General features: G+C 71.0%; 45 protein-coding genes and 1 pseudogene (1 of these 46 running past the window's edge). 23 read left to right on the top strand and 23 right to left on the bottom strand.

Going from position 1 to position 57,671, the window contains the following annotated elements; genetic code table 11:
* From MZC64_RS44890 to MZC64_RS44870, 5 genes are all read right to left on the bottom strand, one after another.
* Positions 1-182, bottom strand: partial view of a GH1 family beta-glucosidase gene (locus MZC64_RS44890; RefSeq protein WP_247765836.1) — the 5' portion only. 1,219 nt of this gene lie to the left of the window's left edge; 182 of the gene's 1,401 nt are visible here — the first part of the coding sequence; it begins with the start codon at positions 180-182; its stop codon lies beyond the left edge, outside the window.
* Positions 183-185: 3 nt separating this feature from the next.
* A complete protein-coding gene (locus tag MZC64_RS44885) occupies positions 186-1,007 on the bottom strand; it encodes a carbohydrate ABC transporter permease (RefSeq protein WP_247765834.1) in 822 nt (273 codons plus the stop codon).
* On the bottom strand, positions 1,004-1,939 hold the full coding sequence (locus MZC64_RS44880) for a carbohydrate ABC transporter permease (RefSeq protein ID WP_247765831.1): 936 nt from the start codon (positions 1,937-1,939) through the stop codon (positions 1,004-1,006). The genes MZC64_RS44885 and MZC64_RS44880 overlap by 4 nt, the downstream gene beginning before the upstream one ends.
* The gene (locus tag MZC64_RS44875; protein WP_374205890.1) at positions 1,936-3,213 is read right to left on the bottom strand and encodes an extracellular solute-binding protein; all 1,278 of its coding nucleotides are present in this window, start codon (positions 3,211-3,213) and stop codon (positions 1,936-1,938) included. The genes MZC64_RS44880 and MZC64_RS44875 overlap by 4 nt, the downstream gene beginning before the upstream one ends.
* A gap of 165 nt (positions 3,214-3,378) precedes the next feature.
* Complete coding sequence (locus MZC64_RS44870) at positions 3,379-6,312, bottom strand: glycoside hydrolase family 48 protein (protein WP_247765829.1); 2,934 nt, start codon at positions 6,310-6,312, stop codon at positions 3,379-3,381.
* 194 nt (positions 6,313-6,506) lie between these two features.
* Here MZC64_RS44870 and MZC64_RS44865 point away from each other — a divergent pair, with 194 nt between their 5' ends.
* Positions 6,507-7,532, top strand: coding sequence for a LacI family DNA-binding transcriptional regulator (locus tag MZC64_RS44865; protein WP_247765828.1), 1,026 nt, complete (start codon positions 6,507-6,509; stop codon positions 7,530-7,532).
* Between the two features lie 205 nt (positions 7,533-7,737).
* Here MZC64_RS44865 and MZC64_RS44860 read toward each other — a convergent pair whose 3' ends face one another.
* On the bottom strand, positions 7,738-8,289 hold the full coding sequence (locus MZC64_RS44860; RefSeq protein WP_247765827.1) for a hypothetical protein: 552 nt from the start codon (positions 8,287-8,289) through the stop codon (positions 7,738-7,740).
* A gap of 119 nt (positions 8,290-8,408) precedes the next feature.
* Between MZC64_RS44860 and MZC64_RS44855 the strand changes: the two genes are divergently transcribed.
* Positions 8,409-9,476, top strand: coding sequence for a lytic polysaccharide monooxygenase (locus MZC64_RS44855; RefSeq protein WP_247765825.1), 1,068 nt, complete (start codon positions 8,409-8,411; stop codon positions 9,474-9,476).
* Positions 9,477-9,531: 55 nt separating this feature from the next.
* Here the strand turns inward: MZC64_RS44855 and MZC64_RS44850 are convergent, their stop codons facing one another.
* Positions 9,532-10,542 (bottom strand): LacI family DNA-binding transcriptional regulator, encoded by a 1,011-nt coding sequence (locus tag MZC64_RS44850; RefSeq protein WP_247765824.1) that lies wholly within the window; start codon positions 10,540-10,542, stop codon positions 9,532-9,534.
* A gap of 120 nt (positions 10,543-10,662) precedes the next feature.
* Between MZC64_RS44850 and MZC64_RS44845 the strand changes: the two genes are divergently transcribed.
* Positions 10,663-11,667: an endo-1,4-beta-xylanase gene (locus tag MZC64_RS44845; protein WP_247765823.1), complete on the top strand. Its 1,005-nt coding sequence runs from the start codon at positions 10,663-10,665 to the stop codon at positions 11,665-11,667.
* A 15-nt stretch (positions 11,668-11,682) separates the two neighbouring features.
* On the opposite strand, the gene MZC64_RS44840 is transcribed toward MZC64_RS44845, so the two are convergent.
* From MZC64_RS44840 to MZC64_RS44830, 3 genes are read right to left on the bottom strand one after another with little or no spacing between them, the layout of a single operon-like run.
* Positions 11,683-12,501 carry a carbohydrate ABC transporter permease gene (locus MZC64_RS44840; protein ID WP_247765822.1) on the bottom strand — a complete coding sequence of 273 codons (819 nt, stop codon included), beginning with the start codon at positions 12,499-12,501 and terminating at the stop codon, positions 11,683-11,685.
* On the bottom strand, positions 12,498-13,349 hold the full coding sequence (locus MZC64_RS44835; protein WP_247765821.1) for a carbohydrate ABC transporter permease: 852 nt from the start codon (positions 13,347-13,349) through the stop codon (positions 12,498-12,500). Before MZC64_RS44835 ends, MZC64_RS44840 begins: the two co-directional genes overlap by 4 nt.
* Positions 13,346-14,635, bottom strand: a complete 1,290-nt coding sequence (locus tag MZC64_RS44830; RefSeq protein WP_247765820.1) for an extracellular solute-binding protein — start codon at positions 14,633-14,635, stop codon at positions 13,346-13,348. Before MZC64_RS44830 ends, MZC64_RS44835 begins: the two co-directional genes overlap by 4 nt.
* Positions 14,636-14,798: 163 nt before the next feature.
* Between MZC64_RS44830 and MZC64_RS44825 the strand changes: the two genes are divergently transcribed.
* Positions 14,799-17,150 carry a glycoside hydrolase family 3 N-terminal domain-containing protein gene (locus MZC64_RS44825; RefSeq protein WP_247765819.1) on the top strand — a complete coding sequence of 784 codons (2,352 nt, stop codon included), beginning with the start codon at positions 14,799-14,801 and terminating at the stop codon, positions 17,148-17,150.
* 210 nt (positions 17,151-17,360) lie between these two features.
* On the opposite strand, the gene MZC64_RS44820 is transcribed toward MZC64_RS44825, so the two are convergent.
* The 4 genes from MZC64_RS44820 to MZC64_RS44805 all read right to left on the bottom strand — a co-directional run bounded on the left by MZC64_RS44820 (position 17,361) and on the right by MZC64_RS44805 (position 21,849).
* Entirely contained in the window at positions 17,361-17,870 is a 510-nt protein-coding gene (locus MZC64_RS44820; RefSeq protein ID WP_247765818.1) for a sigma-70 family RNA polymerase sigma factor, read from the bottom strand.
* A 1-nt stretch (position 17,871) separates the two neighbouring features.
* Positions 17,872-19,140: a hypothetical protein gene (locus MZC64_RS44815; protein ID WP_247765817.1), complete on the bottom strand. Its 1,269-nt coding sequence runs from the start codon at positions 19,138-19,140 to the stop codon at positions 17,872-17,874.
* Positions 19,137-20,666, bottom strand: a complete 1,530-nt coding sequence (locus MZC64_RS44810; protein ID WP_247765816.1) for an amino acid adenylation domain-containing protein — start codon at positions 20,664-20,666, stop codon at positions 19,137-19,139. The genes MZC64_RS44815 and MZC64_RS44810 overlap by 4 nt, the downstream gene beginning before the upstream one ends.
* Before the next feature lie 172 nt (positions 20,667-20,838).
* Positions 20,839-21,849, bottom strand: coding sequence for a LacI family DNA-binding transcriptional regulator (locus tag MZC64_RS44805; protein ID WP_247765815.1), 1,011 nt, complete (start codon positions 21,847-21,849; stop codon positions 20,839-20,841).
* A 332-nt stretch (positions 21,850-22,181) separates the two neighbouring features.
* Here MZC64_RS44805 and MZC64_RS44800 point away from each other — a divergent pair, with 332 nt between their 5' ends.
* Both MZC64_RS44800 and MZC64_RS44795 read left to right on the top strand, forming a co-directional pair.
* Positions 22,182-23,141 carry a polysaccharide lyase family 1 protein gene (locus MZC64_RS44800; protein WP_247765814.1) on the top strand — a complete coding sequence of 320 codons (960 nt, stop codon included), beginning with the start codon at positions 22,182-22,184 and terminating at the stop codon, positions 23,139-23,141.
* Positions 23,142-23,234: 93 nt separating this feature from the next.
* Positions 23,235-24,989: a pectate lyase gene (locus tag MZC64_RS44795; protein ID WP_247765813.1), complete on the top strand. Its 1,755-nt coding sequence runs from the start codon at positions 23,235-23,237 to the stop codon at positions 24,987-24,989.
* A gap of 57 nt (positions 24,990-25,046) precedes the next feature.
* Here the strand turns inward: MZC64_RS44795 and MZC64_RS44790 are convergent, their stop codons facing one another.
* A complete protein-coding gene (locus tag MZC64_RS44790; protein ID WP_247765812.1) occupies positions 25,047-27,404 on the bottom strand; it encodes a beta-N-acetylglucosaminidase domain-containing protein in 2,358 nt (785 codons plus the stop codon).
* A gap of 189 nt (positions 27,405-27,593) precedes the next feature.
* On the opposite strand from MZC64_RS44790, the gene MZC64_RS44785 reads away from it, so the two are divergent.
* The 3 genes and pseudogenes from MZC64_RS44785 to MZC64_RS49245 all read left to right on the top strand — a co-directional run bounded on the left by MZC64_RS44785 (position 27,594) and on the right by MZC64_RS49245 (position 29,044).
* Positions 27,594-28,262 (top strand): lytic polysaccharide monooxygenase, encoded by a 669-nt coding sequence (locus MZC64_RS44785; RefSeq protein ID WP_247765811.1) that lies wholly within the window; start codon positions 27,594-27,596, stop codon positions 28,260-28,262.
* A 19-nt stretch (positions 28,263-28,281) separates the two neighbouring features.
* Positions 28,282-28,626, top strand: a pseudogene (locus tag MZC64_RS49250) (DUF6807 family protein); the annotation flags it as partial.
* Between the two features lie 76 nt (positions 28,627-28,702).
* Complete coding sequence (locus MZC64_RS49245) at positions 28,703-29,044, top strand: DUF6807 family protein (protein WP_374205895.1); 342 nt, start codon at positions 28,703-28,705, stop codon at positions 29,042-29,044.
* Here the strand turns inward: MZC64_RS49245 and MZC64_RS44775 are convergent.
* Both MZC64_RS44775 and MZC64_RS44770 read right to left on the bottom strand, forming a co-directional pair.
* The gene (locus MZC64_RS44775; RefSeq protein ID WP_247765809.1) at positions 29,041-30,102 is read right to left on the bottom strand and encodes a glycosyl hydrolase; all 1,062 of its coding nucleotides are present in this window, start codon (positions 30,100-30,102) and stop codon (positions 29,041-29,043) included. The two genes, MZC64_RS49245 and MZC64_RS44775, sit on opposite strands and share 4 nt — an antisense overlap.
* Positions 30,103-30,430: 328 nt before the next feature.
* Positions 30,431-30,625 (bottom strand): hypothetical protein, encoded by a 195-nt coding sequence (locus MZC64_RS44770; RefSeq protein WP_247765808.1) that lies wholly within the window; start codon positions 30,623-30,625, stop codon positions 30,431-30,433.
* Between the two features lie 458 nt (positions 30,626-31,083).
* Between MZC64_RS44770 and MZC64_RS44765 the strand changes: the two genes are divergently transcribed.
* The 7 genes from MZC64_RS44765 to MZC64_RS44735 are packed head-to-tail and all read left to right on the top strand — an operon-like array spanning position 31,084 to position 41,775.
* On the top strand, positions 31,084-32,367 hold the full coding sequence (locus MZC64_RS44765; RefSeq protein ID WP_247765807.1) for an ABC transporter substrate-binding protein: 1,284 nt from the start codon (positions 31,084-31,086) through the stop codon (positions 32,365-32,367).
* The gene (locus MZC64_RS44760; RefSeq protein WP_247765806.1) at positions 32,364-33,257 is read left to right on the top strand and encodes a carbohydrate ABC transporter permease; all 894 of its coding nucleotides are present in this window, start codon (positions 32,364-32,366) and stop codon (positions 33,255-33,257) included. The genes MZC64_RS44765 and MZC64_RS44760 overlap by 4 nt, the downstream gene beginning before the upstream one ends.
* On the top strand, positions 33,254-34,099 hold the full coding sequence (locus MZC64_RS44755) for a carbohydrate ABC transporter permease (protein ID WP_247765805.1): 846 nt from the start codon (positions 33,254-33,256) through the stop codon (positions 34,097-34,099). Before MZC64_RS44760 ends, MZC64_RS44755 begins: the two co-directional genes overlap by 4 nt.
* Positions 34,096-36,450: an alpha-xylosidase gene (gene yicI, locus MZC64_RS44750; RefSeq protein WP_247765804.1), complete on the top strand. Its 2,355-nt coding sequence runs from the start codon at positions 34,096-34,098 to the stop codon at positions 36,448-36,450. Before MZC64_RS44755 ends, yicI begins: the two co-directional genes overlap by 4 nt.
* A complete protein-coding gene (locus MZC64_RS44745; protein ID WP_247765803.1) occupies positions 36,434-37,441 on the top strand; it encodes a LacI family DNA-binding transcriptional regulator in 1,008 nt (335 codons plus the stop codon). Before yicI ends, MZC64_RS44745 begins: the two co-directional genes overlap by 17 nt.
* A gap of 27 nt (positions 37,442-37,468) precedes the next feature.
* Positions 37,469-40,447 (top strand): glycoside hydrolase family 3 C-terminal domain-containing protein, encoded by a 2,979-nt coding sequence (locus MZC64_RS44740; protein ID WP_247765802.1) that lies wholly within the window; start codon positions 37,469-37,471, stop codon positions 40,445-40,447.
* Positions 40,448-40,461: 14 nt separating this feature from the next.
* Positions 40,462-41,775: a jacalin-like lectin gene (locus MZC64_RS44735; RefSeq protein ID WP_247765801.1), complete on the top strand. Its 1,314-nt coding sequence runs from the start codon at positions 40,462-40,464 to the stop codon at positions 41,773-41,775.
* Between the two features lie 50 nt (positions 41,776-41,825).
* Here the strand turns inward: MZC64_RS44735 and MZC64_RS44730 are convergent, their stop codons facing one another.
* The 3 genes from MZC64_RS44730 to MZC64_RS44720 are packed head-to-tail and all read right to left on the bottom strand — an operon-like array spanning position 41,826 to position 44,354.
* Positions 41,826-43,319 (bottom strand): SulP family inorganic anion transporter, encoded by a 1,494-nt coding sequence (locus tag MZC64_RS44730; protein WP_247765800.1) that lies wholly within the window; start codon positions 43,317-43,319, stop codon positions 41,826-41,828.
* A gap of 8 nt (positions 43,320-43,327) precedes the next feature.
* Entirely contained in the window at positions 43,328-43,915 is a 588-nt protein-coding gene (locus MZC64_RS44725) for a carbonic anhydrase (RefSeq protein WP_247765799.1), read from the bottom strand.
* A 55-nt stretch (positions 43,916-43,970) separates the two neighbouring features.
* The gene (locus MZC64_RS44720; protein WP_247765798.1) at positions 43,971-44,354 is read right to left on the bottom strand and encodes a hypothetical protein; all 384 of its coding nucleotides are present in this window, start codon (positions 44,352-44,354) and stop codon (positions 43,971-43,973) included.
* Positions 44,355-44,587: 233 nt separating this feature from the next.
* On the opposite strand from MZC64_RS44720, the gene MZC64_RS44715 reads away from it, so the two are divergent.
* From MZC64_RS44715 to MZC64_RS44690, 6 genes are all read left to right on the top strand, one after another.
* On the top strand, positions 44,588-46,573 hold the full coding sequence (locus MZC64_RS44715; RefSeq protein WP_247765797.1) for an RICIN domain-containing protein: 1,986 nt from the start codon (positions 44,588-44,590) through the stop codon (positions 46,571-46,573).
* Between the two features lie 161 nt (positions 46,574-46,734).
* Complete coding sequence (locus MZC64_RS44710) at positions 46,735-49,815, top strand: glycoside hydrolase family 2 TIM barrel-domain containing protein (RefSeq protein WP_247765796.1); 3,081 nt, start codon at positions 46,735-46,737, stop codon at positions 49,813-49,815.
* Between the two features lie 143 nt (positions 49,816-49,958).
* Positions 49,959-50,210 carry a hypothetical protein gene (locus MZC64_RS44705; RefSeq protein WP_247765795.1) on the top strand — a complete coding sequence of 84 codons (252 nt, stop codon included), beginning with the start codon at positions 49,959-49,961 and terminating at the stop codon, positions 50,208-50,210.
* Positions 50,211-50,254: 44 nt separating this feature from the next.
* Positions 50,255-52,141, top strand: coding sequence for a rhamnogalacturonan lyase (locus tag MZC64_RS44700; protein WP_247765794.1), 1,887 nt, complete (start codon positions 50,255-50,257; stop codon positions 52,139-52,141).
* 74 nt (positions 52,142-52,215) lie between these two features.
* On the top strand, positions 52,216-52,584 hold the full coding sequence (locus tag MZC64_RS44695) for a helix-turn-helix domain-containing protein (protein ID WP_247765793.1): 369 nt from the start codon (positions 52,216-52,218) through the stop codon (positions 52,582-52,584).
* Between the two features lie 115 nt (positions 52,585-52,699).
* Entirely contained in the window at positions 52,700-53,104 is a 405-nt protein-coding gene (locus tag MZC64_RS44690) for a nuclear transport factor 2 family protein (RefSeq protein ID WP_247765792.1), read from the top strand.
* Between the two features lie 81 nt (positions 53,105-53,185).
* Here MZC64_RS44690 and MZC64_RS44685 read toward each other — a convergent pair whose 3' ends face one another.
* From MZC64_RS44685 to MZC64_RS44675, 3 genes are all read right to left on the bottom strand, one after another.
* A complete protein-coding gene (locus MZC64_RS44685) occupies positions 53,186-54,226 on the bottom strand; it encodes a non-reducing end alpha-L-arabinofuranosidase family hydrolase (protein ID WP_247765791.1) in 1,041 nt (346 codons plus the stop codon).
* 13 nt (positions 54,227-54,239) lie between these two features.
* Complete coding sequence (locus MZC64_RS44680; protein WP_247765790.1) at positions 54,240-55,193, bottom strand: hypothetical protein; 954 nt, start codon at positions 55,191-55,193, stop codon at positions 54,240-54,242.
* Between the two features lie 329 nt (positions 55,194-55,522).
* On the bottom strand, positions 55,523-56,527 hold the full coding sequence (locus tag MZC64_RS44675) for a LacI family DNA-binding transcriptional regulator (protein ID WP_247765789.1): 1,005 nt from the start codon (positions 56,525-56,527) through the stop codon (positions 55,523-55,525).
* A 276-nt stretch (positions 56,528-56,803) separates the two neighbouring features.
* Between MZC64_RS44675 and MZC64_RS44670 the strand changes: the two genes are divergently transcribed.
* The gene (locus tag MZC64_RS44670; protein WP_247765788.1) at positions 56,804-57,496 is read left to right on the top strand and encodes a hypothetical protein; all 693 of its coding nucleotides are present in this window, start codon (positions 56,804-56,806) and stop codon (positions 57,494-57,496) included.
* Positions 57,497-57,671 lie beyond the last annotated feature (175 nt).

Here is a 57,671-nt window from a genome sequence, read left to right as displayed (position 1 = left end):
GTGGCCGGTTCGCCGGTGTCGCCGTTGTGCACCTTGCCGGGGGTCCGGCAGAAGGCGTCCCAGATCGAGTCGGTTCGACCGTCCACAGTGGTCGATCCCTCGATCTGGAAGGCCGCGGTGGCCGCGCCCCACAGGAATCCCGGTGGGAAAGCCAGCTCGACGGCGTGGTCAGATACGTGCACTCGTCATCCCTTCACAGCGCCCTGCATGATGCCGGCGACGATGTGCCTGCCGAGCAGGACGAAGATCAGCAGAACCGGGACCGTCGCCATGGTTGTGCCGGCCAGCACGAGCGAGTAGTCGATGTAGAAGCCGCTCTGGAGCTTCTCCAGGGCCACCTGGATGGTGGGGTTGCCCGCGTCGAGGGCGACCAACGGCCACAGGAAGTCGTTCCAGGAGGTCATGAAGGTGAACATGCCGAGGAAGGCAGCGGCCGGGCGGACCGCGGGCAGGCACACGTGCCAGAAGGTGCGGATCAGGCTGCACCCGTCCATCCGGGCGGCCTCGATCAGTTCGTAGGGCACCGCCTCCAGGATGTACTGGCGCATCCAGAACACCCCGAGCGCGGTGACCAGGTTCGGCACGATCACCGCCGCCAGGCTGTTGGCCCAGCCGAACTCGGCCATCAGCATGTACAGCGGCACGATGCCCAGCTGGGTGGGCACCGCCAGGGTGGCCACCACCGCCACGAACAGCACTCCCCGGCCGCGGAAACGCAGCTTGGCGAAGGCGAAACCGGCCAGTGTGGACAGCAGCACGGTGGACACGGTCACCGTGCCCGCCACGATCATGCTGTTGCCCAATGCCTTCCAGAACGGCACCGAGTCGAACACCTTGGCCGCGTTGGCGAAGAAGTTCCCGCCGGGCAGCAGCGGCGGCACCCGCTCGGTGACGGTGGCGCTGTCCCGGCTGGCCACCACGAAGGACCAGTAGAACGGGAAGGCCGAGCCGAGCACGAAGGCCAGCAACAGCCCGTACACCGTGGAGTTGGGTCTGCCCACGCTCATCGCCCCACCCCCGCCAGCCGCCGGGTCAGCAGGAAGTTGATCCCGGCGAAGACGATGATCACCAGGAACAGCACCCAGGCGATCGCCGAGGCGTAGCCGAAGTTCTGGTTCTCGAAGGCGGATTGGTACAGGTAGAGGGTGATGGTCTGGAACTGGTTGGACGAGCCGCCGTTGTTGGAGCCTGGCCTGGTGTCGAACAGCTTGGGCTCGGTGAAGATCTGTAGCCCGCCGATGGTGGAGGTGATCACCACGAAGATCAGCGTCGGGCGCAGCAGCGGCAGGGTGATGCTGAAGAACCGGCGCACCGCACCGGCCCCGTCGACCACCGCGGCCTCGTAGACGTCCTTGGGGATGGCCTGCATCGCGGCGAGCACGATCAGCGCGTTGTAGCCGGTCCAGCGCCAGTTCACCATGAAGGCGATGGCCAGGTGGCTGGCGAAGCGGTTGGCCTGCCAGTCGATCCGGTCCAGGCCGAACCATTCCAGCAGGGTGTTGACCAGGCCGAAGTCGCGGCCGAACAGGTTGGCGAAGATGATGCCGATGGCGACCAGGCTGGCCGCGTAGGGCAGCAGCACGCCGACCCGCCAGCCGGTGGCCGGGCGGACCCTGGTGTTGAGCAGCGCGGCCAGCAGCACCGCGATCACCAGCTGTGGACCGCTGGAGAGCAGGAAGATGCTGATCGTGTTGGTCAGCGTGGTCCAGAACTGCTCGTCGGTGAGCAGGGTGGTGAAGTTGTCCAGCCCGACGAAGGTCGGCTCCGCACCGCCCAGCTCCCAGTCGAAGAGGGCTACGTAGGCGGTGTAGAGCAACGGAAACAGGCCGGTAAGGCCGAAGATCAGGAAGAACGGCGCGATGTAGAGGTAGGGCGAGAACCGGAGGTCCCACTCGCCGAGCCGGTCACGGCGGGTCTGCGGGTGTAGGTCCAGACTCACTTGGCCAGCTTCTTCGCGCCGTCGACGAGTTGCCGCCAGCCCTCCGCAGGGGAGGCGCCCTGCTCGACCTTCTGCAGCGCGGCGACCGAGACGACGTCCTGGAGTTCCCCGTCAGAGGGGCCCTTGTACTGTGCCTTGGCCACCTTGCGGGCCTGCTCGGCGAACAAGGCGCCGGCCTTGACGTCGAAGTACTTGTTGTGGCTGTTCAGCAGCTGCTCGCTGCTGAGCGCCTCGACCTGGCTGGGGAAGGTCCCCTTGGCGGCGAAGGCTTTCAGCTGCTGCGCGGGCGCGGTCAGCCAGGCGGCCAGTTCGGCGGCTTCCTTGGGGTGCTTGCTCTGCTTGGGCACGGTCAGGTACGAGCCGCCCCAGTTGCCGCCGCCCTCGGGGAAGGCGTCGGTGACCGCCCACTTGCCCTGGTTCTCCGGGCCGGCGTGCTGTTCGACCACGCCGAGCATCCAGGACGGGCAGGTCTTGGTGGCGAAGGCGCCGGTGCGGAAGGCGCTGTTCCACTCCGGGCCGAAGGCGGTCAGCTTGGCGGACTGACCCTTGGCCACCGCGGCGGTGAGCTTGTCCCAGTTGGCCTTGATGGCCTGGTTGCTCTCGATGATCAGCTTGTCCTCGGTGTTGAAGTAACCCTGGGGCAGCTGGTTCTGCATGGCGTTGAAGATCTGCGCGGCCGAGTCGAACCAGGCCTTGCCGCTGATCTTGCCGGTGAACTTCTCGCCCGCGGCGAAGAAGCTGTCCCAGGTGGCGAACAGCGCCTTGACCCCCTGCGGGTCGCTGGGCAGGCCGGCTTCGGCGAAGAAGTCCTTGCGGTAGCACATGGCCAGCGGGCCGATGTCGGTGCCGTAGCCGATCAGGCGGCCGTCCTTGGTGGTGACCGCCTCGGACTTCCAGCCCAGCCAACGATCCGGGGTGACCTCGGCCGGTCCGATCTCGCGCAGGTTGGCGAACTTGTCCGCGCGTTCCATCACCTTGGCGCGGTGGCCCTCCTCCACCGCCTCCACGTCGGCCAGGCCGGAACCGGCGCCCAGCTTGGTGTAGAGGTTCTGGTGGTGCGGCGCGGCCTGCCCGGTCTTGCGGTGGGTGACGCGGATGTTCGGGTGCACCGCCTCGTACTCCTTGAGCAGGTCCTCGTACCCGAACTCGGTGAAGGTGGCGATGGTCAGCTCCAGCTTGCCGTCCGAGCCGGCGCCGGCACCGCAGGCGGTCAGCGCGGCCACCGCCGAGACCGCGAGCCCGAGTGCGAGTGATCGAGGTAAGAGATGGCGCACGTCAACCCTTTCGCCGTTCTGGACCATACTGGGAGCGCTCCCAGAAATCGAGTTGAGTGTTGCCCCGAGATGTCCGGAGTGTCAAGGGGATCAAGGAAAAAGACTGTCGAAGGGTTGCCGGTTCGGGCGCGAACTGGAATCGCTCCCAGTTCGCGCCCGTCCGGCTCAGCCGCCGAAGAGTTCGCTGTGCGCGGCGAAGGCGGTGGCGATCTCCGCCTGCGACCAGAACCGGTGCACGGTCAGGGTCGGCGCCGGCCCGCCGTCCAGGTATGCCTGCACCTTGGGCCAGTCGGGGTCGTTCCGGTAGAAGGACCGGATGGACAGGAAGGTGGAGTTGGCGTCGATGCGGTCGCCGTTGGCCATCGTGCCGGTCCAGCCCGGCGGGATGTAGAGCCCGTCACCGTTGGCGGTGCTGAGCTTGTCGTCGAAGCGGGTGTAGTCGGCGCGGGTCTCCGGGATCGCGATGCCCTTGCCGTCCTGGTGCGCCAGCAGCGCGTCGAGCAGGCGCTCACCGGTGGTGCGCGCCGCGGTGTTGCCCGAGGCTGCCGCGTAGTAGAGCAGCGTCTTGGACAGGGCGGCCGCCACCCCGACGTCCTGGCTGTGGTTGAGCACCTTGACCGTCAGGCCGGCGTTGCCGGTGGGGGTGCCGGTCCAGTCGTCGGGCTTGCCGGTCCACTCCAGGTCCGAGGGCACCCGGAAGGAGCCGTTGCCCGCGGTGGTGTTGGCGATGGCCCAGGGCACCCACTTGTCCAGGATCGCCTTGGCCCGGGCGTCCTTGGTCACGTGGTAGAGCTGGGCGATGCGTTCCACGCCCCACACCTGGAAGCCGAACCACCGGTTGCTCGGCGGGTCGTGCCACACCGGCTGGAAGTCATACGCCATACCATGGAACTTCGCCGACCCGGCGGGCGGCGGCTGGTAGGAGCCGCCCCAGCTGTTGCTGGCGCCACCGGCGATGCCGCCGTTGGACGCTTGCAGCCACTGCAAGAACTCCAGCTGCCGGTCGTAGCTGGTGTCCCAGTCCTGCTGACCGGTGGCCGACTTCGGCTTGAGTGACGGGTCGTTGGCCAGCGCCCAGGCCGCGAGGGGGTTCTGGTAGCCCTGGTGCGGTGCGCTGGAGCCGATCCGCCAGGCCCAGCCTGCCGAGGTGTCGGTCGCGCCGCCCCAGGCGTAGTACCAGCCCATCAGGTAGTGCGCGCTGTTCTTGCCGGTGCCGCCGGGGCAGCTCCCCGGACCGTGGCAGTCGCCGATCTTCTTGAAGTACTTGTCGAACATGGCGTAGCGCAGGTAGTCGCCCATCTTGGCCGCCTTGGCCAGGATCGGCGCCACCTCCGCGCCCTTGCCCTGAGCTTCGGCCCAGGTCTTGGCCCAGTAGGCCACCTGCACCGCACGCGCGTCGGCATCCGGCGCGTTGGTGTAGCGCCACTGCTTGGAGTAGTTGGCGTCCTTGGTGAACAGGTCCAGGAACCCGTTGCGGCCGCCGTGTTTGAACGTGTCGCACGAGGGGTGGGTCACGGTCTCCCAGACCGACTCCTGCTCACCGCGCTGGAAGGTGTTGATGTAGGCCGGTGCGGCGTTGGTGCCGTCGCCGCAGAAGCCGTATTTGTAGGTGTTGTCGACGTCGAGCAGCCAGTGCATGCCGTAGATGTCGTTGTTGCCGTAGGCCGAGCGCAGCTCAGCGGCCAGCGGGTCCTGTCCGACCGCGACGCCGGGGTCCAGTTGCGAGGGGTAGCCCCTGGGGTGCGGGTGCTCCGGGGCGTAGGTGGCCGGTTTCGCCGGGTTGTAGAAGGAGTTCGTCGGCTGGTCCTTGCTGCCGGGGATGATGAACTTCTCCATCGACTCCCAGGCCTTGGCCAGCGGCGCCCAGTCCTTGGTCACCCGGCCGTAGCTGGCCTCCAGCCACAGGTAGTAGCTGAATGCCTCCGAGGTGGTCTGGTGCCCGTGGTCGGGCGCCTCCACCACCAGGGTCTCCACCGAGTGGTAGGGCACCAGCAGCTCACCGAACCGGCGGAAGTAGCCTGCCGCCGGGTCCTTGATCTTGTTGTACTGGGCCAGGAAGGCCGCCGCGTAGCTGGAGGTGTCCTTGCCCAGCTCCTTCGCGGTGATGGTGGCCGCGGTGTGCCCGGCGGCGGACACGGTGAACCTGGCCTCGCCCAGCGCGCCGCCGTTGTCGGCCGCGGCGATGGTGAGCTGCTGCGCGGTGTGCCAGTTCTGCGGGGTGAACCGCAGGGTGGCCGGGGTCGCGGTCAGGTCCGCGCTGCCGGTGCGGATCACCGTCGCGGTGACCTCCCCGGCCGGTGCGGAGGCCAGCTTGACCCCGACCTTGACCGAGTCGCCCTGGCGCACGCTGACCGCGCCGGGGGTGGCCAGCACCGCGGGCGCGCCCAGCACGCGCACCGCGACCGGGCTGGACACCGTGGTGGCGCCCCGGTCGTCGGTGGCGCGGGCGGTCACCGAGTACTCACCGGCGGTGGCCCCGGTCCAGTTGACCCGCCACGGCGCCGCGGTGGCGGTGCCGACGGGGGTGGTGCCGGCGAAGAACTCGACCTTGCTGACCGTGCCGTCGGTGTCGGCGGCCTCGGCGGCCAGCGCGATGCTGGCCGGGGCGGTGAAGGTGCTGCCGTCGGCCGGGCTGGTCAGCGCGACCGAGGGGGCCCGGTTCGCGCCGGTGCAGCGGATGCCGTTGACCGCGAAATCGGTCGGCGGCCGGTTCGCCGCGCCTTTCTCGGCGTTGAAGTTGACCTGGGTGCTGCCGCCGGCGGGCAGTACCCGGCCCCACTCCGGGTTGGCCACGGTGACCACCGCGCCTTGCTGGGTGAACACGCCGTTCCAGCCGTTGGTGATCCGCTGGCCGTCGGGGAAGGTCCAGGTGAGCCGCCAGCCGTCCAGGGCCTCGCCCTCGTTGCGGATGGTCGCGGCGGCGCTGAAGCCGGGGCCCCACTCGTTGGTCACCTGGTACACCACGGTGCAGGCCACCGAGGGGGCGGCCGCCGCGGGCAGCGCGCCCAGCGGGAGCGTCACCGCCCCGGCCAGCGCGGTGGCGAGTGCGGCGGGCAGTGGTCCGGCTCGCCATCGCCGGGATAGCGCACGGGATCTCATACAGGGTCCTCCTCCGGACACACAGGGGTGAGGGCGGTGGATTCTGGGAGCGCTCCCAGAATGGGACTGTAATCGCGCCGAAACCCGCTGTGAACCCTCGGCCGCGCACGGACGGGGACCATCGACGACATTGCACCCGTTCGGTCTCGCCTGCGCCGCCGGGCGGGCTAAACTGATCATCGGAGGTGGTGGGTGTGACCCGAGGTGCCACGCGGCCGACGCTGGAAGACGTCGCCGCCTACGCCGGTGTGTCCCGTTCGACCGCCTCGCGGGCGCTCAACGAGGACGCCTACGTCAGCTCGCGGGCCAAGGAGAAGGTCCTCGACGCCGCCCGCGAGCTGGGCTACTCGCCCAACCAGGCGGCGCGCTCGCTGGTCACCAGGCGCACCAACGCCATCGCGCTGGTGCTCTCCGAGCCGGAGACCAAGGTGCTGGAGGACCCGTACTTCGCCGAGATCGTCCGCGGCGCGTTCCGGCAGCTGTCCGCGGTGGGCAGTCAGATGCTGATGATGCTGGTGGACAGCCGCGAGGACGTGCCGGGCACGGTGCGCTTCCTGGAGGGCGGGCACGTCGACGGCGCGCTGGTCTTCGCCGCGCACCGGGGCGATCCGCTGCCGACCGCGCTGCGGCTGCTGCGGCTGCCGATGGTCTTCGGCGGCGGCGGCCCCGGCGGCGCCACCCGCGGCCTGCACATGGTCGACTTCGACAACACCGGCGGCGCGAAGCTGGCGGTGGAACACCTGCTGTCGTTGGGGCGCAAGCGGATCGGCACCATCACCGGACCGCTGGACCAGCGCTCGGCGGTGGACCGGCTGGCCGGCTGGCGGAGCACCCTCGGTCTGAACGACCGCGCCGCGGCCCGGCTGTGCGAGGAAGGCGACTTCAGCACCGAGAGCGGCGAACGGGCGATGACCAGGCTGCTGGCGCGCACCCCCAAGCTGGACGCGGTCTTCGCCGCCAACGACCCCATGGCCGCGGGCGCCCTGCGCGCGCTGCACGCCGCGGGACGACGGGTGCCGCAGGACGTGGCCGTGGTCGGCTTCGACGACCACCGGGGCCTGGCCGAGGCGACCAACCCGCCGCTGACCACGGTGCACCAGGACCCGCGCGAGCAGGTCCGGCAGATGGTGCTCACCCTGCAACGCCTCATCGAGGGCGAGAACCCGCCACCGCGCAGGCAGGTCCTGCCGGTCACCCTGGTCCGCCGAGCCTCGGCCTAGCAGTACGCCGCCACCGCCGTCGCCGTGGTGGCGCGCCGTGTTGGCCGTTGTCGTACCCGGTCTTGGCCGAACTGGTACGACTTGGGCCAACTGGTACGCCCACTTTGGCCACACCGGCGTACCAGTTGGGCCAACTCGCCGTCCATAACGGCCAAGACGGCGTCCGTAACGGCCAACTCGCCGTCCGTAACGGCCAACACGGGGGTTAGTGGTTGTGGGTGGGGGGCTGGGTGAAGACGCAGTTGTCTACGTCGGCTGGGATTTGGCGGACCTTGTCGTCGGTGTAGGCGCAGCGTAGGTAGTACAGGTCCAGCTGGTAGACGCCGAGGAAGCCCGAGGTGACCGCGAAACCGTTGCCGAAGGCCAGGGTCGGGCCTTCGCCGAGGGTGCCCTTGGCCATCGCGTCCCGCCAGGTTCGCTGGAACTCGATCTGCTTGCCAGGGGCGAACAACAGCAGCCCGACCTTGGGGTAGGAGGGCGGCACCGCGCAGGTGGACCACTCCGCGATGTAGGGCTCGTACAACTCGCGCAGCTCGGCGCCGACCAGTCTGCCCAGCTCCTCGGGCGTGCCGGTCTTGGCGCCGGTGCAGCCCGAGGTCCGGTCACTGACCAGGTCCACCAGTCCGTGCATGGTGGTGACCGGCGGGCCGAGTGCGCCCGCGCCCCGATCGGCAAGGGGCGCAACGGGTTCCGCGGCGCAACCGGCGAGTGCGGCCAGGGTCAGCGCGAGGGCCGCGGCGATTCTGAGCAGGGTCATGACGCCTCCTGTCTGGGAGCGTTCCCAGCACCGTAGCCAAACCTTTGCCTGATTGACAAGGAGATGTGCTACCCCGAATCTGGAAGCGCTCCCAGATTCCCTGCCATGAGGAACTGACCATGACACTGCGAAGCAGGCTCGCGGCGTTGGCGGCGGTGGTCGTCGCGCTGTGTTCGATGGTCCTCGTCCTACTTGATCAACGCCCGGCTCAGGCGCACGGCGCCATGATGCAGCCGGGCAGCCGGACCTTCTTCTGCTGGAAGGACGGCCTCAGCTCCACCGGTGAGATCAAGCCGAAGAACCCGGCCTGCGCCGCCGCGGTGGCGCAGAGCGGCACCAACCCGCTGTACAACTGGTTCAGCGTGCTGCGCTCCGACGGCGAGGGCCGCACCCGCGGCTTCGTGCCGGACGGCCAGCTGTGCAGCGGCGGCAACAGCACCTTCTCCGGCTGGAACCTGGCCAGGAACGACTGGCCGCTCACCCACCTGACCGCCGGCGCGAACATGCGCTGGTCCTACAACGCCTGGGCTGCCCACCCCGGCTGGTTCTCCCTCTACGTCACCAAGGACAGCTGGAGCCCGACCCGGCCACTGACCTGGAACGACATCGAGGAGCAGCCGTTCCTGACCGTCGACCACCCACCGCTGACCGGTTCGGTCGGCACGGTCGAGGGCCACTACGGCTGGAACGGCAGGCTGCCGCAGGGCAAGAGCGGCAAGCACATCATCTACTCGGTGTGGAAGCGCTCGGACAGCAAGGAGACCTTCTACGGCTGCTCCGACGTGGTCTTCGACGGCGGCAACGGCGAGGTCACCGGCATCGGCGGCAACCCGGGCCCGACCGGCAGCACCAGCCCGACCAGCACCACCGCGGGCCCGCCGGGAGCCTGCACCGCCGAGTACGCGGTCACCACCAGGTGGGCCGGTGGCGCCCAGGTGACGGTGACCGTGCGCAACCCCGGCAGCACACCGGTGCGGGGCTGGACCGTGCGCTGGACCGCCCAGGCCGATCAGCGGATCTCCAGCCTGTGGGACGCCACGCACACCGTCACGGATTCGGTGGTGACGGCGAAGAACGCGTCCTGGAACGCGAGTGTGCCCGCGGGCGGGCAGGCGGCGTTCTCGTTCAACGTGGAGTCGGCCGGTGACCACACACCGGCAAGTCCACTCACCTGCGCCAGTCCCTGATGGCGCCGCCGCGGCGCGGGTCCCTTCCTCCACCGGGACCCGCGCCGCGGTTCGGTCAACTCGGGGGCGGGGCGGTGCTGCGGCGGACGATCAGCGTGGTGGCCAGCTCGACCCTGCGGTGCTCGGGTTCGGCGCCGCGGGCCAGTGCCACCGCGAGGCGGGTGGCCGCGGCGGCCATGTCCTGCAACGGCTGGCGGACCGTGGTCAGCGGCGGGCCGACCCACTGCGCCACCGGCAGGTCGTCGAAGCCGACCACGCTCAGGTCCTCCGGGATGCGCAGGCCCGCGGTGCGCGCGGCCTCGTAGACGCCCAGCGCCTGCAGGTCGCTGCCGGCGAAGACCGCGGTGGGCCGCCGGGGCAGCGTGAGCAGCTCCTCGAACCGCGCGCGGCCGGACTCGACGTGGAAGTCGCCGTAGCGCACCAGTTCCGGGTCCACCACCAGCCCGGCGGTCTCCAGCGCGGCGCGGTAGCCGTCCACCCTGGCCCGGCTGCACAGCACCCGTTCCGGGCCGCCGATCACCGCGATGCGCTGGTGGCCCAGTTCGATCAGGTGCCGGGTGGCGGTCAGGCCGCCGTTCCAGTTGGTCGCGCCGATCGAGGGGGTGTGCACGCCCGGCTCGCCGATCGGGTCCACCACCACGACCGGGATGTCCCTGGCTCGCAGCTTGGCCAGCTGGGCGGCGCTGAGATCGGAGAACACCGCGACCACGGCGAGGGGTTTGCGGGTGATCACGCCGTCCACCCAGCGCTGGCCAGGGGTCAGCCTGCCCTGTGACTCCGTGAGCACCAGTGCCAGACCCTGCTCGGCGGCCACCTGCTCGGCGCCGCGGATGATCTCCAGCGCCCAGGCGCTCTCCAGCTCGTGGAACATCAGCTCCACCAGGGTCGAGCGGCGGGACCGCTCATCGCCCCTGCGCTGGTAGCCGTGCTGGCGGATGATCGACTCCACCCGCTCGCGGGTGTCCGGCGCGACATCGGGCCTGCCGTTCATCACCTTCGAAACTGTCGGGATTGAAACGCCCGCCTCGGCGGCGATGTCCGCGATGGTGACCTTGCCCGGTGCCATGGCCGGAGTCTACGACAGCCGGGTTGCCCCAACGGGCCTATTGCCGGGGCGACAGGACCGCGCCTAGCTTCGAAAGTGTCGGTTTTCACATAGAAAGTATCGACAACCCCGGGAGCGACAATGAAGTTGCGCAGACAACTGCTGGTGCTGGGCCTGCTCGTCGCCGGTGTGGGCGCGGGCGCGCTACCCGCCTCGGCCGCGGGTCCCCTGCACGGCATCACCAACCGCTGGGTCGGCAGCGCGGTCGCCGCGGGCCCCCTGGCCAATGAGCCGGACTACCGCGGGACCCTGACCCGCGAGTTCGACAGCGTGACGCCGGAGAACGAGATGAAGTGGGCGATCACCGAGCCCAACCGCGGCCAGTACAACTGGGGCGGGGCGGACTCGATCGTCAACTACGCCCAGCAGAACGGGAAAACCGTGCGCGGGCACACCCTGGTGTGGCACAGCCAGTACCCGAACTGGTTGAACAACCTCTCCGCCAACGACCTGCGCGCCGCGGTGGAGAGCCGGATCCGCACCACGATGACCCGGTACCGGGGCAAGATCCGGGCCTGGGACGTGGTCAACGAGGTGTTCGAGGAGGACGGCAGACGCCGCTCCTCGATCTTCCAGACCAGACTGGGCGACAACTGGATCGCCGACGCCTTCCGGCTGGCCCGCCAGCTCGACCCCTCGGCCAAGCTCTACATCAACGACTACAACACCGAGGGCAACAGCGCCAAGGCCAATGCGATGTACGCGCTGGTACGGCAGCTCAAGCAGCAGGGCGTGCCGATCGACGGGGTGGGCATCCAAGCGCACCTGGCCACCCAGTACGGCTTTCCCGGTGGCTACCAGGACAACCTGCGGCGGCTGGCCGCGCTCGGCCTGGACGTGGCGATCACCGAGGCCGACGTGCGCATCCAGCTGCCCAGCGACGGCGGCAAGCTGGCCGCCCAGGCGAACTACTACAAGCAGCTGTGGGACGGCTGCCACGCGGTGAGCCGCTGCGTGGAGTTCACCACCTGGGGCTTCACCGACCGGCATTCCTGGGTGCCGGGCACCTTCCCCGGCACCGGGGACGCCTGCCTGTTCGACCGCTCCCTGCGAGCAAAACCGGCCTACCGCGCGATCAACCCCTGACCCGGCGGGTCGGCCTCACTTGCCGAACCCGGCGGTGAGGCCGGCCAGCAGGAACCGCCGTCCGATCAGGTAGACCACGAAGATCGGCAGCACCGACAGCGTCACCGCGGCCAGCAGGCCGGGCACGTTCACCCCGAACTGGCCCTGGAAGTTCCACAGTCCCAGGGTGAGCACCCGGTTTTCCGCGGACTGGGTGAGCACCAGCGGGAACAGGAAACCGTTCCAGGCGCTGAGCGCGGTGTAGATGGCCACGGTGACGATGGCCGGCCTGGCCAGCGGCAGCACCAGCTCGACCAGCGTGCGCAGCGGCCCGGCCCCGTCAATGGCCTGCGCTTCGTACAACTCGCGCGGCACCTCGCGCAGGCTGGTGGTCAGCACCAGGGTGGCCACCGGCAGCGCGAAGGCCGCGGTGGGCAGGATGACCCCGGTGAGGCTGTCGTAGAGGTGCAGCCGGGTGATCAGCAGGTAGACCGGGATGATGGTGGCCTGCGCCGGAATCGCCAGCCCGGCCAGCAGCAGGCTGAACCCGCGCCGCACCCACGGGCTGGTGCTGCGGGTGGCCGCGTAGGCCGCGGGCACAGCCAGCAGCAGCACGATGAGCACGGTGGCCACGGTGACCACCACGTTGTTGAACAGGTACCGGCCGAACCCGCCCGCCAGCACGGTGAGGTAGTTCGCCAGGGTCGGATCCGCAGGTGGGGCAAGGGGATGGCCGGTCAGGTAGTCGGTCCGTCCGCGCAGGCTCGCGGCCAGCAGGTAGTACAGCGGCAGCAGCACCACCAGCAGCCAGAGTCCGGCGAAGGCGCCGCCGATCCGGTTCGGCGTGCTCCTCATCCGCCCTCCTGTTGACTGGACATGGCGCGGAAACCGGTGGCCCGCAACACGATCAGCGACAGCGCGGCGCCCAGCACCATGAGCAGCACGCCGATCGCGCTGGCGTAACCCAGCTCGAAGCCGGTGAACCCGGTGATGTACATGTGCAGCGGCAGGATCCGGGTCGCGGTGCCCGGTCCGCCGCCGGTGAGGATCAGCACGGTGTCGAAGGTGGTCAGCGAGCCGACCAGCATCAGCACCGAGGAGCTGATCACGGTGTGCCGCAGCTGGGGCAGCGTGATGTGCCGGAAGCGGGCCAGCCGCCCGGCCCCGTCCAGCACCGCGGCCTCGTACAGCGAGGGCGGCACCGCCCGCGCCGCGCCCTGGTAGAGCAGGGTGTGGAAGGGCACGTACTGCCAGGTGATCACCAGCACCACCGTGTAGAGCGCCAGCTCGGGGTCGCCCAGCGGGGCCAGCACCCCGGCGGTGAGGCCGAAGTTGGGGTCCAGCAACGCCTGCCAGAGCAGGGCGATCGCGGCGGTGGAGAGCAGCAGCGGCAGGAAGAACAGCGCGCTGAGCACCGCCCTGCCACGCTGCCTGCCCGCCGCCCACACCCCGGTCAGCAGCGCCAGTGGGGTCTGCACCAGCCAGCACAGCGCCATGATCAGCAGGGTCCGGCCGAGCGCGGCGTGCGCTTCGCCGTCGCGGTAGAGCCGGACCCAGTTGTCCGCGCCGGTGACCCGGGGTGTGCCCAGGCCGTCCCAGGCGGTGAAGCTCAGGCCGAAGACCAGCGCCATCGGCAGCACCGCGAACAGGGTGAACAAGGCCAGCGCGGGCAGGGCGTAGAAAGCCGACGGCCGCTGGGTCATCCGCGGCTGGCCAGCGCGTCGGCGAACTGCCGGGGGGAGAGCTTGCCCAGGAAGAACTCCTGGAGCTGGGTGAGCAGGAAGGTGGCCTGCTCGGCAGGCAGGTCCTGATCCCAGGACAGCTGGAAGTGCGGGGCGGCGCGCACCCGGTCGTAGAGCCAGCCGGTGTAGGCGGCGTTGGGGGCCTTGGCCAGCTGCTCCGCCAGCCCGGTCACCGCGGGCACGTCTCCGGCGTCGATGAGCGCCTGCACGTAGGCGGGATCGTGCAGCTGGGTGGCCACGAACTTCTTCGCTTGGTCCACTGTGGACGATCCGGCGGCCACCGAGTAGAAGTTGGCCGGGTTGCCGACCAGGTCGCGCGGATCGCCCTTGCCGCCGGGCAGCGCGGGGAAGGGGACCCAGCCGAGCGCGTCCCGCTTGACGAACTCCGGGCTCTGGCCGAGCTGGTTGACGTACTCCCAGGAGCCCATCAGGTGCATCGCGGCCTTGCCCTGGGCCAGGATGGTGGAGGCGCCGCCGAGGTCATAGCCCACCCCGGCGAAGTCCCGGCCGAAGCCGCCGCGGTCGATGAGGTCCTTGAGCCGGGTCATCGACTCCAGCACGGCCGGGTGCCGCCAGCCCTCGGGATTGCCTTTCACCGCGCGGAAAACCTCGGGGCCGCCGATCCGGTCGAGCAGGTACTCCGCCCACATCAGCTCGGTCCAGGCCTGCGAGCCGGCCAGCGCGATCGGCTGCACGTTCCTGGCCTTGAAGGTCTCCACCAGCGCCAGCAGCTCGTCCCAGGTGCCCGGCGGCCGCGCGCCGGCGGCGGCGAAGACCTCCTTGTTGTAGAACAGGACCACCGGCTGCATGCCGCGCATCGGCAGGCCGTAGAGCTTGCCGTCCAGGCGGGCCGCGTCCAGCACGTTCGGCAGGAACGCCTCGCCCAGGCCGGGGTGCTCGGCCAGCAGCGGGGTCAGGTCGGCGACCTTGCCGGCGTCGACGTACTCCTTGAGGTTGCCGCCGCCCCAGTTGAAGAAGGCCGAGGGCGGGTTCGGCGAGCCGAGGGCGACCCGCAGCTTCTGCTTGTACGGGTCGTTGCCGAAGGTTTCCAGCTTGGCGGCGCCGCCCGCGCGGGTGAAGCGGTCCACCGACTGCTGTTCGATCGGGTTGAGCACGGTGTCCTGCAAGGCCCACACCGTGACCCCCGCCTGGCCTGCCGGGCCGGAGGTGCCGCAGGCGGCGAGCGCGCCCGCGGCGAGGACGAGGGCCAGGAGGCGGAGAACACGCGGCCGGGAACGCCGTAACATGGAGCCACCTTTCCGAAATGTTTCGGAAATATCGCGAGTGCGGCCGACCCTAGGGAGGCGGCTCTGCTGGTGTCAAGAGCGGCTTTAGTCCAAACAGAGTCCCATTTTGGCCGTTCATTCGTGCCGGGTTGTGTTTCGCAGTACTGCCGATACTATCGGCGGTATGGATCGTGCCTGGGGGATGCCGGGTCGTCCGGTAGCGGAGCGGGTGGCCGCGCTGCTCACCGAGATGACCCTGGCGGAGAAGCTGGCCCAGCTCGTCGGCGTGTGGGTGGGGGTGTCCGAGGTGGCGGCCGAGGTCGCCCCGGCCCAGCACGAGTTCGCCGAGTCCCTTCCGCCGTGGGACGAACTGACCAAGTCCGGGCTGGGCCAGCTGACCCGCGTCTTCGGCACCGCCCCCGTCGATCCGGCGCACGCGGCCAGGGCGCTGGCGCGGACCCAGCGCCGCCTGGTCGCGAACACCCGGCTGGGCATCCCGGCGATGGCGCACGAGGAGTGCCTCTCCGGCTTCACCGCCTGGCGGGCCACGGTGTTCCCGGCGCCGCTGGCCTGGGCGGCCGCCTTCGACCCCGGCACGGTGCGGTGGATGGCCGAGGCGGTGGGCCGCTCGCTGGCCGGGGTCGGCGTACACCAGGGCCTGGCCCCGGTGCTGGACGTGCTGCGCGATCCGCGCTGGGGCCGGACCGAGGAGACGCTGGGGGAGGACCCGTACCTGGTCGGCGTGCTCGGCGCGGCCTACACCGGCGGCCTGGAGTCGGCCGGGATCGTGGCCACTCTCAAGCACTTCGCCGGGTACTCGGCCTCCCGCGCCGGCCGCAACCACGCCCCGGTGAGCATGGGGCCGCGTGAGTTCGCCGATGTGGTGCTGCCGCCGTTCGAGCTGGCCCTGCGCGCGGGCGGGGCGCGGTCGGTGATGCACTCCTACGCCGAGGTCGACGGCCTGCCCCCGGCGGCGGATCCGGCGCTGCTGACCGGACTGCTGCGGGAGACCTGGGGCTTCCAGGGCGTGGTGGTGGCCGACTACTTCGGCATCTCCTTCCTGGAGACCGCGCACGGCGTGGCCGGTTCCGCCGGCGAGGCGGCGGCGCTCGCGCTGGCCGCGGGGGTGGACGTGGAGCTGCCGAGCGTGCGCTGCTACGGCGAGCCGCTGGCCGGGTTGGTGCGCGCCGGCGTGGTGCCGGAGGAGCTGGTGGACCGCGCGGTGACCAGGGTGCTGCGGCAGAAGTGCGAGCTGGGCCTGCTGGATGAGGACTGGGATCCCGAGCCGCCCGCGCTGCGCCAGGACCGGCCGGTGGACCTGGACCCGCCGGAGCTGCGCACGCTGGCCCGCACCCTGGCCGAACGCTCGATCGTGTTGCTGGCCAACGACTCCGGCCTGCTGCCGCTGCGCGAGCCGGGGCGCCTGGCGGTCGTCGGGCCGTGCGCGGAGGAGGTGCTCGCCCTGCTGGGCTGCTACTCCTTCCCCAGCCACGTCGGCACCCAGCACCCCGAGGTCCCGCTGGGCATCGAGGTCCCCACCCTGCTGGCCGCGCTGCGCACGGAGTTCCCGGACACCGGGATCCGTTACGCCCCAGGCTGTGCCGTCACCGGCGCGGACCGCTCCGGCATCCCGGCCGCGGCCGCGCTCGCCGACGCCGCCGAGGTGTGCGTGCTGGTCCTCGGCGACCGCTCCGGCCTGTTCGGCCGTGGCACCTCCGGCGAGGGCTGCGACGCCGCCGACCTGGCCCTGCCGGGGGTGCAGGCCGAGCTGCTGACCGCGGTGCTGGACACCGGGACGCCGGTGGTGCTGGTCCTGCTCGCCGGCCGCCCCTACGCCCTCGGTGGGGACGCCGAGCGGGCCGCGGCCGTGGTGCAGGCCTTTTTCCCTGGACAGGAGGGCGCGGTCGCGGTCGCGGGCGTGCTCAGCGGCCGGGTGAACCCCTCGGGCAAGCTGCCCGCGCAGGTCCCGCACGGCCCCGGCGGACAGCCGGCGACCTACCTGCGCCCCCGGCTCGGCGGACCGGGGCCGGTCAGCTCCGTGGACCCTACTCCGCGGTTCCCGTTCGGCCACGGCCTGTCCTACACCAGCTTCGAGTACCTGGCGGGGCACGCGCAGACCGAACTGCCCAGCGACGGCGAGATCGAGGTGTCCTGCCGGGTGCGCAACACCGGCGCCCTGCCCGGCGCGGAGGTCGTCCAGCTGTACCTGCACGACCCGGTGGCCTCGGTGACCCGGCCGGTGCGCCAGCTGGCCGGGTTCGTCCGGGTGCACCTGGACCCCGGCGAGTCGGCGCGGGTCCGTTTCCGGCTGCACGCCGACCGGACCTCCTTCACCGGCCGCGACGGCCGCCGGGTGGTCGAACCCGGCGAGCTGCACCTGCTGCTGGGCTCCTCCAGCATCGACATCCGGTGGCAGGCCACGGTGCGGGTCACCGGCGAACCCCGGTACCCCGGCCCGGACCGGGTGCTGGTGACCCCGGTGTGGCTGGATGCGCAGGAGGCCACCGGTCTGCCGGACAGCCACCGGCGCGACTGACCCCCGCGGCGCCCGTCTGGTCGAGCAGCACGGCAGCCTGCTCCCTGGCCACCGTGGCGAGCAGGCCGGGCAGCCCGGCGAACCCGGCGACCGCGCGGGCGCACGGCCGGCAGGCATGCAGGTGTCCTTCGTAGTCCCGGCGCTCGGTGTGGGACAGCGCGCCCAGCAGGTAGGCGGCGTCCCAGTCCCGGTACGGGTCGGCTGGTGGCGTCACCGGCTGGTCAGCCCCTTCTCCCGGAGGGCGTGGCGCAGCGCGCGCAGGCCGTAGTGCAGGCGGGAGCGCACGGTGCCCTGCGGCACGGCCAGGTCCACCGCGAGTTCGGCGACGGAGTGCCCGAGGTAGAACGCGCGGATGATGACCGTGCGCTGCTCGGTGGTCAGCTGGGTCAGCACCTCGGTGATCACCCAGGCGTCCAGCACCGAGTCGGTCTGGTCGGGGCGCGGCGGGTCGGGCACCCTGGCCGCGCCCACCTCCCGCCGGGAGCGCGCGCTGCGGCGTTCGTCGATGACCACGTTGCGCGCCACCCGGAACAGCCAGGCCCGCGCCGCCGACTCGCCCTGGTCCAGCACCGCGGGGCTGCGCCACAGCCGCAGCAGGCTCTCCTGGACGACGTCCTGGGAGAGCTGTTCGTCGCCGGTCATCCGCAGCGCGAAGCGCCACAGCGCGGGCGCGTGCCGGTCATGCACCAGGCGGAGCAGCTCCGCCGCCGTGCTGCTCACCTCAGGAGTCCCAGATCGCGCCGTAGGCCGGAATCCCTTGTGCCTCAAGGGACTCGACCAGGTGCCAGGTGGTCTTCCGGTTGGAGATGCAGATGACGGCCTCCGCGCCGGACTCCCGGTGCGCGCGCAGCGCCAGCTCGACCAGGTCGGGCTTGCCGTCGCGGTCGGTGTCCCAGATGACCGCCGCCGGCTGCACGGACCCGATCTCGGCCACCAGCGCCTCGCCGTAGGTGCGCACCGGGTTCCTGGTCGACCACACCAGGCGGGCCGGGGTGTCCCCGGCGAGCAGATGCGGCAGGCACGGGCCGATCCCGCTGCCGGTGGCCACCCACACCACGCCGCGGAAGAGCCGGTCGATGTTGCCGACGCCCGCGGTCGGGATGCCCTTGACCCACAGGTGGGTTGGCCGGTCGTCGACCAGTGCGCCGGTCCAGTCGCCCGCGCGGGAGATGGTGAGCCGGAAGCCGGAGCGGCCGGGTGCGGGCACGTTGGCGAAGGAATGCCACTCCAGCAACGGGTTCCGGCTCACGGCGGTGGAGGACCCGGCGAACGGGGTGACGCCGTGGTCGAAGGCCACCAGGGCCACGTGCGGGGACGGCGTGCTGATCCGCACCGGCACCCGGCGCAGCCGCAGCCACGGCAGCGCCACGCTGGTCACCACCACCAGCAGGGCCCAGAACGGCGCGGAGCCGAGGAAATCCCGGCCCCGCGCCTCGGCCAGCGCGGCCGCGTGCGCGGTGAAGAGCAGGAGCAGTGCCCAGCCGCCGAAGCGGTGGCAGCGCTCGAACAGGTCGTGCCGGGCGGCGCGCAGCTTCGGCAGCGCGAGCACCACCATGGCGGCCAGCAGCGCCGCGATGGCCCAGGTGCAGGCCAGCAGCGAGGTGGGGCCACCGCGGGCGGTGAGCACCCAGGCCAGCACGGCGAACCAGGCCGTGCCACCGATCGCGGCGCCGACGTGCAGGCCGCCGAAGTGGTAGACCTTGCCCAGCGTCCACCGCACCCGCAGCGGCCAGTGCTTCGGTGCGCTGGTGGCCAGCCGGAACAGCAGGTTGATCACGTGCTGCTGGCGGATCAGCACGGCCAGCAGCAGGTTGCCGAGCACCAGCCACACCAGCACATCCAGCTCGGCGCGCCAGTCAGTGGCCAGCGCCGCCACCAGATTCGCCAGCAGCACCGCGGCCAGCAGCCGGTTGTGGTGGGTGAACGGCCTGCGCCGCAACCGGGCGCGCCAGCTCGCCGGGGCGGGGGCCAGTACCGGGGCGGCGCTCACGCGACGGTCTCCGCCCGCTGGCCGGGCAGCCGGGACAGCAGCGCCCGCCGGTCCACCTTGCCGCGCTCGGTCAGCGGCAGCCGGTCCACCGGCACGATCAGCGCGGGCACGCAGTAGTAGGGCAGCTGGGCGGCCACCGAGCGGCGGACCGACTCCGGCACCGCGGTGGCCGGGCTGACGAACCCGACCAGCCCGCCCTGGTGCAGCACCGTGCTGGCCCGCCGGCAGCCGGGCGCGCGTTCCAGCGCCGCGGTGACCGCGTCCAGCTCGACCCGGAATCCCTTGACCTTCACCTGGTCGTCGGTGCGCCCGTGGTGTTCCAGCTCGCCGTCGGTGGTCCAGCGGACCAGGTCGCGGGTGCGGAACATCAGGCCACCGCCCAGGAACGGGTCGGGGCGGTAGCGCTGCGCGGTGAGGCCGGCGTCGCCGAGGTAGCCGCCGGTGACGCAGGCGCCACCGGCCCACATCTCGCCGATCTCGCCGATCCGGCACGGGTTGAGCGCCTCGTCGAGCACGTAGACGGTGGTGTTGGGCACCGGGCGGCCGATGGTCAGCCTGCCGGTGACCGGGTCGTAGCGCTGCACGGTGTTGACGATGGTGACCTCGGTGGGGCCGCAGGCGTTGTGGAAGACCGCGGTGCGCGACCAGGCGCGGGCCAGCGCGGGCGGGCAGCGCTCACCGGCCACCGCGACCACCCGCACCAGCGGGCAGTCCCTCGGGTCCACAGTGGACAGCACGCCGGGGGTGGCGATCAGCGCGGTCGCGGTGCGGGCCGCCGTGGTCGCCTCGCCGCCGCGCACCAGCACGCAGCCGCCGTTGGCCAGCGTGCCCAGCACCTCCCACACGGCCATGTCGAAGGCGATGTTGAGCAGCTGCGGCACCCGGTCGCCGGGGCCGACGCCGAGCGAACCCGGTGCGGTGAGCAGGACATTGCACAGGTTGGCGTGGCTGACCCTGACCCCGTTGGGCCTGCCGGTGGTGCCCGAGGTGAAGATCACCACCGCGGTCTCGCCGCACTGGGCGGGCAGTGCCGCGGTCGCGGCGGGGTGGTCGTCGATCGTGATCACCGTGCCCAGGCCGGCAGGCACCAGTCCCCGGTGTGCCGAGGTGGTGAGCACGGCCTCGATGCCCGCCACCGCGGCGATGTGCCGCAGGTGTGGCGGCGGGGTGAGCCGGATGTCCTGCGGCACATAGGCCGCGCCGGCTTTGAGCACCGCGAGCATGCCGACCACCATGGCCACCGACCTGGTCAGGAAGAGCCCGACGTGCGCGCCGGGGCGCACCCCGTGCTCGATGAGCAGCCGGGCCAGCGCGGTGGCCCTGTGGTCCAGTTCGGCGTAGGTCACCGACTCGCCGAGGTGCTCCACGGCTGGGGCTTGCGGGCAGGCCGCGGCCCGCGCCTGGATCGCGTGGTGGACGCGGGTGAACGGGACTGGTGTGCGTGGCCCCTGCCCGAAGCGGTCGAAGAGCACGCGCTCGTGCGGGGGCAGGCCGCGCAGGGCAGGGGATTCGACGATCGGGGTCACTCCGGATCCTTTCGCCAGGCCGGTGGTCACCCCGTCTGAACGAGACAGGTCGGGTGAATGTTCAACTAAATCTGCGGAAATCGTTGCCGGGCTTGGAAGTTGGCCCGGTCGTGGTCGAACGCGGCGTCGAACGCGAGTCGAACGGAAGAGTCCACAATGGACTCCAGGGCGCTCAGGAGCCGGGGCGGCGGCGGTGCGCGCTGGCGCGTTCGGTCAGCCGCGGCGGCAGCAGGGTCAGCGCCGGTGGCCGGACCCCGGCGAGCCGGGCGGCGAGCAGGTCGACGGCCCTGGCGCCCAGTTCCTCGGCAGGCAGGTGCACCGAGGTCAGTCGCGGCCTGGCCCGCTCGGCCAGCTCGTCCGGGCAGATGGCCACCACGGACAGGTCAGCCGGCACGTCGCGGCCGAGTTCGCGCAGGCAGGTCAGCACCGAGGGCAGGGCGCCCTCGTTGTGCACCACCAGCGCGGTCAGCCGGGGCTGCTCCCGCAGCAGGGCGGTCACCGTGCGCCGCACCGACGGCAGCTGCTCGTCGGTCGCCCTGGTCAGCACCGAGACGCCGCGCCGGATCGCGGCCGCGGTGAAGCCTGCCATGGTGCGGTGCGCGTAGCCGGTGTCGCGGTGGTAGACCAGCTGGGGCGAGCCGAGTAGGGCCACGCAGTGGTGCCCGAGGTCGGCCAGGTGGTCGAGGCACAGTGCGCCCGCCGCGGTGAAGTCCAGGTCCACACAGGTCAGTCCGGTGGGGTCGACCGGGAAGCCGATCAGCACCGAGGGGCGGTCCATGGCGCGCAGCACCGGGGCTCTGGCATCGCGCAGTTCCACGTCCAGCACCACCAGGCCGTCCACGCCGCCGCGCTGCACCGCCTGGCCAAGGCCGTCCGCGCCGGTGTCCGCGGTGAGCAGCAAAACGTCGTTGCCGTGCCGGTGCGCGGCGGTGGTCACCGCGCTGACGAAGCGCATCAGCACCGGCAGGTGGGTGCCCGCGCGCAACGGCGCGACCAGGCCGAGAACGCCGGTCCGCCGCGCCGCGCCGCGTGGCGCCTGCTGGGTGAGGTAGCCGAGGGCGCGGGCGCTCTCCTCGACCTTGGCCCTGGTGGCCGGGCTGATCGCGCGCTTGCCGGAGAGCACGTAGGACACCGTGCTCGGGGCGACGCCGGCCCGCCGGGCCACGTCCGCGATGGTGGCCAACCCGCCCTCCTCGTCACCGCCGTTGGTGCTCTGGGACGGTACGGCCGGGCCGGGGCTCCGGCTAGGGCCAACCGTCTTGCGAAGGCCCTCCGGCAAGACGGTTTCCAGCCGGGCGGAGCCATTTCGACAATTCGATTCGAAGGCAATCGAAATGGGTCATATACGTGATGGGAGAATTCAGCGAATCGGCATGTTGACAGCGGGTAAATGCCTCATTACGCTGCCGGTTGCAGCATTTGTTGTCATTATCATTTACCGCCGCTGATTCTCATTCATCGCAGTGGCCGCTGTCTTTTTCCGCTTCGGCGGCCACCGTTCACGAGAGGAAGCAGATGTCCCGGACATCCGTACGCGACCGGCGGGCTCCCTGGTCTGCCGCACTGGTCGTCGCGCTGGCCGTCACCGGTGTGGCGGCAGCCGCGCCCGCCGCCTCGGCCGCTCCGTTCGACCTGGCGGGCTGGGCCACCCAGGGCGGCGGCACCACCGGCGGTGGCGGCGCCACCCCGGTCACCGTCAGCACCGCGGCCGCCTTCACCGCCGCGGTCAAGGCCACCGGTCCCGCGGTGGTCCGCGTCACCGGCGCCATCGCCCTGTCCGGCACGGCCGCGGTCAGCTCGGACAAGACCATCATCGGGGTCGGCTCCGGCGCCGCCATCACCGGGCACGGGCTCAACATCTCCAGGTCCGCCAACGTGATCGTGCGCAACCTGAACTTCAGGAACTGGGCCGACGACGCGATCAACGTGCAGTACTCCACCCGGGTGTGGATCGACCACAACAGCTTCGCCAGTGGCAAGGACGGCGCGGTCGACATCAAGCGCGCCGCCGACCTGGTCACCGTGTCCTGGAACAAGTTCTCCAGCCACGACAAGACGATGCTGCTCGGGCACAGCGACGACAACGGCGGCGAGGACCGGGGCAAGCTCCGGGTGACCTACCACCACAACTTCTTCGACGGCACCGGTCAGCGGCACCCCAGGGTGCGCTTCGGCAACCCGGTGCACGTCTACAACAACTACTACGGCGGCGTCACCAGTTACGGCGTGGCGGCCACCAAGGAAGGCGGCGTGCTGGTCGAAGGCAATTTCTTCGAGAACACCAAGGACCCGTTCCACCTGGGGGAGGGCAGTTCACCCGCGGGCACGCTGGTGGCACGGAGCAACCATTTCGTCAGCTCCGGTTCCGGGCAGACCGGCGGCAGTGTGCGGAGCATTCCCTATTCGTATCCGCTGGACCGCGCGAGTGAGGTGAAGACGATCGTCCGGAACGGGGCAGGCCCAGGGCGCATCTGAGCGCCTGCCCAGGCGCTCCGGGGCCGGCGCGGCGCTCGCCCGCCGTCCCCGGAGCGCCACCGCGTCCCTCGCCGAGAACTCACCGGAGGAGCCATGAGCACACCCCTGAGCCGCCGCGCCTTCGCCAGGCTCACCCTCGCCCCGGCCGCCCTCACCCTGCTCGGCGGCGGCGCGGCGCACGCGGCCGCCACCCCGGCGGAGCCGGCACGCGGCGAGGTGCTGCGCGCGATGGGCCGGGCCGCGATCTTCCTGGACCGGGAGGTCTCCTACCGCGGCGGCTACCTGTGGAGCTACCTGCCCGACCTGTCCGCCTCCTGGGGCGAGCTGGCGGCCCGGCGGAGCATGTGCTGGGTGCAGCCACCCGGCACGCCCTCGGTCGGGCACAGCATGCTCGACGCCTACCACGCCACCGGCGCGGCGGAGTTCTACCGCGCCGCCGAGCGCACCGGACTGGCGCTGGTGGCCGCGCAACTGCCGGTGGGCGGCTGGAACTACGTGCACGACTTCGCCGGGACCGCCGCGCTGCGCCGCTGGTATGAGACCGTCGGCGGGAACGGCTGGCGGCTGGAGGAGTTCCAGCACCACTACGACAACGCCACCTTCGACGACGCGGGCACCTCCGCCGCCGGGCAGCTGATCCTGCGGCTGTACCTGGAACGCCGCGACCCCCGGTTCAAGGCGGCGCTGGCGCGGGCGATCCGGTTCGTGCTCGCCGCGCAGTTCTGCGGCGGCGTGGCCGACGGCGGCTGGCCGCAACGGTTCCCTTCCTTCGCCGGCTCGGTCTCCCGCACGCACTGGCCCACCGAACGGCCGCCGTGGCTGCCTGCTGACGTGCGGCACGGCATGGAGGACGGCGAGTACACCCGGCACGTCACCTTCAACGACGACGTGCTCGGCGAGAACATCAAGTTCCTGCTGCTGTGCGCCAGCACGCTGCGCCGGCCGGACCTCCTGGAACCGGTGCACCGCGCGATGCGCTGCCTGCAACGGATGCAGCAGCCCGGACCGCAGGCGGGCTGGGCCCTGCAACACCTGTCCAGGGCCGCGGGCGGCCGCCCGGCCGGGACTCCGGCGGGCGCGCGGTCCTACGAGCCGAGGGCGCTGGCCACGCACACCACGCAGACCAACATCCGCCAGCTGTTCCACTACTTCCGGCTCACCGGCGACCGCTCCTACCTGGACAGGGTGCCCGAGGCGATCGCCTGGCTGGGCAGCTGCCCGCTCACCGGGCGACAGCTGGCGGAGAACCCCTTGCTGGCCAAGCGCACGCACCCGACGTTCGTGGAGCTGGGCACCAACCGGGCGCTGTTCGTGCACCGCTTCGGCAGCAACATCCGCAACGGCGCCTACTACACCGACCACGACCACCGGGACACCCTCGGCCACTACTCCGCGGGACGGGCCATCGACCTGGACGGCCTGCGGCGCACCTACGCGGAGCTGAACTCGTTGAGCGGCAAGGAGATCGCCGAGCTGCGCGCCCGCTCCCCGCTGACCCCCGGCACGCCGATCCCGGTGCCACGGCACTTCTCCGTGCGCGAGCTGGAGCTGACCGACCTGTTCCGGGACGCCGATCCCGCCCTGCCCACGGTGCCCGACGCGGAGGCCGCGGCCCTGGTGCGCGACCTCGGCGGCAAGGACCACTGGCTCACCCCGGCCGAGGCGGCGACCAACCCGTTCCAGGGGCGTCCGCCCGCGGATCCCTTCCACGGCAAGGACTTCATGAGCACCCATGTCGGCGACCGCTACGACACCTCGCCGTTCCCGCCCGCCGACCGGCCCCTGGTGATCAGCACCGGCGCCTACGTGGCGAACATGGCCAAGCTGATCGCCTGGGCCGACCGATGAGGGCAGCGGTGCACACCAGCGCCGAGCCGGTGACCCCGCGGGTCAGCGGCGGCCCGCTCAGCGCCGCACGCGCCCGAACACCTCCGCCTCGGCCATGTTCAGCTCCCGCGGCTGGTCGGTGGCCAGCCACACCCGCACGTAGCGCCCGCGCGCGGGCAGGCTGATCTCGGTCGGCCTGCCCGCCTGCGCCGGCTCGTGGCGGCTGGTCACCCCCGGCGCGCGCAGCGCCTCGGCGAGGGTGTCCGGGAAGGGCTGCGCGGAGACCAGCACGTGGTAGTCGGCCAGGCGTTCGGCGCAACAGTCCACCCGGTTGTGCACCCGGACCGACTCGATGTCGGCCACCGCGCCCAGGTCGACCTGCCACCACGGTCGCGGCTCGGCGCCGGAGGTGGTGGAGAAGCTGAACAGGTCGCCGTCCACGGACTTCCCGGCGGCGTAGTCGGCCGAGTAGTCCGAGATCTGGGTGGCCGGCCGGCCTGCCGAGAGGTTGCGCAGCGGCGGCAGGCCGAGGAACTCGTCATGCCGGGCGCGCACCCGGTCCAGGAAGACGTCCAGCACGCCGTCGCCGATCCGCACCACGCCCTCGACCCGGTTCTCCCCTGGCACCGAGCGGATCCGGTTCGCCTTGGCGGCCAAGGCATCCAGCCGCTCCCGCGCCGCGGCGGCGGCCCGCCGGTCGCCGGCGCCGATCGCGTCCAGGGTGTCCAGGCCCGCGCCCATGGCCCCGGCCCACAGCTCGGTGGCGGCCAGCCAGTTCGCCGCGTCGTCCAGGAACCCCAGGTCCGCGACGGTGGCCCTGATCACCGAGGGCGCCGCGGTGATCCGCCGGACGTGCCCGCGCAGCGCGCTCGCCGCGCCCGGAGCGCCTGCCCAGAACGCGTCCACCCTGGCCTGGAGTGCGGGGGCCTGGGGCTGCCACGGTCGGCCGAAGGTCGGGGCGAGGTGGTTGAGGTCGAAGAAGTCCAGCAGTGCCCTGACCCCGGCCGGATTGCCGCCCGCGAGCTGGGCCGCGGCCGCCCGCCAGCTGCGGTCGCGGTCGTAGCCGTGGTCGTGCCAGGAGAAGTCGGCCATGGTGAACACCGCGACCTTGCTCGCGGCGGCCTGGTTCATCGGGTTGGCCACGATGCCGGCGAGGTGGCCGGACAGGCCGGGCTCGCGGTGGTCGTAGGGCGCGAGCAGCAGCCGCCCCGCGGCCTGGCCGAAGTCGTTGACCGGGTAGTTGTCCCAGGCGAAGACCTTGCGCCCGAACAGTTCCGAGGCGCGGCGGGCCTGGTCCACGGTGATGCTGGGCGGCACCACGTCGGTGCCGGTCCACATCACCAGCACCGCGGGGTCCAGGGTTGAGCGGAGCACCTGCTTGTACTCGGTGTCGGTGAGGTCGCCGTACTCGGTCGGCACCATCTGCAGCGGGTGCGTGCCGGGGTGGGCGGCCAGGAACCCGCGCTGGAGGTCGTTGAGCAGCCCGACCTGGGCCACCCCCGCCGCGCGGCGCCCCGGTTCGCCGTAGGCCGTCCGGTCGGCAGCGCAGTTCCACCGGGTGTAGCTGATGTCGTCGAGTGGAATGGAGAAGGCGCGCACCCCGAGGTCGTACATGGCCTGCAGCTTCGCGGCGAGCGCGGCGCGGTCCCCGGCGCTGGAGTAGCAGATCGAGGTGCCGGGGGAGAGCGCGTAGGTGAACCGGACGTGCTGCGCCGCGGCGGCCTTGACCAGCTCGCCCAGCTGGGCCAGCCGGTCGGCCGGGTAGGGCTCGCGCCAGCGGTCGCGGTGGTACGGGTCGTCCTTGGGCGCGTAGATGTAGGTGTTGGCCTTGACCTGGCCGTAGAAGGCGAGCTGGTCGAGGCGTTCCTGGTGCGTCCACGGCGAACCGTAGAAGCCCTCGATGGTGCCGCGCAGGGCCATCGCGGGGAAGTCGCTGACCGCGGCGCCCGCGATGCGCGCGCGGTGCCGGTCGCCGGTGAACAGCTGCCGCAGGGTCTGCACGGCGTAGTACTGGCCTGCCGGGTCCACCCCGCCGAGCGCGACGGAACCGCGCCGCGCGAGGACGGTGAGCGCGCTGCCCTCCGCCCGGCTGGGGACCGGGGTCGAGCCGAGGGCGGCGGCGACATCCGGCCGGTCGGCCGGTCCCAGGTGGAAGGTCAGCGGCGCGCGCCCCGCGGTGTCGATGTGCCGGACGCCGTGCTCGCGCAGGGTCCGCTCCAGCAGGGCGCGGGCGGCCGGGTCGGTGCGCTCGTCGACCACCAGCCGCACCCGGTTGCCGACCGGGAGATCCGGTCCGCTGCGCTGGATCTGTTGCGGCGCGGGGGAAACCTGGGGGAGTGCGGCGGCAGCCGGCGCGGCCTGGGCCGGGGCGGCCGGCACCCCCAGTGGCAGCGTCGCGGCGAGCAGGAAAGACACCGTTCGGCCGAGCAACTGCATGCGGTCTCCAGACAAGCGGGGGCGGCGGTGTGCTCCAGTATGGCCCGTGGCCGGGGCTTTTCCGGTGCTACCAACGTGTGGGGGCAGTGGTCCGGTCTACGGGTTCCCAAGCTGGGCCGGACTGGCTACCCTCCAAACTGGGAGCGCTCCCAGAAACCCTGATGCTCGATCCTCAAGGAGGAGGACAGCATGGCGCAGAACAGATCCGGCCGCCCCCTGCTCGCCAGAGCGCTCGTGGTGCTGAGCGCGGTCGGCGCGCTGCTGGCCGGGCTGCTGACCGGCCTCGCCCAGGCACACGGCTCGGCCACCGACCCGCCCTCGCGCAACTACGGCTGCTGGGAACGGTGGGGCAAGGACTTCCAGAATCCGGCCATGGCCACCAGGGACCCGATGTGCTGGCAGGCCTGGCGGGCCAACCCGAACGCGATGTGGAACTGGAACGGCCTGTACCGGGAGAACCTCAAGGGCAACCACCGCGGCAACATCCCGGACGGGCAGCTGTGCAGCGGCGGCCACGCCGAGGGCGGCCGGTACAACTCGATGGACACCGTCGGCGCGTGGCAGCCGGTGAACAAGCCACGGCGGTTCACCCTGACCATCACCGACCAGGCCCGCCACGGCGCGGACTACCTGCAGGTGTACCTCACCAAGCAGGGCTTCAATCCCGCGACCCAGGCACTGGGCTGGGACAACCTGGAGCAGGTCGCCCAGACCGGCCGCATCGCACCCAACGGCACCTACCAGGTCGGCGTTGACGCGGGCACCCGGACCGGGCGGCACCTCGTCTACACCATCTGGCAGGCCAGCCACCTGGACCAGTCCTACTACTTCTGCAGCGACGTCAACTTCACCGGCTGAACCGGGGGTGGCGCGCGCGATGCGGGAAATCGTTGACCGGGTCGTGCGCGCCTGCCCCGCGGCCGGGGAACCGTGGCTGGTGGCCGACAACGGGTGGGTGCGGGTGCACGCCGGGCGGATCGCGCTGGCGGACTACGTGCTCGGCCCGGCCGAGCCCTATCTGCACCCGTTGCGCACCACCGCGGGCGAGCTGGTGACCGGCCCCGGCGGCCTGCGGTTCTCCGCGGCCGAGGTCTCCGGCGAGAACGTCTGGGGCGGCCGCACCCCGCCCCTCGGTGGGGGCATGACGCGGCACGTTCGCTGGGAGCGGGTCCGCTGCCACGGCGGCCGGGCGGAGCTGTGGCACTGGCTGGACTGGCGGACCCGGCCGGGGCAGCGCTGGCTGGCCGAGGACCGCGCCATCGAGGTGGACCAGGTGGACCCGGCCGAGGGGTTCCTGGCTGCTCACCTGGAAAACCCGGCTGCACAACACGAGCGGACGGCGACTCCGGTGGGGCGGCCCGCACTGGCCAGGCATCCGTTCCTTCAATCCCGCCGCCGCCTTCACCGCCACCGGGGCCAGCGCGCCGTGGCGGGCTTTCACCGGAGTGCACCAGGAAAGCGGGCGGCGCTCCACCGTGGTCCTCCTCGACCACCCCGACAACCCCCAGGCGCCGCTGCTGATCGAGCCGGAGGCCCGGCTCGACCTGACCCACCACGTGGTCATCGCCGACGGGCACTGGGATCCGGCACGCATCGAACGCTATCTCGCCCGGCGGGTGGCTCCCCGCTGGCCGGCCTAGGTGGCGCGCCTGCCGCCGCGTAGCTCCACTGTGGACTGTGGCCGCCAGTCCACTTCGGACGGTGTGTCGCGGTCGGCGGTGAGCCTGCCGTCGATCACCGCCAGTGGGGCGAGTTGCAGGCAGGAGGCCTGGCCGAATCGGCAGGAGTAGAGGATGTGCGCCCGCTTGTCCTGGGTGAGCACCGAGCCGTGGCGGCCGGGAGCGTTGTCCCCCAGGCGGATTCCCGGTTCGGCCAGCAGTGGTCCGGACTGCGGGAACCAGGTCCGCAGGTCGTGGGAGCGGTACACCGGCAGGCCGCGGTCGCCGCTGGTGATCATCCAGTAGTGGCCGCCGAAGCGGAACACGCTGGGCGCGCCCTGGCCCGGCGAGCACACCGAGCGGCTGACCGGGCGCCAGGTGCTCAGGTCGGTCGAGTCGGCCGCGTGCACGCCGCCGTCGGGCACCGTGTACCACATGCGCCAGGTCTGGCCGTCGGGCAGCGGCCAGACCGCCGCGTCCGCGCAGCCCTCGCCGGAGAGTTCCAGCTCGCGGTCGAAGCGCCAGTTCACCAGGTCCTGCGAGGTGTAGTGCAGGATGTGGCCGCGGCCGGCGCGGGCGGCCCGCCCGCCGGCCACGTGGCTGACGTAGAGGTGGTAGGTCCCGCCGTGCCAGATGACCTCCGGCGCCCAGAAGCTGTTGCGTCCGGAGTGGACGGTGTCCAGGCCCTTGGGCGCGCCGCGGTACTCCCAGCTGCGGCCGCCGGTGGAGCTGGTCGCGATGCCGATGGTGGCGCCGCGCGGCGAGGTGGCCGCGGAGTAGAGCACGCACCACTCGCCGGCCGCGCGATGGTAGACGACCACCGGATCGGTTGCGCCGCCGTGGATCGGATCGCGGAACAGTGGCGCGTCCGCCTGCGCGATCGCGGGCACGGCGACGGTTCCGCCGGGCTCGCTCAGGGCCAGCAGACTGCTCCCGGCACCGTTGAAGTAGCGCACCCCTTGCCAGGACCGGGTGTCCAGCCCGCTCAGCGGCGCGCTGGTGCCCCTGAGGTTCAACCCGGGGCGGATGGTCCAGGACACGACTGACCTCCGGCAGGGTGCTGACTGGGCACCACTTGTTAACGCTAACATTGGTCCGCCCCCCGGTCAACACACACCACCCCCGTGTTGGCCGTTGTGGACGGTCTGTTGGCCGTTGTGGACGGTGCGTTGGCCGGAATGGCGTACCTCCCGTACCGCTTGGGCCAACTGGTACGCCCACTGTGGCCAAACCGGCGTACCAGTTGGCCCAACTCGCCGGGCTAGTCGTGTGGCGAGGTTCCGTCGGCTGGGAGGTGCACGTCGAGCTTGCCGCGCATGCCGAACCGCTGGGCCTGGCTTGGCGGCAGGGTGCGGAGGTCGGCCTGCGTCAGGTGGCTGAGGTCCCCGGCCCGGAGCCTGGCCAGCTGCTCGCCGGTGTGTTCCGCCGCGGCCAGCGCGCCATCCCGCCATCCCGCCAGCGCTGTTCCCAGTCGGCCAGTCGGTCCCGCTTCAGCCGGAGGGCGGCCCGGTAGAACTCGTCCAGGGCCGCGTGGTCACCGGACTCGATCCGCTGTCGCAGCACCAGGAAACCCTCGATCGCCAGGCCCAGGCCCCGCCGTCCGCGGCGATGATCTCCCCGTCGGTGCAGGCCCTGGGGTCGCGACGCAACCGGCGCAGCTCGTCGAGGGCACTCACGGCCTGGGAACCTTCCTCACCGCGCTGTGGATCAAGCCCGCTGGAAATCGCTTTCCAGAGTTGCCTCGGCGCGCCTGAGGAGTCAAGACAGCGCTGATGTCCTGCTCTGGCAACGAATAGTCGAATTCGAATCGAACAGGCGTGGGCCGCGCACCACTGCTCGGCCAGGCCGGCGAAGTGGCTGTTCGACGACCGTGGTCGAAACTCGTCGAATCGCGGATCAGGTAGCAAGGTTGCCGGAAAGTCCTTGCTGGCGCGGTGTTGACGTGGTTCCGGGGTGGCCGTAGCTTCCCTGTCGAAGCGCTTCGATTCGACGGTGAACCACGGTTTTCCTGGAGGACATCGATGTTCCGGCGAGTGCGGATCGTGGCGCTGTGCGCCTTGCTGTTGGTGGCCGCCGGCTGTGCCGGCTCCGGGGACTCCGAGGCGAACACCCTGGAGGTCTGGCACTACGAGGCGCCCAACAGTGCCATGGGCGTCGCCTGGCAGCAGGCGATCAAGGAGTTCGAGGCCGGCCATCCCGGGGTGCAGGTCCGCTTCCAGGAGAAGGGCTTCGAGCAGATCCAGAAGACCGCGCCGATGGTGCTCAACTCCCGTGAGGCGCCGGATGTGCTGGAGTACAACAAGGGCAACGCCACCACCGGGTTGCTCTCCCGGCAGGGCCTGCTCACCGACCTCAGCGAGGAAGCCGGGAAACGCGGCTGGGACAAGCTGCTCGCCCCCGGCCTGCAGACCACCGCGAAGTACGACGAGCGCGGGGTGATGGGCTCCGGCAAGTGGTTCGGCGTGCCGAACTACGCCGAGTACGTCACCGTCTACTACAACCAGGACGCCTTCCGGCAGCGCGGGATCGCCGTGCCGGCCACCCTGGCGGAGTTCACCGCGGCGATGGACACCTTCGTTGCCGCCGGGGTGACCCCGCTGGCGGTGGGCGGGGCGGAGTACCCGGCCCAGCACATCCTCTACCAGCTCGCGCTGAGCAAGGCCGACCGCGGCTGGGTGGACCGCTTCCAGCGCTACACCGGCCCGGTCGACTTCCACGACGCCGCCTGGAGCCACGCCGCGGAGACCTTCGCCGAGTGGGTGCGCAAGGGATACCTCAAGAACACCGCGGCCGGGGTCAAGGCCGAGGACATGGGCGCGGCCTTCACCCGCGGCGAGCACCCGATCATGATCTCCGGCAGCTGGTGGCACGGCAGGCTGGCCAAGGAGGTCACCGGCTTCGGGTGGAGCACCTTCCGCTGGCCCGGCAACAAGCTCAGCGCCGGATCGGCCGGCAACCACTGGGTCGTGCCGCAAGGCTCGAAGAACAAGCAGCTGGCCTATGACTTCATCGACATCACCATGCGCAAGGGCATCCAGAACAAGCTCGCCGAGGCAGGCGCCATCGCGGTGGCCGCCGACCCCGCGCCTGCCGCCGACGCGCGCACCAAGGTGCTCAACGAGGACTTCGCCGCGCTGGTGCAGGGCGACGGGCTCGCCTTCTACCCCGACTGGCCGGCGCCCGGCTACTACGACGCCATGGTGTCCGGCACTCAGAAGCTGATCACCGGCGCCGCGCCGCCGCACCAGGTGCTGACCGAGCTGGCCAAGCCGTACCAGGAAAACCTGGCCACGGTCGGCAGATGAGGACCCGCGCCTACTGGCTCTACCTGATCCCCGGCGCCCTGCTGTTCCTGGCGGTGATCCTGGTGCCACTGGTGCTGAACCTGGGCCTGAGCCTCACCCGCTGGTCGGGGGTCGGCGATCCACAGTGGACCGGACTGGACAACTACCAGCGGTTGTTCGCCGACAGCACGTTCTGGGCCTCCTTCCAGCACAACATCGGTCTGGTGCTGGCCATGGCGGTCCTGCCGACCCTGCTGGGCCTGGTGCTGGCGGCCACCCTGTTCGACATCGTGGGCAAGCGGTTCGGCCCGCGTACCGCGAGCGTCATCCGCGCCTGCCTCTACCTGCCGCAGGTGCTGCCGATCGCGGTGGCAGGCATCGTGTGGAGCTGGATCCTGGCCGCGGAGAACGGCGCGCTCAACGAGATCCTCACCGGTCTCGGCCTGGGCGCGCTGGCCCAGGACTGGCTGGGCAACCCGGAATTGGCGCTCTACAGCGTGATGGGCGTGCTGGTGTGGGTGCAGCTGGGCTATCCGGTGGTGATCTTCATGGCCGGGTTGCAGCGGGTGGATCCCGCGCTGTACGAGGCCGCCGACCTCGACGGCGCGTCCTGGTGGCGGCGGTTCTGGCACATCACCGTGCCGCACATCCGGCCGGAGAGCTACGTGGTCCTGTTGACCTGCACCATCGCCGCGCTCAAGGTCTTCGGCCCGATCTACGTGCTCACCAGGGGCGGACCCGGCGGGGCGACCACGGTGCCCTCCTACTTCAGCTTCCAGAACTTCTTCGAGCGCACCCAGGTCGGCTACGGCGCGGCCATCGCCACCGTGCTGTTGGTGCTCATCCTGGCGCTGACCGCGGTGTTCGTCCGGGTGCAGCACCGCGGCGAGCGGGCGGGGGCGAGCGCATGACCCAGCGGATGACCCGGCGCCGGATCGGCTGGCCCGCCACCGCGGTGCTGCTGTCCCTGCTCGTGCTGGCGGTGGCCATGCTGGCGCCGTTCGTGATCGTGGCGCTCAACGCGGTCAAGACGCCGGCGGAGTACGCCGCCGACGGCCCGCTGAGCCTGCCGGACGGGCTGCACCTGGCCGGGATCATCGAGTTCTGGCAGCGGGTGGACTTCGGCGGCAAGCTGCTCAACAGCTTCCTGATCAGCGGCGCGGTCGCGGTGCTGGCCGTGCTGGTCTCGGTGTGCAACGCCTACGCGCTGGGCATCGGCCGGGTGCGCGGGCGGGTGTGGATCGTGGTGCTGTTCCTGATCGCCAACACCCTGCCGCAGGAGGCGCTGGTCTACCCGCTGTACTACCTGTTCAAGGAAGTCGGCCTGTACGACACCCAGCTCGGTGTGATCATCGTCTTCACCGTGATCCAGGCGGCCTTCGGCACCTACCTGCTGTCCTCGATCCTCGGCGAGTTCCCGCGCGAGATCCTGGAAGCGGCCCGGATCGACGGCGCGAACTCCTGGCAGGTGCTGATCAGGGTGGTGGTGCCGGTCAGCAGGCCGACGCTGGGCGTGCTGTTCGTGTTCTTCTTCATCTGGACCTGGAACGAGTTCTTCCTGCCGCTGGTGCTGCTGGTGTCCAACGAGACCCAGACCGTGCCGGTGGCACTCGGTGTGCTGCAAGGGCAACGCATGATGGACGCGACCACCACCAGCGCCTCCGCGCTGCTGGGCCTCATCCCGGCGGTGGCGTTCTTCCTTCTCTTCCAACGAACTCTGACCAGGGGACTGACCGCGGGAATGGGCCGATGAAGTTCAGCGACGGCTACTGGCTGCTGCGCGACGGCGTGCGCGCCGAGCACCCGGTGCAGGCCCACGACGTGACGCCGGGGCCGGGCTCGCTCACCGTGCACGCGCCCACCACGCGGGTGCGTCACCGCGGCGACCTGTTGAAGGGTCCGGTGGTCACGGTCGGCCTGACCGCGCCGATGCCGGGGGTCATCGGCGTCACCATCACCCACTTCGCCGGGGAGCAGCCGAGGCAGCCCAGGTTCGAGCTGGCCGTCGCCGGCAGCTCGGCCGGGCCGGACGACTGGGACTCAGTGTCCATTGTGGACGATGAGGCGGTGCTCAGCTCCGGCGGGCTGTCGGTGCGGGTGGCCCGCGGCAGGCCGTGGTCGCTGGACTTCATCGCCGAGGGCAGGGTGCTGACCTCCAGCGGTGACAACGGCATGGGGTTCATGACCACCGGCGACGGCGGGCACCACGTGCGCGAGCAGTTACGGCTGGCGGTGGGCGAGCTGGTCTACGGGCTGGGGGAGCGGTTCGGGCCGCTGGTGAAGAACGGCCAGGTGGTCGACATCTGGAACGCCGACGGCGGCACCGCCAGCGAGCAGGCATACAAGAACGTGCCGTTCTACCTGAGCAGCGCGGGCTACGGCGTGCTGGTCGACCACCCGGGGCTGGTCTCCTTCGAGGTGGGCTCGGAGGCGGTGTCCAAGGTGCAGTTCAGCGTCGAAGGCCAGTCGCTGCGCTACTTCCTCATCCACGGCCCCACGCCCAAGGAGGTCCTGCGCCGCTACACCGCGCTGACCGGGCGGCCCGCGCTGCCACCGGCCTGGTCCTTCGGGCTGTGGCTGTCCACCTCCTTCACCACCTCCTACGACGAGCAGACCGTCACCGGTTTCCTGGACGGCATGCGCGAGCGGGACATCCCGCTGAGCGTGGTGCACTTCGACTGCTTCTGGATGCGCGAGCTGCACTGGTGCGACTTCCAATGGGACCCGCGTACCTTCCCCGATCCCGAGGGCATGCTGGCCAGGCTCAAGGCGCGCGGGCTCAAGGTGTGCGTGTGGATCAACCCCTACATCGCCCAGCGTTCGGCGCTGTTCGCCGAGGGCCAGGCCAGGGGCTACCTGCTGCGCAGGCCCAACGGCGATGTCTGGCAGTGGGACCTGTGGCAGCCGGGCATGGCGCTGGTGGACTTCACCAACCCGGCCGCGCGCCGCTGGTACGCCGAGAAGCTGGGCGCGCTGCTGGACCAGGGCGTGGATTGCTTCAAGACCGACTTCGGCGAGCGGGTGCCCACCGACGTGGTCTACTACGACCGCGCCGACCCCGAGCGGATGCACAACTACTACAGCTACCTCTACAACCGCACCGTCTTCGAGTTGCTGCGCGAGCGGCGCGGCGAGGGCGAGGCGGTGGTCTTCGCCCGCTCGGCCACCGTGGGCTGCCAGCGGTTCCCGGTGCACTGGGGCGGGGACTGCGAGTCCTCCTTCGAGGCGATGGCGGAGAGCCTGCGCGGCGGGTTGTCTCTTGGCCTGTCCGGGTTCGGCTTCTGGAGCCACGACATCGGCGGCTTCGAGGGCACCCCGGACCCGGCGCTGTTCAAGCGCTGGATCGCCTTCGGGCTGCTGTCCTCGCACAGCCGCCTGCACGGCAGCTCCTCCTACCGGGTGCCCTGGCTCTTCGACGAGGAGTCCACCCCGGTGCTGCGGTTGTTCACCAGGCTCAAGGCCCGGCTGATGCCGTACCTGTTCGCCGCGGCGGTGCAGGCGCACACCGAGGGCGTGCCGGTGCTGCGGGCGATGGCGCTGGAGTTCCCCGGCGACCCGGCCTGCGCCCACCTGGAACGGCAGTACCTGCTTGGCGACGACCTGTTGGTGGCCCCGGTGTTCAGCGCCGACGGCGAGGTCTCCTACTACCTGCCCGAGGGCACCTGGACCGATGTGCTGACCGGCGAGGCGGTGCCGGGCGGGCGGTGGCTGCGGCGGCGGTACGACTTCCAGTCCCTGCCGCTGCTGGCCCGGCCCGGCTCGGTGATCCCGTTCGGCGCGGTCGAGGACCGGCCGGACTACGACTACGCCGAGGGCGTGACCCTGCACGTGCACCAGTTCGCCGACGGGACGCGGGTGCGCACCAGGGTGCCGGAGGTCACCGGCGCGACCGCGGCGGTCTTCGACACCGCGCGGATGGGGCGCACGGTCATGGTGCAGGCCGACCGGGAGGTCACCGGCTGGCGGGTGCTGCTGGTCGGGATCGGCTCGGTGCGCTCGGTCGACGGCGGGCGGATCGCCGCGCACCCGCACGGCACGCTGATCGAGGCGGCGAGCCCGGTGGTCACGGTGGTCCTGGGGAGCGACGATGATCAAGATCACTGACGTGGCGCGGCACGCCGGGGTGTCGCCGAGCACGGTGTCCTACGTGCTCAGCGGCAAGCGGTCGATCTCGGAACAGACCGCGCGCCGGGTGGAGGAGAGCATCCGGGTGCTGGGCTACCGCCCGCATGCCGGGGCCAGGTCGCTGGCCGGCAGCAGGGCCAAGGTCTTCGCACTGGTGATCCCGTTGCGCAGCGGGGTGCATGTGCCGGTGATGATGCGCTTCGTGGCCGCGGTGGCCACCGCCGCCCGGCGGCACGACCACGACGTGCTGCTGCTGACTCAGGAGGAGGGCGCCGAGGGACTGCGCCGGGTCGCCCGCTCCGCGCTGGCGGACGCTTTTGTGCTGATGGACGTGCAGTTGCACGACGAGCGGCTGCCGGTGCTGCGGGAGCTGGACCGGCCCGCGGTGCTCATCGGCCTGCCCGCGCGGGACTACGGCTTCACCTGTGTCGACCTGGACTTCGCCGCGGCGGGAGAGCGCTGCGTGCGGCACCTGGCCGGGCTGGGGCACCGGGAGATCGTGCTGATCGGCTCCCCGCCGGAGGTCTACGCCAGGGAGACCGGGTTCGCCGCCAGGGTCAGGGACGGCTTGCAGCGGGCGGCGGGCCGGCTGGGCGTGCGCACCACGGTCTGCCCTTGCGCGGCCGACCCCGAGGCGGCCCGCGTGCTGGCCAGGGCGGTGCTGCGGGAACGTCCCGAGGCCACCTCGCTGGTGGTGCACAACGAGTTCGTGCTGGATTCGCTGCTCGCCGAACTCGGCAGGGCCGGCGTGCTGGTGCCCAGGGACCTCTCGGTGCTGGCGCTGTGCCCCGACGAGCAGGCCGAGCGCGCCGCCGTCCCGCTCACCTCGGTCGCCATCCCCGCCGAGGAGCTGGGTGAGCGGGCCGTGCAGCTGCTGGTGGCCAAGCTGGAGGGCCACGAACCACCCAGGACCGCGCTGCTGCCACCCCGGCTGACCGAGCGGGCCAGCACCGCGCCCCCGCGCGCCTGAAACCCTGCCAGAGCAAGGAGAACCAGCGTGGCTGCCCTGTTCCGACCGAGGAGACGCCGCACCGGCCGCGGCCTCGCCGCACTGCTCGCGGTGCTGGCCTGCGCCAGTGTGCTCGCCCCTGCCGCCCAGGCCGAGCCGGACCACCGGTTCCGCGATCCCCGGCTGCCCTTGCCCTCCAGGGTCGAGGACCTGCTCCGGCGGCTGACCCTGCCGGAGAAGATCTCCCTGCTGCACCAGTACCAGCCGGCCATCCCCCGGCTGGGCGTGCACTCGTTCAAGACCGGCACCGAGGCCCTGCACGGCATCGGCTGGTCCACCGACAAGTCCACCGGCGGCAGCGTGGTCACCGCGGCCGGAACCGTGTTCCCGCAGGCGATCGGGCTGGCCAGCACGTGGAACCCGGAACTGCTCCGTCAGGTGGGCGCGGCGGTGGGTACCGAGGCCCGCGGCTACCACGCGGAAAACCCGGAGGTGTGGGGACTCCAGCTGTGGGCGCCGGTGGTCAACCTGCTGCGCGATCCGCGCTGGGGCCGCAACGAGGAGGGCTACTCCGAGGACGCGCACCTCACCGGCGTGCTGTCCACCGCGTACGGCAAGGGCGTGCAGGGCCCGGACCCGGACCGGCTGCGCGCGGCCCCGGTGCTCAAGCACTACCTGGCCAACAACAACGAGATCCGGCGCACCACCACCTCGGCGAACCTGCCGCCGAGGGTGAAGAAGGAGTACGAGGAGGCCGCGTTCCGGGCCGCGATCTCCGCGGACGCGGCCACCGGCGTGATGATGGCCTACAACCTCATCAACGGCCGCCCGGCCACCGCGCATGCCGACGCCAACGAGGTGATCCGCTCCTGGACCAAGCGGGAGCTGTTCAACGTCACCGACGCCGCGGGACCGAACAACCTGGTGCAGTCGCAGCGCTACTACGCCGATCGGGCCGAGGCCGACGCGGCCACGCTCAAGGCCGGGGTGGAGAGCTTCACCGTCGACGACACCGACTCCAGCAAGACGGTCAACGCGGTGACCACCGCGCTGTCCAGAGGGCTGATCGCGGAGTCCGATGTGGACACCGCGGTGGGGCGCATGCTGAGCGTGCGGTTCCGGCTCGGCGAGTTCGACCCGGGCGGCGGGCCCTACGGGCACATCACCAAGGATGTGGTGAACAGTCCCGAACACCAGCGGCTCAACCGCAAGGCCGCCGCCGAGGCCATGGTGCTGCTGAAGAACGAGCGCGGCACGCTGCCGCTGGATCCGGCGCGGGCCAAGAAGGTCGCGGTGGTCGGGCCGCTGGCCGACACCCTCTACACCGACTGGTACTCCGGCTCCCTGCCCTACCGGGTCACCCCGCGCCAGGGCATCGCCGAGCGGCTCGGCGCAGGCGGCTCGGTCGCCTTCGACGAGGGGGTGGACCGGATCGCGTTGCGCACCGCGGACGGCCGCTACGTCACCGCCCCGGCCGACGGGTCCGCGCTGACCGTGACCGGCGCGGGCGCGGGGCAGCACTTCGACTCCTTCGACTGGGGCGAGGGCGTGCTCGCGCTGCGTGCGGCGGCCAACAACCGTTACGTCTCCTACGGCTCCGGCGCAACCCTGGTCAGCAACGCCGAGCAGCCCAACGGCTGGTACGTCCAGCAGCAGTTCAAGCTCACCCCGCACGGCGGCGGCCACGTGCTGGAGTACGCGGGCAACGAGACCGACGATGACTGGTTCGGCGACAAGAAGTTCGTGGTGGCAGGGGCCGACGGCAAGCTCACGGTGAGCGCGGCGACCCCGGCCGCGGCGACCACCTTCACCAGGGAGACCGTCAGCAGCGGGGTCGAGCAGGCGGTGCGGGCGGTGCGCGGCGCGGACGCGGCGGTGGTCGTGGTGGGCAGCATGCCGTTCATCAGCGGCCGCGAGGACGACGACCGCGCGGACCTCAATCTCGCCGCGGGACAACAGAAACTGGTCGAGGCGGTGCGCGCGGCCAACCCGAACACCATCGTGGTGCTGGAGAACAGCTACCCGACCACGATCAACTGGATCCAGCAGCACGTGCCCTCGGTGCTGTGGACCTCGCACGCCGGCGCGGAGACCGGCCACGCGCTGGCCGACGTGCTCTTCGGCGCGCACAACCCGACCGGGCGGCTCACCCAGACCTGGTACCGCTCCGAGCGGGATCTGCCCAGCCTGCTGGACTACGACATCATCAAGAACGACCGCACTTACCAGTACTTCCGCGGCAACCCGCTCTACCCCTTCGGCCACGGCCTGTCCTACACCGAGTTCGCCTACCGGAACCTGCGGCTGAGCCGGCCGGCGGTGGCCGCCGACGGCGAGGTGACGGTGAGCGTGGAGGTCACCAACACCGGTGCGCGGGCGGGCGAGGAGGTCGTGCAGCTCTACACCCACCAGCGCGCCTCCCGGGACAAGCAGCCGCTGCGGCAGCTGCGCGGGTTCGACCGGGTGCGCCTGAACCCCGGTGAGACCAGGACGGTGCGGCTGATCCTGCGTGCCGCCGACCTCGCGCACTGGGACGTCACCCGCAACCGCTGGGTGGTGGAGTCCAGCCCGCGGGAGATCATGGTCGGCCGCTCCGCCACCGACATCCGCCAGCGCGGCACGCTGACCGTGCGCGGGGAGACCATCCCGCCGCGTGAGCTGACCAGCCCGGCCCGCGCCGTCGACTTCGACGACTACCGGGGCGTGGCCCTGGTCGATGAGAGCAAGGCCCGCGGTGACGCGGTCGGCGCCACCGCGGGGGACTGGATCAAGTTCAGCGACGTGCGGCTCAACGCCAGGACCCTCACCGCCGCGGTGGCCAGGGCGGCGCCCGGGGAGACCACCGTGCAGCTGCGGCTGGACGACCCGGTGCGCGGTCCGGTGATCGGCGCCGCCACGGTGCCCAGCACCGGGGATGCCTACCGCTACACCACGATCAGCGCGCCGCTGACCGGCGCGCACGGCCGCCGGGACGTCTACCTGGTCTTCGGCGGCGACCTGCGGATCAGCTCCCTTTCCCTGCGCTGACAAGGGGTCCGGCCATGCGAACGAGGCGCACCGCGGCAGGGCTGGCACTGGCCCTCTCGCTCACCCTGCCCACCACCCCCGCCGTGGCCGCCCCGGCCGCCGGCGGCGGTTTCTCGGTGCTCACCTACAACATCGCCGGACTGCCCGAGGGCATCTCCTCGGGCAACCCGGCGGTCAACACCCCGCTGATCAGCCCCCGGCTGGCGCCTTATGACCTGGTGGCCGCGCAGGAGGACTTCGACTACCACGCCGCCCTCTACGCCGGGGACAACCATCCGCACCGCACCGCCACCAGCGGCGGGGCCGGGCTCGGGGACGGGCTCAACACCCTGTCCGCGTTCCCGGTCCAGGACTTCACCAGGGTCAGCTGGGCCGCGTGCAACGGCACGGACTGCTTGACCCCCAAGGGTTTCACCGTCTCCCGGCTGCGGGTGGCCGAGGGCGTGCACCTGGATCACTACAACCTGCACGCCAACGCGGGCAGCACCGAGGCCGACCTGGCCGCCCGCCGGGCGAACCTGACCCAGCTGACCCGGTTCATCGCCACCCACTCGGCGGGCAACGCGGTGCTGGTCACCGGCGACACCAACACCCGCTACACCCGCACCGGCGACAACATCCGCGAGCTGATCGCGGGCGCCGGCCTGACCGATCCCTGGGTCGAGCTGGTCCGCGGCGGGCAGCCGCCCGCGGCCGGCGCACCGGCGCTGGTGTGCGACCCGGCCGCGGTCACCGAGGAGTGCGAGGTGGTGGACAAGGTCTTCTACCGGGGCAACCGGCTGCTCCGGCTCACCGCGCGCTCCTACCACAACGAGCACGCCAAGTTCTTGGACGCCAAGGGAAAACCGCTCTCCGACCACTACCCGCACCTGACCAGGTTCGAGTTCACCCTGGCCGAGGGCATCCGGCTCAGCGACCACTTCGGCGGCCCGCACGGCACGCCGTTCACCGACCTGGACCGGGTCAGCGGCCCGCAGGCCGAACGCTCGGTGCTGCTGCGCGGCGCCGAACGCCTGGACGCGGTGGAGCTGACCCGCGCGGACGGCAGCACCCTGCGGCACGGCGGTTCCGGCGGCAGCGCGGGCACGCTGACCCTGGACCCCGGTGAACGCCTGGTCCGGCTGACCCTGACCAAGGGCCGGCATTCCGGCCGCACCAGGGTCTTCTCCGCGCAGCTGGCCACCGACCGGGGGCGGCTGGTCGGCGCGGGGCGGCCGACCGGCGACGCGGTCACCTTCACCGCACCGCCGGGCTGGCGCATCGCCGGGTTCACCGGCCGGGCCGGCGCGGAGATCGACCAGCTGGGCGTGATCTACCTGCCAGGGTGACCGGGGGTCGCCTGGGCCCGGTCACGATGACCGGGCCCAGGCGCGGCGCTTCACTCCGCCTTGACCACGTGCACGTCCAGCCCGGCCTCGCGGTGCCGGGTCACCCAGTGGTCGATGGCCTGGCCGCAGGCCTGGTCGAGGTGGCGCAGGCCGGTGAGGTCCAACCGCACGTGCTTGGTCAGCGGCAGGCCCTCCAGCACCGCGAGCAGCCGGGGCAGCCGCAGGAAGGTGGCGTTGCCGCGCAACACGACCACCTCGTCCTCGGGACCCTGCGGGGTGACCGTGGCCGACAGGTGCGAGACGTCCCACGCGGTTTTCAGCACCGCGGCCAGCAGACCGGCCAGGGTGCCGGTGAGCAGGTCGGTGCTCACGATCAGCCCGGCGGTGAGCACCAGGATGGCGCCCTCGGCCCGGTCGGTGCGCAGCATGGCGGCCACCGCGCGCAGGCCCAGCAGCTTCCAGCCCGCGTGCACCAGCAGCGCGGCCAGCACCGCGGCCGGGAGGTAGGTCAGCAGACCCGGCAGCAGCGCCGCGAACAGCAGCAGCCACACCCCGTGCAGCACCCGGGAGGCCTTGGTGCGGGCCCCGGCGTTGACGTTGGCCGCGCTGCGCACGATCACCGCGGTCATCGGCAGCGCGCCCAGCAGGCCGCACACCGTGTTGCCGACACCCTGCGCGACCAGCTCCTGGTTGTACCGGGTGCGCGGGCCGCTGTGCATGCGGTCCACGGCGGCGGCGCTGAACAGGCTCTCCGCCGAGGACACCAGCGCGAACACCAGCGCCGAGCCCAGCAACCCGGCGTCCAGCAGCGAGAAGTTCGGCAGCTGGACCTGCTCAAGCAGGTTGCCCACCTGGATGCGCCGCACGTCCAGCCCGGCGGCCAGCGCGACGGCCGCGGCGGTGACCACGCCGACCAGCACCCCCGGCACGGTGCGCAGCCGCCGCGGGGCGCGTTGCCACAGCGTCATCACCACGACGGTGAGCACGCCTACCGCCAGCGCGCTCAGCCCGGCCGAGGTGGTCAGCGCCGACTCCACCAGCCCCGGCAGGCCTGTTGTCTTGGCCCAGGTGCTGACCGGCTGGGTGGCGCCGGCTAACGGGTAGAGCTGGCCGAGGATGAGCACCAGTCCGATGCCGGCCAGCATGCCCTGCACGACGGCGGGGGAAATGGCGCGGAACCAGGTGCCGCAGCGCAGCGCGCCGAGCAGCACCTGCAGCAGTCCGGCGCCGAGCACGATCAGGCCGAGCGCGCCGATGCCGTGGGTGGCCACCGCGTCGGCCACCAGCACGGTGAGTCCCGCTGCCGGGCCGCTGACCTGCATGGTGCTGCCCGGCAGCAGGCCGACAACCAGGCCGCCGACGATGCCGGTGACGATGCCGAGTTCGGCGGGCACCCCGGAGGCGACCGCGACGCCCACGCACAGCGGCAGCGCCACCAGGAACACCACCAGCGAGGCGCCGAGGTCCTGGCCGAAGGTCTGCCGCCAGCCGGGGCGGCGTAGCAGGGGAGTGTGTTGTCGCGTGGGTTCGATCGTCCTGGTCACGGCCGGCCTCACAGCGGCTGGAAGGTCGAGGCCGCGGCCGGGGTCAGCACGGCGCCGGTCTCGATGTCGTAGAACCAGCCGTGCACCCGCAGCTCACCGGCCTGGACCCGCTCGCGGACGAACGGGTAGGCCGCCAGCGTGCGCAGCTGCGCGAGCAGGTGCCGCTGTCCCTCCGCGCGCAGCGCCGGGTCCGCCGCGGTGGCCGCGGTGGGCAGGAGGTGGTGCCGGGCGAGCCAGCCGCGCATGGTGGGCAGGTGGTCGATGGCGGCGCCGTGCAGTGCGCTGACCGCGCCGCAGTGCGAGTGCCCGCACACGATCACCTCGGGCACCCGGAGCCCGACCACCGCGAACTCGATGGTGGCCATCTCGCTGGAGGGGGCTTCCGGGCGGTATTCGGGAATGACGTTGCCCGCGGTGCGCAACTCGAACAGGCTGCCCGCTTCAGCTCCGGTGATGGCCGAGGGGACGATGCGCGAGTCCGCGCAGGTGATGAACAAGGCGGTGGGCTGCTGACCGGCCGCGAGGCTGCGGCCCGCGTTCTTCGGACGCCGGAAGGGGTGTTCGCGGGCGCGTTCGATCAGGCGACGGATATCCATGGGATCCCTCACTGTGCATTGTGTGTGTTCGGCTGTTCAGCGACATCCGCGCTGATCAGTTCCGGAACACCTGTAATGCCGGAGGTGCGGTCAGTTCGTGCAGGTGCTCGGCCGGTCGCAGCCGGTGCGGCGGACGGTGCGCGTCCGCCCGAGGGCCGTGCGCGAGGCGTTGTGTGGCAAGGAGTTCAGTGGCCAACCGGGGTCGGCGGGCGACCAGGTGGGCGGGCGCCTCCCTGGCGGCCTTGCGCGGGAATTCCTCTTTCGGGCTTTCCTTGGCCGGCTTGTGGCCTTCCTTGGCAGGTTTGTGGCTGTCCTTTGACGGCTCGGGGCTGTGCGGTCCGGACAATGGCAGCACGGCGGCGTTCTCGACAGGGGGCTCACATGCCGGGGTGAGCACACCCAGCAGGCTCAGCACAATCGCGAGCAAGACCGCGCGCACTGTCCTCCCCTCTCGGACTCATCCTTGAACATACCGTCCGGTGGCGACTCGCAAAAATCGAGTTCAGCACCGTGAATTTCCGAAGAATTTCCGCATTCTGCGACGCGCGTCGACGCTCGTCGAATGGTGCGTCAATCGTCCCAGCATACCGGGTGTGCTACCAACCCCTCTTGACGGGGGTGGTCGGTGGAGGGCTAGATGTTAACGTGAACATCACCTGCCGACGGGACCTGATGACCAGACTGATCCGCGTCCTTGCTGTGTCGGCACTGGCCTTCGCGGCCGTGGTGACACCGGCCGCCGCGGCGGCGCCCTCGACCACCGTCCGGCCCGATCCGACCTACCAGCAGCAGCCGTTCCAGGGCTGGGGCACCAGCCTGATCTGGTTCGCCAACGCCACCGGCGGCTACCCGGCGGAGATCCGCGACCGGCTGGCCGAGCTGCTCTTCGGCGAGCAGGGGCTGCGGCTGAACATGGCGCGCTACAACATCGGTGGCGGCAACGCCCCCGACGTGCCGCCCTACCTCCGCCCCGGCGCGGCCGTGCCCGGCTGGTGGCGGGCGCCGGCCGGCACCACGCGCGAGGACACCGACTGGTGGCGGCCGGGCGACCCGCGCCTGTTCGACGCCTCGGCCGACCCCCGGCAGCGCTGGTGGGTGGACCGGATCAAGTCGAAGGTCACCCACTGGGAGGCATTCAGCAACTCCCCGCCCTGGTTCCAGACGGTCAGCGGCTACGTTTCCGGCGGCTTCGACCCCTCGGCCGACCAGCTGCGCGCGGACCGGGTCGAGGACTTCGCCGCCTACCTGACCCAGGCGATGGTCGAGCTGGAACGCGCGCACGGCATCCGGTTCGACACCCTCGATCCGTTCAACGAGCCCAACACCCCGTACTGGCGCACCACCCTGGGCCCCGGCGGTGACCCGACCGGCGGTCGCCAGGAGGGCGCGCACCTGAGCCCCGGCTTGCAGGCCAAGGTCATCCCGCCGGTGGCCGCGGCGCTGCGGGCGAAGTCGCTGCGGGCGGCCGTCTCGGCGCCGGATGAGACCAATCCCGGCATCTTCGCCGAGAACTGGGCCGGCTACCCGGCCGAGGTGCGCGCCAAGGTCGGACAGCTGAACGTGCACACCTACGGCACCGGCCGCCGCACCTCGGCACGGGACATCGCCAAGGGCGCGGACAAGCCGCTGTGGATGAGCGAGGTGGACGGCTCCTGGGGATCGGGGCAGAGCTTCACCAGCATGGACCCCGGCCTGGGCATCGCCGAGCGGGTGATCGACGACCTGCGCGAGCTGGAACCGCGCAGCTGGCAGCTGTGGCAGGCAATCGAGGACTACGACAACATGAAGCCCGGCGGTGAGTCGCCCGCGGGGATGAACTGGGGCGTGGTCCAGATCCCGTTCAACTGCGGGCCCAAGGACACCCTCGCCACCTGCGCGCCCAGGGTGAACACCAAGTTCCACACCCTGCGCAACTTCACCCACCACATCAGGCCCGGCGACCGGCTGGTCGCGGTGGACACCACCACCGACGTGGCCGCGGTGCGCGGACCCGGCGCGGAGCTGACCTCCGTGGTGCACCTGAACAAGACCGACCAGCCGCGGACGGTGCACCTCGACCTGTCCCGGTTCGCCTCGGTGTCGCCATACGCCAGCGTACGGCCGGTGGTCACCGACGCGCGTGGCGCGCTGGCCGAGGGCGCCGCGGTGCGGGTGCGGGACGGCAAGGCCACGCTGACCGTGCCCGCCCGCTCGGTCACCACCTTCCAGGTGCGCGGGGTGAGCGGGGTGCGCGGCGAGGCCGCGCTGGGCGGCGCGCACCGGCTGACCGGCGCGCAGAGCGGCAAGTCGCTCGCGCCCGCCGGCTCCGATCTGGTGCAGCGCACCACCGACCCGGCCGCCGCGGACCAGGTGTGGCGGCTGGAGCGCAAGTCCGGCGGTTACGGCAACCGGGCCCAGTTCGCGGTGGTCAACGCCGCCACCGGGCAGCGACTGGCCGCGGCCGGGAGCGCGGTGGTGCTGCGCCCCGGCGCGGCCGACAGTCCGGAGGCCCGGTGGATCCCCTCCTCCACCGGCGACGGCAGCTGGACCTTCGTCAACGCGGGCACCGGCGCGGTGCTCGACGTGACCGGCGAGTCCCAGGCCGACGGCGCGCGAATCGGCCTGTACCAGCCGACCTCCAGGGACAACCAGCGCTGGGCGGCGACCCGGGTCAGCTGACCCACTCGGTGTTCCGGTACCCAGCCTGACACCGGAACACCGAGTTGCCCCAGTCGGTTCACCGTCGCCACCACCGCCGATGAGGCCGGGTGCGCGGTCGCGCCAGGTCCTCGGCTCCGCTCCGATAACACGGATTCTCCTTCGACTTACGGGACGGTGCGATGTCGTTGCGGCGACGGACCAAACGATGGTGGGCCTGCTTCCTCGGTTGTGTGGTCGCCGCGGGAGTGTGTGGCGCGCCCACGGCGGCGCAAGCCGAGCCGGGCGAACAGGTCCGGCCCGCCGGCCGGGCGGTGGACTTCACCGAGGGCTGGCGCTTCGCCCTGGTCAACACCACCGGCGAGCAGGCTCCCCAGCCGGACCCGCTTAGTCCACTGTGGACTGATGTGCGACTGCCGCACGACTGGAGCATCGGACTCAACCCGGTGCGGGGCGCGCACACCACCGCGGGCACCGCGTTCCTGCCCGGCGGCCTGGGCTGGTACCGCAAGACCTTCACCCTGCCACCGACAGTGGCCGGCAAGAAGGTGGCGATCGAGTTCGACGGCGTCTACATGGACGCCGAGGTCTACCTCAACGGCAAGCTGATCGGCCGTCACCCCTACGGCTACACCGGTTTCGCCCTCGACCTCACCCCGCATGCCCACACCAACGGCACCCCGGACGTGCTCAGCGTCCGGGCCCGCAACCAGATCCCGAGCAGCCGCTGGTACTCCGGCAGCGGCATCTACCGCGACGTCCGGCTGGTCGTCACCGACCCCGTCCACGTCACTCGCCACGGCGTGACCGTGACCACCCCCGACCTGGCGAACACCATCGGCTCCGGTTTCGCCACGATGCGCGTGGCGACCACCGCCGTGAGTGAGAACGCGCCGGCCCAGGCCGAGATCACCGCCACGGTCAAGGACGCGAACGGCAAGGTGGCAGGCCGGGGGAGCGCACGTGCCGATCTCGGCCCGGAGCCGCGCACCGCGAGCACCGAGGTGCGGATCGAGCAACCGGCGCTGTGGTCGGCGGAGCGGCCTCATCTGTACACAGTGGACACCGAGATCTCGGTGGCGGGCAAGGTGGTCGACCGGGTAAGTACTCGCACGGGTGTCCGGTACTTCGCCTTCCACTCGGACCACGGCTTCTCGCTCAACGGCAAGGAGACCAAGCTCAAGGGCGTCAACCTGCACCACGACCTGGGCGCTCTGGGCTCCGCGACCGGCAAGGACGCGATCGTCCGGCAGTTGCAGATCATGAAGAGCATGGGCGTGAACGCCGTGCGCACCTCGCACAACCCGCCGGCGCCGGAGTTCACCCAGGCCTGCGAGGAACTGGGTCTGCTGTTGCAGATCGAGGCATTCGACACCTGGCGCACCCCGAAGACCCAGTTCGACTACGGCCGGTTCTTCGACGCGCACAGCAGCGCCGACATCCGGGAGATGGTGCACGCGGCCAAGAACTCCCCGTCGGTGGTGATGTGGTCCATCGGCAACGAGATCCCGGACTCCACCGCCGCCATCGGGGTGCCGATCGCCAAGCGGCTCATCGCGGACGTGCGGGCGGTGGATGCCACCCGACCGATCGTGATGGGCTCGGACAAGTACCGCGGGCTGCCCGCGGCCGGGTCGCCGCAGGAGGAGATCCTGAAGCTGCTCGACGGGATGGGCCTGAACTACAACACGGCGGCCTCGGTCGACGCGCTGCACGCCCGCTATCCGACCAAGTTCTTCTTCGAGAGCGAGTCCTCTTCCTCCACTTCCACCCGTGGCCACTACCAGGACCCCGACCAGCTCAACACCGGCGAGAACTTCACCCCCGGCAAACGCAACACCTCCTCTTATGACAACAACCTGGAGACGTGGACCTACAGCGGTGAGTACGGGCTGAAGAAGGACCGGGACCGCAGCTGGTTCGCCGGACAGTTCCTGTGGACCGGCATCGACTACCTCGGCGAGCCCACGCCGTATGACGTGTTCCCGGTGAAGTCCTCGTTCTTCGGCGCGGTGGACACCGCCGGGTTCGCCAAGGACTTCTACCACCTGTTCCGCAGCCAGTGGACCACCGAACCGATGGTGCACCTGCTGCCGATGAACTGGACCGACCACAAACCGGGCGGCCCGGTGTCGGTGTGGGCCTACAGCAACGCCGACACCGTGGAACTGTTCCTCAACGGAAAATCGTTGGGGGAACGCAGGTTCGACACCAAGACCAGCACCGGCGGCACCCGCTACCTGGAGACCACCGAGGCCACCGGAGACGACAAGACCGTCACCTCCGGTCGGTTCCCCGGCAGCTACACCAGCCCCAACGGCAGCGCGGGCAAGCTGCACCTCACCTGGTCGGTGCCCTTCCAGCCCGGACGACTGCTCGCGGTGGCCAAACGCGGCGGCACCGAGGTCGCCAGGGACGAGCTTCGCACCGCGGGCACACCGCACGCGATCACACTGACCCCGGACCGCACGACCACCAAGGCCGACGGCAAAGCACACACCTTCGTCACCGCCGAGGTCGTCGACAAGGCCGGGGTGGTCGTGCCAGGGGCGGACAACCTGATGTCCTTCCGGGTCAACGGCGGCAGCCTGGCCGGGCTGGACAACGGACGTCAGGAGAGCGCCGAGAACTACCAGGCGAACTCACGGACCGCGTTCAACGGCAAGGCACTGGCCATAATCCGGTCCGCCCGCGGCACACCGGCCGTGGCCATCACCGCGACCGCGCCGGGCCTGCGGGCCGGGATCACGATCGTCCCGGCCACCGGCAGCCGCCCAGGAGTCGCCGAACCCGAACTCCCGGCCGCGCCGCCGGAGGCTCCGGTTGCGGCGGCGGACGCGAGCTACTCGGGCGCGGTGGACACGGTGCCGGCCGCGATGCTCGACGGTGACCCGGCCACCGCCTGGTCGAACCATTACCGCAAGCGCGCCACCGCCCTGCTGCCCGAGGTGAGCCGGGCACATCCGGCGGCCTGGGTGTCGGTGTCCGGGCTGGACTCCGGGCCGGTCGGCTCGGCGGCGGCCTCGTTCAGCACCGACGCCGCGCACGCGCTGCCCGCGAGCATCGGAGTGTCCTATTGGGACGGACGTGCGTTCGTCCCGGTGCGCGATGCGAAGATCACCTGGGCGACCGGGTCCGGCCGGCCGACCAGGATCACCTTCAGCCCGGTGCGCACCGGTCGCATCCGGCTGGATCTGACCAGTCGCGCGCCGGGTACCGCGCAGGGCTTCCTGCGGATCGCGGAACTCACCGTCGGGCGCTGACCCGCCGAAGTGTCGAATCCGTCGTCGAATTCGCTGTCGATTCGACGAAACCGTTGGGGCACAACAGCGTTCCCTGGACAATCCGGCTCGCGATCCGGCACGCTGTCCTCAGCTCCGCCGCCGAAGCGAAGGGTGGCACCACCATGCGCAGCACAGCAGCCACACTGGCCCTGCTGGTCACGGCGAGCCTGGCCAGTCCAGGGTTCGGCCGGGCGGCGACCTGGGAGGACGTGGTCACCTCCAGCTCCTTCGGCGGCTACGGCGCGCTGGAGTCGGAGTGGAACTACCGCTATCCCTGGGGTTCGGATCACAACGGCTCCTCGGGCAGTCCGGGACCAGGCGGGGACACGGTGTACCGCGCCCGCAACGTCTACATCGGACGGACGAGAGCATGAGCGTGCGGCGGACGCGGTGGCCACTTCGACGAATGGACCCTGCCATGCACAAGTCAACGGTGGTGCGTGCACTGCTCATCACGACATCCTCGGCCCTGGTGGCCACCGCCGCGGCGTACCCGGCCACGGCCGCCGCACCCACCGCCGCACCCACCGCCGCACCCACCGCCGCACCCACCGCCGCACCCACCGCGGCACCGGCGGAGCGGCTCGACCGCGGCCTGATCAGCGTGCACACCGGCACCGGCAACTTCCTCAGCTGGCGCCAGGTGGCGCAGGACCCGCCGGGCACGGCGTTCACCGTCTACCGCGACGGCGTGCAGGTGACCGCGAAACCCGTCTCTCGCACCAACTTCCAGGACACCCGGGCTCCTGCCGAGGCGGTCTACGAGGTGCGTCCGGTGCTCGACGGCGTGGAGTCGGCGCGCACCGGCCCCGCCACACCGCCGCTACGGATGGCCGCGCACACCGAAGGCGAACTCGGGGTCACCGCCAGCACGCGGGACGTGCCGCTGCAGATCCCGCCTGGCGGCTCGACCTCCTCAGGCGCGTACACCTACGAGGCCAACGACGCCAGTGCCGGCGACCTCGACGGCGACGGGCAGTACGAGATCGTGCTGAAGTGGAACCCCACCAACGCCAAGGACAACGCGCACGCCGGCCACACCGGCAACACGATCCTGGACGCCTACAAGCTGGACGGCACCCGGCTGTGGCGGATCGACCTGGGGCGCAACATCCGTTCCGGCGCGCACTACACCCAGTTCCAGGTCTTCGACTACGACAGCGACGGGCGTGCTGAGGTGGTGCTGAAGACCGCCGACGGCTCGCGTTCGGGTACCGGTCAGGTGATCGGCAACGCCGGCGCCGACCACCGCAACTCCAGTGGCTACGTCCTGGCCGGACCCGAGTTCCTGACCGTCTTCCGCGGCGCAGACGGCGCGATCCTGGACACCGAGAACTACGTCCCACCACGCGGCAACCTCGCCGACTGGGGCGACAACTACGGCAACCGGGCCGACCGGTTCCTGGCCGGAACGGCCTTTGTGGACGGTGCAAGGCCGAGCATCATCATGGCGCGCGGCTACTACACTCGCGCGGTGGTCTCCGCCTGGGACTTCCGCAACGGCCAGCTCACCCGCCGCTGGACCTACGACTCCGGCCGCGGCGGCGGCGCCTACGGGCAGGGCAACCACAACCTCTCGGTGTCCGATGTGGACGGTGATGGCCGCGACGAGATCATCTACGGTTCGGCCACCATCGACGACAACGGCACGCTGATGTACCGCACCGGCTTCGGTCACGGGGACGCGCTGCACGTCAGCGACCTGGTGCCGGGCCGGCCTGGCCAGGAGGTGTTCACCGTGCACGAGTCGGGCAACCAGCCCGCGATGGACGTGCACGACGCGCGCACCGGCCAGGTCCTCTACCGTGCCCCCGCGTGCGACTGCGACAACGGACGAGGCGTGGCCGCGGACGTGTGGGCGGGCAGCCCCGGCGCGGAGATCTGGTCGGCCGCGGTGGGCGGGCTGCGCAGCGCCGCCAACGGCAACCAGGTCGCCGCCCGCAAGCCGGGCTCGCAGAACTTCGTGATCTGGTGGGACGGCGACGGCCAGCGCGAACTGCTCGACGGCACCCAGATCAGCAAGTACGGCACCGGCGGCGACACCCGCCTGCTGACCGGCTCAGGGGTGTCGTCCAACAACGGCACCAAGTCCACCCCGGTGCTGCAGGCCGACATCCTCGGCGACTGGCGGGAGGAGGTCATCTGGCGCACCAGCGACAACCGGGCGCTGCGGATCCACGCCACCACCACCCCGACCACGATCAGCCGTCCGTCCCTGATGCAGGACCGGCAGTACCGCCTGGCCGTCGCCTGGCAGAACACCGCCTACAACCAGCCACCCCACGCCAGCTTCAGCACTCCGTGACGCCCGCCCGCGGCCCTCTATAGTCTCGATTGGTAACCAGCTACCTCGTCGTGACCAAAGGATGGCCGCCACCCATGCCAGAGCACCCGGCCTTCGACGTGCTGACCAAGACCTGCCCTTCGCGGACCTCGCTGGCCCGGATCGCCAACAAGTGGACGGCCATGGTGGTGATCGCGCTGGGCACCCGGCGGATGCGCTTCGGCGACCTGCGTGCCACGGTCGAGGGCATCAGCGGGAAGGTGCTCACCGAAACCCTGCGCGACCTGGAGCGCGACGGGCTGGTCAGCCGGCACGCCTACGCCGAGATCCCGCCGAGGGTCGAGTACGAGCTGACCGCGCTGGGCGAGACGCTGCACGAGCCGCTGCACGCGCTGGGGCGCTGGGCCGAGCAGTACGCCGCCGAGGTGCTCAGTGCTCGCGAGGCATACGACCTCCAGTCCTGAGTGGACACTTCTTGTGGTGACACCGGTCACATAGCCGTTGTAGTTACGTTGAGGTAACTAGTTACGAATAGTCACTATTGGCCAGTACCTGGAACTCACCCCAAGGAGATCTCCGATGGCCGAGTCGACTGGCCCGCTGGCTGTTGCCACCAAGTACTTCGACGCGTTGTCCGCCAAGGACTTCGCCACCGTCGCCGGCATGTTCGCCGACGACATCGTCTGGCACCAGCCGGGCGGTAACCAGTTCTCCGGCGTCCACCATGGCAGTGCCGCGGTCGGCGAGATGATCGGCGCCATGATGGCCGTCAGCGAAGGGACGTTCGCGCTCGCGCTGACCGCGGCCCCCATGGTCAACGGGTCGGTGGTCGCGGCCCCCGTGCACTTCACCGGTCAGCGCGAGGGCGCGACCATGTCCCAGCACGGGCTCGACCTGCTGCGGATCGAAGGCGACCGGATCGCCGAGGCGTGGCTGTTCTCTCCCGACCCGGCGGGCGAGGACGCCTTCTGGGGCGCGGGCTGAGTCGCAGGCCCTCCCGCACCCAGCCGCGAACACCCGGCTGGGTGCGACCCAGGTCCGGTTTCCAGCCGGGGTCAGGTGTGATCAGCAGGTGGAGTTGGTCTGGGTGAGCAGGCCCAGCCGCCAGGGCAGCAGGTTGTAGGGGTCGTTCGCGGCCGGGTCCTTGCCCTGGTAGAGGTAGCGCAGATGGCACTCGCTGATGGTCATGTTCTGGTCGATGCCGTCGCGGATCAGCTCGCCGTGGCTGATGTCCTTGGTCCACGGCGTGCCGGTGAAGGTGGTGTTGCCCGCGCGGGCGAACGGGTTGGCCTCGGTGTCGGCGAGCGCTTTCCACGGGCCGGTGATGGCAGGCCCGGTCCAGGACCGGAAGTAGCGCCTGCCGTCCGAGCCGATCGCCTCCACGATCAGCAGGTACTCGCCGCGGCCGGAGATCTTGTACACGTTGGCGGCCTCGAACAGCTTGAACTTGTCCGGGTCCCGCATCGCGATCACGGTGTTGCCCATGCCGTTGGGGAAGGTGGCCATGCTGGTCTCCGAGCGGTAGAGCTGCCCGTTGTCGTCGCTGGAGAACAGGTGGCACCTGGCGTTGTCGCAGACCACCCAGAAGTCGACCCAGTGGCCGTTGCCGATGTTGTCCTTGACGATCTGCGGCATCCCGTTGGCGTAGAAGTTCTTCGGCGCGCTCCAGGACCCCGGGTCGCCGATGTCGCGGGTGGTGGAGTAGGCGGCGTTCTGCCCGGTCTGGAAGACCAGGTACCACAGCCCCTGCGGGGCGAAGTAGAACACGTGCGGCGCGGTCTTGTAGCCGGGGCCGATCGCGGTCTGGTCCAGGTAGTGGTGGCGCGCGGAACCGGCCTGCGAGAAGTCGGTGAAGTTCAGGTACACCATGCTGTAGGCGCCGTTGTTGCCGGCGGTGCTGGCGAAGACGTGGTAGCGGCCGTTGTGGTGGACCACGGACGGGTCCTTGACCGCGCGGATGTTGTGCGTGGCATCGGACTTCGGCCCGATGAGGGCGTTGCTGGAGCGCCACTGGAAGCTGGTCGGCAGGGCGGCGGCGTACGTGGTGGCGCCGGAGAGTGCGGCGGCCACCAGGCTCAGGCAGGCGAGCAGGGAGCTGATGCGCATGGTCATGTCTCCATCACGGGTGCTGGCCGGTGATCCGGTAGGTGACCAGTGAGCGGCCGGGCACGGTGGCGGTGAACGCGCCGCCGGTGACCCGGATCGCGGACTGGGCCTTGGTGCTGTTGGCATTGTTGGTCAGGTATGGGGTGGCGGTGCCGGCGCCGATCCTGGTGGCGTTGGGCCGGATGAACCGGCTGTAGTTCGCCAGCGCCCACAACCGTTTGGACACCCGGTAGTTGTCGCCGTCGAGCTGGATGAGGCCGCGGGTGGCGCCGGTGGACGCGCCGTACCAGTACACGTAGCCGTTGACGTCGCCGGTGGTGTAGTCGGGTTCGTTGGTGAACCCGAGATCGTTGATCCTGATGCCCTCCTGGGCGTAGAACTTGGCGTGCTGCACCAGGTAGCCGGCGTACGCGCGACGCCAGTCACCGCCCGCGCAGGAGGCCCCGGACAGGCCGCACAGCGTGCCGCCGTTGGCCTCGTCGCCGGTGGTCTTCAGGTAGCCGGGAGCGCTCCAGGCTTTGGCGTAGAAGCGGTTCACCCCGTAGGCCTTGGCCTGCTTGGCCAGCCACACCTGTTCGGTGTCCTTGCCATCCCAGACATACCGCGGGGTCGCGTTCGGCCCGCCGGGGTTGTCGGGCTGGATCGAGGCGCCGGGCGTCGACCCGATGTGCAGCCGCAGGATGGACATCCCCGCGCCCGTGCTGCCGGAGAACAGCAGGCCCAGCACCTCCTGCTGCCGCTGTGCAGGCAGCCCGGCCGAACCGTGCATGATCGCGGCCCGGCCGAATGCCTCGGAGAAGCCGAAACCGTCGATCGGCTGGTGGGTCCGGCCGCCGTCGATGGTGGCCGCGGTGGCCGCGTGCGCCGTGGACGGGCCGAGTAGCAGGGAGCCCAGGCCCAGCAGGGTAGTCGCGGTCAGCACGGCCAGTCGTCCCGGAACGCGACGGCGGGTGCGGGTGCGGGACATGGCGGAACCTTCCACGGAGGTGCGCGGAGCCGTCGCGGCAGCGCGACCGGGGTTTGTTCGTGTCGTGCCGATCCTGGCTGAAGCACCAAGGACGTTACGTCGCGCGGTGTGCCGTGTCAGTAGTCCGTGCAGTGGATGTGTGGCGGAATTTCTTTGGCTGCAAGGGAATTCGACTCGATTCGAATCGAATCGAATCACGTGAATCCACTGTGGACGATCAGGCGGCCGGACGGTGCTGGGCGATGAGTTCGACCGTGGCAGCCCGCGGCCACCCGCCGCCACAACGGCGCCCAGCGGTCGCCGGGTGCTCGACGGCGGGCTGACCGAACTCAGCTGAGGGCGGTGGTGCTGCCGCGATCGGTGAGCCGGGGCTGGAGCAGCCGCACCTCCGGCGGGTGCTCCTGGCCGAGCCGGGACATCACCATCTCGACCGCCATCGCGCCCAGCTCGTCCACCGGAACGGCAACCGAGGTGAGCGGGACGGACTGGTTCTCCGCGACCTCGTCCGGGCACAGCGTGATCACCGACAGGTCCTCGGGCACCCGCAGCGATCGCCGCCGCAGCTCCATCAGCAGTGGACCCAGCACCGCCTCGTTGTGCACCACCAGGCCGGTGACCGCGCGGCCGGGAGCCAGCACCTCGTCCAGGCACCGCACCACCGCGTCGTAGGCGGGGGAGCAGGGGTGCACTGTGGCGGTGCGGCCGCGTCTGCCGGCCTCGCCCTCGAACCCGGCCCGCAGGCGTGCGGCGTAGCTGGTGCCGCGCTCGTACACCGCGGGCGGCGAGCCGATCAGCGCGATCGAGCGGTGGCCGCGCTCGCCGAGGTGGGCGGCCAGCTGGCTGCCCGCGGCGGCGAAGTCGAGGTCGGCGCAGCTGAGCCCGTCGTGGTCGTCGGGCATGCCGAGCAGCACCACCGGCGCGTCCACCGCGCGCAGCTCGGGCACCCGCGGATCCGCGCTCTCCACGTCCATCACGATGATCGCGTCCGCCATGGCCCGCGCGGTGACCCGGTGCGCCTCACCGGGGCCTGCCTCGTTGGTCAGCAGCAGCACGTCGTAGTCGTGGGCGCGTGCGGCCGAGGCGATCGAGGAGACGAACTGCATGATCACCGGCATGTTCAGCCCGGAACGCAACGGCACGATCAGGCCGAGGATCTGAGACCGGTTCGAGGCGAGCGCGCGGGCCCCGGCGTTGGGGTGGTAGCCGAGCGTGGCGATGCTCCGCCGCACGCGGCGCCTGGTCGCCTCGGAGATGGCCCGCTTCCCGCTGAGCACGTAGGAGACGGTGCTGGTGGAGACCCCGGCGTGGCGGGCGACCTCTTTGATGGTGATCATGCCCGCCCTTCGCGCCACGCCGGTTGCCTGCCAGGCATCGTAGTGCCACCGCGGCGGGTCAGCCGAGGACTCGGCGCTGGCTCTCGCAGCGGTGGTCCTCGGACACACTGGGGCCTGACTCCTTTTCCTTCGTCGAATCGACCGGTTCGACTGTCGAACGCACGTCGAATGAACTTTTCGTTGCCTTCGGCGCAGTCGATCTCTAAGGTCCGGTGAACCGCTTCGATTCAGCGGCGGATCGCATTCCGTTCAATGCTGTGCGGAAAGGACGAGTTGATGAACAAACTAGTTCGTGCGCTCGTGGTGGCGGTGGCCGCGTTGCTGGCCGTCTCCCTGGGCGCGCCTGCCGCGTCCGCGGCGTCCTGGTCGTCTTCTGACAAGTGGGGCACCTGGTCCAACGGTGGCTACCTCGTCCGCAACAACGTCTGGGGCGGTGGTGCGGGCGCGCAGTCGATCTGGGCGAATTCGTACAGCAACTGGGGCGTGTGGGCGGACCACCCGAACACCGGTGGGGTGAAGTCATACCCGCACGCGGGGAAGGCGATCAACAAGAGGATCAGCTCGATCGGTTCCCTGCGCAGCAGTTTCACCGTGAATGTGCCGGGCTCGGGCGCCTACGCGACCGCGTATGACATCTGGGCCGACAACAACGCCTACGAGATCATGTTATGGATGAACAAGACCGGCCCGGTCGGCCCCATCGGCTCGTTCCAGGTCAGGGCGAGCGTTGGCGGCCACACCTGGGACGTCTACCGCGGCTCCAACGGCAGCAACGCCGTGTTCTCCTTCCTGCGCACCGCCAACACCTCGGCAGGCACGGTCGATATCAAGGCGGTGCTGGACTGGATCCGCGGCCGCGGCTGGTACGGCGACGTCACCGTCGGCGACGTCCAGTTCGGCTACGAGATCACCTCCGCCAGCGGCGGCAAGAACTTCACCACCAACAGCTACTCGGTCTCGGGCGGCTGACCCCCAACCCAACGGCGTGTTGGCCGTTGTCGTACCGGGTGTTGGCCGTTGTGGTCGGTGTGTTGGCCGGAATGGCGTACCAGTTCGGTCAACACCGCGTACGACAAGGTGGTTTCTAGGGGTCGTTGCATCGTCTGAGGTCAGGAAGCACGATGACCTTCCCGATCCGCCCCGA

The organism is Crossiella sp. S99.2, from assembly GCF_023094165.1.
GTDB lineage: Bacteria > Actinomycetota > Actinomycetes > Mycobacteriales > Pseudonocardiaceae > Crossiella.
This window is presented reverse-complemented; position numbering and strand designations above follow the sequence as displayed.

What these genes read in the sequence shown, in the direction of transcription:
- MZC64_RS44885 (WP_247765834.1), bottom strand. Translation starts at nt 1,007, where the DNA reads ATGAGCGTGGGCAGACCCAACTCCACGGTGTACGGGCTGTTGCTGGCC.
- MZC64_RS44870 (WP_247765829.1), bottom strand. Translation starts at nt 6,312, where the DNA reads ATGAGATCCCGTGCGCTATCCCGGCGATGGCGAGCCGGACCACTGCCC.
- MZC64_RS44860 (WP_247765827.1), bottom strand. Translation starts at nt 8,289, where the DNA reads ATGACCCTGCTCAGAATCGCCGCGGCCCTCGCGCTGACCCTGGCCGCA.
- MZC64_RS44855 (WP_247765825.1), top strand. Translation starts at nt 8,409, where the DNA reads ATGACACTGCGAAGCAGGCTCGCGGCGTTGGCGGCGGTGGTCGTCGCG.
- MZC64_RS44850 (WP_247765824.1), bottom strand. Translation starts at nt 10,542, where the DNA reads ATGGCACCGGGCAAGGTCACCATCGCGGACATCGCCGCCGAGGCGGGC.
- MZC64_RS44845 (WP_247765823.1), top strand. Translation starts at nt 10,663, where the DNA reads ATGAAGTTGCGCAGACAACTGCTGGTGCTGGGCCTGCTCGTCGCCGGT.
- MZC64_RS44840 (WP_247765822.1), bottom strand. Translation starts at nt 12,501, where the DNA reads ATGAGGAGCACGCCGAACCGGATCGGCGGCGCCTTCGCCGGACTCTGG.
- MZC64_RS44835 (WP_247765821.1), bottom strand. Translation starts at nt 13,349, where the DNA reads ATGACCCAGCGGCCGTCGGCTTTCTACGCCCTGCCCGCGCTGGCCTTG.
- MZC64_RS44830 (WP_247765820.1), bottom strand. Translation starts at nt 14,635, where the DNA reads ATGTTACGGCGTTCCCGGCCGCGTGTTCTCCGCCTCCTGGCCCTCGTC.
- MZC64_RS44825 (WP_247765819.1), top strand. Translation starts at nt 14,799, where the DNA reads ATGGATCGTGCCTGGGGGATGCCGGGTCGTCCGGTAGCGGAGCGGGTG.
- MZC64_RS44800 (WP_247765814.1), top strand. Translation starts at nt 22,182, where the DNA reads ATGTCCCGGACATCCGTACGCGACCGGCGGGCTCCCTGGTCTGCCGCA.
- MZC64_RS44795 (WP_247765813.1), top strand. Translation starts at nt 23,235, where the DNA reads ATGAGCACACCCCTGAGCCGCCGCGCCTTCGCCAGGCTCACCCTCGCC.
- MZC64_RS44790 (WP_247765812.1), bottom strand. Translation starts at nt 27,404, where the DNA reads ATGCAGTTGCTCGGCCGAACGGTGTCTTTCCTGCTCGCCGCGACGCTG.
- MZC64_RS44785 (WP_247765811.1), top strand. Translation starts at nt 27,594, where the DNA reads ATGGCGCAGAACAGATCCGGCCGCCCCCTGCTCGCCAGAGCGCTCGTG.
- MZC64_RS44765 (WP_247765807.1), top strand. Translation starts at nt 31,084, where the DNA reads ATGTTCCGGCGAGTGCGGATCGTGGCGCTGTGCGCCTTGCTGTTGGTG.
- MZC64_RS44760 (WP_247765806.1), top strand. Translation starts at nt 32,364, where the DNA reads ATGAGGACCCGCGCCTACTGGCTCTACCTGATCCCCGGCGCCCTGCTG.
- MZC64_RS44755 (WP_247765805.1), top strand. Translation starts at nt 33,254, where the DNA reads ATGACCCAGCGGATGACCCGGCGCCGGATCGGCTGGCCCGCCACCGCG.
- yicI (WP_247765804.1), top strand. Translation starts at nt 34,096, where the DNA reads ATGAAGTTCAGCGACGGCTACTGGCTGCTGCGCGACGGCGTGCGCGCC.
- MZC64_RS44745 (WP_247765803.1), top strand. Translation starts at nt 36,434, where the DNA reads ATGATCAAGATCACTGACGTGGCGCGGCACGCCGGGGTGTCGCCGAGC.
- MZC64_RS44735 (WP_247765801.1), top strand. Translation starts at nt 40,462, where the DNA reads ATGCGAACGAGGCGCACCGCGGCAGGGCTGGCACTGGCCCTCTCGCTC.
- MZC64_RS44725 (WP_247765799.1), bottom strand. Translation starts at nt 43,915, where the DNA reads ATGGATATCCGTCGCCTGATCGAACGCGCCCGCGAACACCCCTTCCGG.
- MZC64_RS44715 (WP_247765797.1), top strand. Translation starts at nt 44,588, where the DNA reads ATGACCAGACTGATCCGCGTCCTTGCTGTGTCGGCACTGGCCTTCGCG.
- MZC64_RS44710 (WP_247765796.1), top strand. Translation starts at nt 46,735, where the DNA reads ATGTCGTTGCGGCGACGGACCAAACGATGGTGGGCCTGCTTCCTCGGT.
- MZC64_RS44705 (WP_247765795.1), top strand. Translation starts at nt 49,959, where the DNA reads ATGCGCAGCACAGCAGCCACACTGGCCCTGCTGGTCACGGCGAGCCTG.
- MZC64_RS44700 (WP_247765794.1), top strand. Translation starts at nt 50,255, where the DNA reads ATGCACAAGTCAACGGTGGTGCGTGCACTGCTCATCACGACATCCTCG.
- MZC64_RS44695 (WP_247765793.1), top strand. Translation starts at nt 52,216, where the DNA reads ATGCCAGAGCACCCGGCCTTCGACGTGCTGACCAAGACCTGCCCTTCG.
- MZC64_RS44690 (WP_247765792.1), top strand. Translation starts at nt 52,700, where the DNA reads ATGGCCGAGTCGACTGGCCCGCTGGCTGTTGCCACCAAGTACTTCGAC.
- MZC64_RS44685 (WP_247765791.1), bottom strand. Translation starts at nt 54,226, where the DNA reads ATGCGCATCAGCTCCCTGCTCGCCTGCCTGAGCCTGGTGGCCGCCGCA.
- MZC64_RS44680 (WP_247765790.1), bottom strand. Translation starts at nt 55,193, where the DNA reads ATGTCCCGCACCCGCACCCGCCGTCGCGTTCCGGGACGACTGGCCGTG.
- MZC64_RS44675 (WP_247765789.1), bottom strand. Translation starts at nt 56,527, where the DNA reads ATGATCACCATCAAAGAGGTCGCCCGCCACGCCGGGGTCTCCACCAGC.
- MZC64_RS44670 (WP_247765788.1), top strand. Translation starts at nt 56,804, where the DNA reads ATGAACAAACTAGTTCGTGCGCTCGTGGTGGCGGTGGCCGCGTTGCTG.